Origin of the sequence: Proteiniclasticum sp. C24MP (genome assembly GCF_043951855.1) — a bacterium.
Lineage (GTDB): Bacteria > Bacillota > Clostridia > Clostridiales > Clostridiaceae > Proteiniclasticum.
Genome location: NZ_JBINJW010000003.1, coordinates 57,672 through 115,342 on the forward strand (window position 1 = coordinate 57,672; position 57,671 = coordinate 115,342).

The following is a 57,671-nucleotide window of genomic DNA, read 5'->3' on the forward strand; positions in this document are numbered from 1 at the left end:
CGCAACATCCGAATATATAGTATGGAAAATACTATAAGAATCGACAGTGAAGGAGAATGACATGAAGGGTACAGTAGTGAATATCTGGCTGAATACAATAGAAAAATTATATGGAACTAAAATGAAGGAGGAGGTGCTTGCGGCCAATGGATGGGATCCTCATCGAATCATCACGCCACTGGAAGAAATAGAGGACACGAGAATCAAGGCGATCATCGGATCCTTTGCCAGGAAGAAAGACATGACAGAAGATGAATTGTGGCAGACGTTAGGGAAGCATAATGTTCAATCCTTTCACGACTGGTTTCCATCCTATTTCGAAACCAATACGGCCATGGGATTTCTCATGCTTATGGATAAGGTGCATGCGCAACTGACGAAGATGATTCCTGGCGCAAAACCACCAAGACTCATTCCGGAACCTGTTGATGAGAAGAATTTCATCATGGTCTACAAATCCACCAGAGGCTTACAGCAGTATCTCATGGGTCTGATTGAGGGTGTTGGAGAGTTCTTTCATGAAAAGATCGAGACGAAAATACTGGAAGAATATATGGAACAGGATACGCATGTGGTTAAGATTCATCTTAAATTCGAAAAAACGCCTAGAAAAATCAGGAAATACTGGCTTTCAAGTGTTCTTTCCTTTGGATTCATCAGGTCCATCAGTTTGAAAACAGCACTCATACCTGCAGTCTTAAGTCTTATTGTGCAGCTGCGATTATCCGGTCTGGATGGCCTTCTGATGGCACTGGCTGTATCTGCAGTGGTTTTCCTCTCTGTCTATCTTGTAAGCAGACTGCTTCTGAAGCCTTTACATACGATTGAAAGCGATTTAAGAGAGATTCGACTGCTTCATCTTTCAGAAGAAGTGAGCGTCATGACAGGCGACCAGCTTGAATCGCTTTCACACGAAAGTGCACAGATGAAAGCTGTTTTACGTGAAGAGTTCACCTATTACAAAGGAAGTATGGACGACTTATACTCCTTCACCGGTAAATTTTCAGAAGTCGCAAAGAAATTAAGTGAAGTGTCAGGACTGATTGCCTCCTCTGTGGAAGAGGTGGCAGAAGGCGCAAGTCATCAGGCTTCTGAAACAGAAGAATCTGTCCATATCCTATCGAGGAACATAGAAATCCTGAATCAGATCAGTGCAAAGGAGCTGGAGGGAAAAGAGCGTCTGGAGAAAGCAGCCAAGCAGATTGAAGTCTCCTCTGAAAATCTGGAAAATGTCTTTGTTACGATGAATCATATGAAAAATAAATTTTCCGCAGTCAATGCGCAGGGGAAGGAACTGGGAACAAAGGTACAGGACATAAAAACCATCGTAAGCACAGTGGAAAGCATTGCGGAGCAGACCAATCTTCTAGCGCTGAACGCATCCATAGAAGCGGCAAGAGCCGGGGAGATGGGGAGAGGATTCAGCGTAGTAGCAGAGGAAATCAGAAAGCTCGCTGAAGATTCCAGAGGTGCGGTCAGCACCATCAATGAGAACCTCAATGAATTTGTGGTAGGGGTCAATGAAATGGTTCATCAGGTGAACAGCCAGTATATGGAACTCGACAGTGGAACCCTTACTATGGAGACTGTTACTGCCGAAAGCAAGGAAGCGGTCAGAAGCATCAGTGATGTTACAGCGTCCATTTCAGATATATCCGCCAGGCTTTCAGAAGAAACGGAAAGAATCAACGATGTATTTGTGAATGTGCATAAACTGGCTGCCATCGCTGAAGAAAATTCAGCTTCATCTCAGGAAATGAGTGCAAATGTCACAGACTTCACTGCAGAGATCAGTTCACTGACAGAAAATATTGATGAACTGGAAAAAGTGATACTGTTTATAAAGAATGACCTCAAAAATATCCGGTTATAGACAGGAAACTGTCTTGAAACAGAACCTTCTCGGGATATACAACTGCCTTAGGGCTCCTGTATATCCCGAGTTTCAGTTGTTCGTATAGTAGAAGCGCTCGAAGGACAAACAGCATATAGAAAAACATGTTTCAGTTAGTTAACATAATATTTATTATGGCTTAGCGGTTTATAGTAAACTTACTCCATGCTTTCTGATACAGATTTAACCATCGTCTGCATAAAAAATTACACATAATGTGTTCAAGAGGATATAATGAACTTAACAATACTTTTTGGAGGATATTTAGGATGGAAAGTAATAGAGATGATCTGATGAGAATCATTCAGAGCAGATATGCCAAACTCAGCAAGGGACAAAAACTGATAGCAGAATTTATTCTGAAGCATTATGATAAAGCAGCATTTATGACTGCATCAAAGTTAGGAGAAAGTGTGGGGGTCAGTGAATCCACAGTAGTCAGGTTTGCCAATGAGCTGGGATATGAGGGATATCCTGAACTTCAGAAGTCCCTGCAGGATATAGTCAAAGTGAAGCTTACCACCGTTCAGAGACTGGAGCTTACAAACAGCCTTGTGAATCCGGAAAATGCGCTTAAAGGTGTGCTGAAGGCAGACATGGAGAACATTCGTGCAACGTTGGAAAAAATCAACGACAGGACATTTGAAGAACTGATCAATGCTATATTTGAAGCCAAGAACATCTACATCATTGGATTGAGAAGTTCCAATACACTGGCGGATTTTCTGGCATTCTATCTGAATCTTTTTCTGGACAATGTGCGCTCTGTTCATCAGGGATACAGCGATATTTTTGAACAGATGATCAAATTAGGGGATCAGGATCTGGTCATCGGTATCGGTTTTCCCAGATATTCACAGAAAACCATAGAGGCACTCGATTTTGCCAAGAGCAGGGGAGCAAAGGTGGGTGTCATCACGGACAGTCTCTTGTCTCCATTGGCTTCCAGAGCTGACTACAGCCTGATAGCACAAAGCAATATGGCGTCATTTGTGGATTCTCTGGTAGCACCATTGAGTGTAATCAATGCTGTTATCGTATCTGTCGGGATGAAAAGAAAAGAGCATGTGGGAGAAATATTCGGGACACTGGAAGAGATATGGAAAAAGCACGACATTTTCAATTAGGATTTACGCTCTTTTATTCAGATTTCGCGCTATAGATATCACTGATATTAATTACATATATATGCGTTATAATTATAACAAAATATTGATTTTGCCTGAAAACTTTAGCAGAAAAGGTTTTTCTTAAATAAATTCAGGAAAAACTAGGACTATCTATAAGGATGTAAAGGTTTTTATAATAAGTTAGTAAAGTTCTTCAAAGGGATGAAAAAGGCGATATTTCATTGTAAAATAGACATGTAACGTATAAAAAGCAAATACTTATTACGGTAAAAGAAATTTGGGGGTAAAAAATGCTAAAGACAATGTTAAGTTCCACTGAGTACATTGAAAAGGTAATGAATGACGTCAAAGAGAAAAATGCTCATGAATCAGAGTTCATACAGACTGTTGAAGAAGTTCTTCCAACTCTTAAGCCTGTTCTTGAAAAATATCCTGAGTATATGGAAAAGAATATTTTAGGTAGAATCGTTGAGCCTGAAAGACAGATCATGTTTAAAGTATCCTGGGAAGATGACAACGGAGATGTACATGTGAACAGAGGATATAGAGTTCAGTTCAACGGAGCCATCGGGCCATACAAGGGTGGACTTAGATTCCATCCATCAGTAAATCTTTCCATCATGAAATTCCTGGGATTTGAACAGACATTCAAGAATTCATTGACGGGACTTCCTATTGGTGGAGGTAAGGGTGGATCAGACTTCGACCCAAGAGGAAAAACAGACAGCGAAATTTTAAGATTCTGTCAGAGCTTCATGACTGAGCTTTACAGACATATAGGACCGAACGTGGACGTTCCTGCTGGCGACATCGGAGTTGGTGCTAGAGAAATCGGATACCTATTCGGACAGTACAGAAGAATCAGAGGCGCATTTGAGAACGGTGTATTCACGGGTAAGGGAATTCCTTACGGTGGTTCACTGATCAGACCGGAAGCAACCGGATTCGGTATTGTGTATTTCTGTAATGAAATCCTTGAGCACAACAACGATACCATGGTGGGCAAGACCATTGCAGCATCAGGTTTCGGAAACGTGACATGGGGTGTCTGCAAAAAGGCGACCGAATTAGGTGCAAAGGTTGTGACACTTTCAGGTCCAGACGGATACATTTATGATCCAGAAGGTGTAGCGACAGATGAAAAGATCAACTATCTGGTGGAAATGAGAAACTCAGGAAGAGATAAGGTGAAGGATTATGCCGACAAGTTCGGAGTGGAATTCTTTGCGAATGAGAAGCCATGGGGCAGAAAAGTTGATATCATCATGCCTTGTGCAACACAGAATGACATCCATATTGAACATGCCAAGATGATTGTTGAGAATGACATCAAGTATGTATGTGAAGGTGCGAACATGCCTTGCACAAACGAAGCGGTATCCTACTTCCTTGAGAAAGGACTTATTGTTGGACCATCCAAAGCCGCAAATGCTGGTGGAGTTTCCGTATCAGCACTTGAAATGTCTCAGAACAGCATGAGATTATCATGGACTGAAGAAGAAGTGGATGCCAAGCTGCATCAGATCATGAAGAATATTCACAAGAATGCTATGGATGCTGCCGAGTTCTACGGATTCGGATATAACCTGGTAGCAGGTGCAAACATCGCAGGATTTGACAAAGTAGCAAAAGCTATGGTAGCTCAGGGACGTTACTAAAATCAAACTAAATCATGAAAGGCTTGCATAAGTGCAGGCCTTTATTCTATTATTGAAGAAGATTAGAGAGAATCAGAGAAACCTGATTCGATAAGGACGTGAATATATGAATGTAGTAGTTATTGGTGGTGGTCCTGCAGGAATGATGGCTGCCATTAAAGCGGCGCAGAACAAGAAGCATCATGTAACGCTTCTGGAGCGAAATGAAAAACTGGGAAAAAAACTGTTTATAACTGGTAAGGGAAGATGCAATGTAACAAACAGCAGGGATATCAGTGATTTCTTCGAATTCATTCCCAGGAACCGAGAGTTTTTATATAGTGCACTCTATACTTTTACCAATGAACATCTCATGACTTTTCTTCAGGATAAGGGATTACCGCTAAAAGTGGAAAGAGGAAACAGAGTGTTTCCGGTTTCAGATAAGTCTTATGATGTAATACAGGTTCTGAGAAATGAACTGAATGATCTGCATGTTGATATACGACTTCATACAAAAGTGGAAGATCTCATTGTGGAAGACAGCACAATCAGATCACTGATCACCAATAAGGGTGTTATATCCGCTGACTGGTATATTTTTGCCGGAGGTGGAAGTTCCTATTATGGAACGGGATCTGATGGGAGTCTTCATAAGCTCATCGAGAAGACAGGACATACCATCACTCCGTTGAAGCCGTCTCTGATTCCACTGGTCTTAAGAGAAGGATTTCCCAAAGAACTTCAGGGGCTCAGTCTCAGGAACGTCAGATTCACATTGAAAGAAGGCAGGAAAGAACTCTTTACAGAAATAGGGGAGATGCTGTTCACACACTTCGGAATCAGCGGACCACTGGTGCTTTCGGCATCCGCATATTATAAAGGTGGGGATGCTTCAGGAAGTATTGACTTCAAACCTGGTCTTGATCTGAAGGAACTGGACAACAGACTTCAGCGTGATTTCATGAAATACCAGAACAAGGATTATAAGAATTCCTTGTCGGATCTTCTTCCTTCCAAACTGATCCCGATCATTATTGCAATGTCAGGGATAGATCCGGATAAGAAATGCAACAGCATTATAAAAGAGGAAAGAATGAACCTTGCAAGGTTACTGAAAAACTTTGAAGTGCATATCAATGGAACCAAATCCATCAATGAGGCAATCATCACAAGAGGTGGTGTTGAGGTGAAGGAAATCGATCCAAGTACAATGAAATCCAAGTTAATCAGAAACTTATCCTTCGCAGGAGAAATAATCGATGTTGATGCGGTGACAGGCGGATATAATCTGCAGATCGCATTTTCAACAGGATATCTGGCAGGTGAAAGCATATGATCGCCATTAGAGGAGCCATAACCATTGAACAGGATACACCTGAACAGATCAAGGATGCCACATTAGAACTTCTGATTGAAATAATGAATAGAAATCATCTGGATTCAGATAAAATGGTGTCGGTGCTTTTTACAGCCACCACAGATATAAAAAGTGCCTATCCCGGGAAATTTATGCGGGAAGGATTGAATATTTACGATACAGCGATACTTCATTTCCAGGAAATGAACGTGGAAGGTTCTCTGCCTCTATGCATACGTGTTCTCATACATTATAATGATGATATTGAAGCATATCCTATCTATTTAAGAGGAGCAAAAGTCCTGAGACCCGACTTACATGAACTGCTATAATTATGAAAGTGGTTATTGTCGACTATATAGGTAGAAAATGTAGCTAAAAAAACTAAAATAGAGTATAATATTTAAGGTAACGTTTATGTATAATTGTTTTTTGTATTTGTACTTTTTATGAATAACGGGAACAACTAGTGAAGAGCCTTTTTATCACTTCACTATTTGTGTTATAATTTGGTATGTGAAGACAATTATAGGATTAGGAGAGAAATGAGAGAAGTAATTCGTGCAAAGAACTCCGGCTTCTGTTTTGGAGTGGAACGTGCAGTAAATGAATCATTCGGCTTCATAAGGTCTGAAGGAAGAATTGTAACATTAGGGCCACTGATCCATAATACTGACGTGACAAATAAACTTGCTGAAAAAGGAATCAATGAAATCTCCATAGATGAAGTTCCTTTGCTCAGTGAACAGGACACAGTCATAATTAGAACTCATGGAGTTTCCATGGAGGTCTATGATGAACTAAAGGCAAGAAAAGTGGAAATCATAGATTTAACTTGTCCTTTTGTTATAAATATTCAGAAGAAAGTCAGAAAATATCATGAAGAAGGGTATAAGATCGTGATTCTAGGTGATGAGAACCATCCAGAAGTCATCGGGATAAACGGATACTGTGAAAACAGTGCTTATATCACTAAAACTGGGGATTTAGACATTCATCTGAAAGGCAAGTTTTGCGTGGTCGCACAGACTACTGAAAAACAGGCCAACTGGATTAAGCTCATAAACAATATTGCTGGTGCTGCCAAGGAATTTATCGCTTTCAATACAATATGCAAAGCGACAGAGGACAGACAAAAGTCTGCTGAAGAACTTTCCCGGGAAGTTGATGCAATGATTGTTATAGGAGGAAAATCCAGTTCCAACACAACAAAACTCTACGAAATTTGCAAAAGAAATTGCGACCTGACTTTTCACATTGAAAATGCGAAAGAACTGGGACCGATTAAGGAAAAAATTAAATATGCAGTGAAAGTAGGGATAACTGCAGGTGCATCCACACCAGAATGGATAATTAAGGAGGCAATGGAAAACTTATGATGGATAACAACAACATCGAAAACAACGAAAATGAAATGTCAATGCAGGATCTAATGGATCTTTATGACAAGCCAGTAAGAATCGGCCAGATCATAAAGGGTAAAATCATTCAGCTTGACGATAAAGAAGCTATAGTTGCATTAGTGGGCGCAAGCCATGACGGAAAACTGGTCATCGAAGAAGCAAATACAGGTTCTGATGAAAGTCTTACAGATGTTCTTGAATTAGGACAGGAGATTGAAGCGAAAGTGATCAGAAGACCACAGGAAAATGATTCTTTCTTTATCCTATCTATGGTAGAAATGCATAGAGAAGAAGCGCTTAAGGATTTAAGAGCAGCATTTGAGAACAACGAAACCATTAAGGTTAAAGTAAAGAATGATGTTAAGGGTGGTGTTGTTGCAACATACTTAGGCCAGAGAGTCTTCATCCCAGCATCACATCTTGAACTTCATTCTGTAAGAGATCTTTCAGTATACAGAGAACAGGAATTAGACGTAAATATAATTGAAATTGAAGAGAAGAGAGGCTCAACAAGAATTGTAGCTTCAAGACGAAAGAAACTTCAGGAAGACAGACAGTCACAGGAAGCTGCGGCTTGGGAGAACTTTGAAGTGGATCAGGTTCTTGAAGGTACAGTGGAGAGACTGACAGACTTCGGAGCATTTGTTAATGTTAACGGAGTGGACGGACTGCTTCATGTTTCAGAGATTTCATACGGCAAGGTTGGAAAGCCTAGCGATGTTCTCAAGGTTGGAGAGGAATTAAAGGTTAAGATTATTGCTCTTGACAACGAAAGAAAGAGATTATCACTAAGTCTGAAGGCATTAGCTGAAAATCCATGGAATAGAATCGAAGAGAAGTACCCTGAAGGAAGCGTAGTATTAGGTAAGGTTGTCAGATTCACAGATTTCGGTGCATTCATTGAACTTGAACCTGGCGTGGATGGACTTGCTCATATTTCACAGCTTTCACATCAGAGAGTCGAATCACCTTCAGAGGTTCTGACCATTGGTGAAACAATCAAAGTAAAGATTCTTGATTCTTCAGAAGAGAACAAGAAAGTTTCATTAAGCATTAAAGCAATCGAATAGTACGAAAAAGGTCTCAGGATTTTCCTGAGACCTTTTTTTGATGGTGAATCAGAATTCGTTGGTTCTTTTCTGTAAAAAATGATAAAGTATTATCATGATTAATATTTCTGGAGGGAGCCGAATATGAATACTTCAAAAGAGACAAACAATATGATTATCAGTGCACTGTTGCTGACGCTGGTAGTAATCATACAGATTTTAGGCAAAAACATACCACAGATCAACCAGTTTTTCGTTGGACCCATGGTCAATGCGATGCTGCTTCTGACTGTATATTTTTCAGGGGTGAAGTGGGCAATACTGGTAGGACTTCTCACTCCAGTACTGGCATTTTTCACGAATGTGCTGGCGCCCCCTATGGCGCCGTTTATTCCTTTCATCGCAGCAGGAAATTTGCTATATGTAATGGTGTTTTCACTATTCAGGAACAGAAAGAACCTTGATATCATAGGGGTTCTCAGTGCAGGCATTACTAAGTTTCTCTTTCTTTATATCAGTGCGACAGAGCTTATAAGGCTCTTTGCGCTGGGCATTCCAGAGCCGGTTAGAGAGAAACTGGCAATCACCATGGGGCTGCCGCAGCTCATTACCGCTTTAGCTGGCGGTGGTATAGCAATTACGCTTTTCAATATGCTGAAGCGAAGGATTCCATCCCTGAGATAAATCAGTTTCTTGAATCGATGGTGAATATGATATAATATGCATACGTATAAAAATCGTGAACTAGGAGTGGAGTATGGTTTTATCAGAACAATTCAAAGCCAAAGATTTGCAGACATTCAAAAACCAGCTGCTTGATTATAAAAAGTTCAATGAACTCAACGAGAACCTGTATGGTATGTATGGTAAAAGCTCTTTGTTCAATAAAATACAGTACCGTTCAGGTACGAGAATCATCACCCATCAGGATGAACCGATACTGATCATCTGGTCAGAGACAAGAAGTTATAATGTTAAAATCAGAAGCATCATACCACTGATCGATTCGGAGAAGCTCGAAAAGATTCCGCTGGATGATGTGATGGAGGTATTCAGGGACAGTCTGCCTCAGCATCTGGAGATACATCAGTTCGAGTATGTTGTGATTCGAAATGAGATCAATGATCGGATTCTTGAACTTCTGAACTTTAAAATGAGGAGAGGCATCAAAAGGATGCACATGAATCTAAGTGAGCTGATGGAACCTGCTCATCCGGTTTCAATGAAAAAGTTTCAGATTGAAGACATCAAAGCAAGAGTGGATATTCAGAATCGGATCTTTGACAATAAATACAGACTACCCATCAATTCAGCAGATATCCTCATCGAGATCTCCAAGAAATCATATATTCCTGAATTGAGCTATTTTTATCAGCATCAGAATCACTACATCGGATATGGTCAGATCAATAAAAGCGAGAATCTCTATTTTCTTGTGAATTTCGGGATTATACCCGAATATCGCCGAAGAAAACTGTCTAAGGATTTTCTGCTCCATCTTCTTCAGAAGGCCAGAGAATACGGCATTAAGGAGATTTATCTTGATGTCAATGAGCAGAATGAGAAAGCTGTCGGTTTATATGAAAAGGCCGGTTTTAAGGATAAGCAAAGCAACTGCTCCTGGCTATACTACTTCAAATAGAAAATAAGCATTATAAAACAGACAGTATTCCTACTGTCTGTTTTATAATGCTTGTTTTCTGTTATTCCTGTGTTCTTTTATATTCCTTCAATCCCAGTTCCAGAATTTCTACACCAAGTTTCAGATCCTCGATATTGATGCAGTAGGACAGGCGGACTTCATCCACGCCCAGACCTTCTGTGAAGTAGAAACCTTCAGCAGGGGCCATCATAAGTGTCGTGTTTTTATGACTGAATTCTGTCAGCATCCACTTGCAGAAGTTCTCCGCACTCTGGATCGGGAGTTTGATCATCATATAAAAAGCGCCTGCAGGTTTTTTCACCTGAACATCTTCAATGGCAGAGATTCCTTCGAAAAGAATATCTCTTCTTGCCTTGTATTCTTTCTTCACTTCATCGAAATAAGACTGTGGTGTCTCATATAATGATGCAGCGGCAATCTGTTCCAGTGTGGGAACGCATAACCTCGCCTGCGCCATTTTCATCACGGAATTGATGATCTCAGTATTCTTTGATGCGATCAGTCCTATTCTGGCCCCACACGCGCTGTATCGTTTGCTGATGGAATCGATGAGGATTACATGCTGATCGATTTCATCGATCTCCAGAGGGGAATAGGGCTTCTGTCCGTCATAAACGAATTCGCGATAGACTTCGTCGGAAATCAGAAACAGGTTATGTTCGATACATAACTCAGCGAGCATCTCGATTTCTTCACGGGTATAAACCGCTCCTGTAGGATTTGACGGATTTGAAATCAGAATTGCTCGTGTGCGGTCAGTGATGATCTCTTCAAATTTCTCTTTTGATGGAAGATGAAAGCCATCTTCACCATAGGTAGTCAGCGGCTTCACTTTGCAGCCTGCTATATCTGTAAAGGAAGAATAGTTCGTGTAGAAAGGTTCGGGTACAATTACTTCATCTTCCGGATTGCATGTTGCATAGAGTGCAAAATGAAGTCCTTCGGACCCTCCATTGGTGATGATTATATTTTCATGCTTGAAGTCTACACCAAAGTCTTTATAGTACTTGATAAATGAATCAATAAGAACAGATTCTCCTCTGGATTCCGAGTACTTCAGTACTTTGCTGTCAAAGCTGCTGATGGCTTCAAAAAACTGGGGAGGTGTTTCAATATCCGGCTGACCGATGTTCAGTCCCAATACTCTAAGCCCTTTGTTTCGAGCATCCTCAGCATAAGGTGATAATTTTCTGATTGGAGAAAATTTCATATTATTAATTCGATTGGATAGTTTCATTCGTCTTACCTCATTTCAAGTTTATACTTAATTATACACTTATTCGTAGTATTTATTAAGAACTTTGGCCAATCGCTCTATACCTGTTCTGATTTTGTCTTCAGGCATACAGGAGTAATTCAGTCTCATGTAGTTGTCGTGACCGCTTGATGCGAAGAAGGATGCACCTGGTACAAAAGCGATATTCTCTTTCAGTGCTTCCTGCATCAGCTCCTTGGTATCGATGTCTTCCCGGACGGTTACCCAGGTGAACAGACCACCTGTTGATTCCGTGAATGTGATATCTTTATGAAAGGTCTCTCTCATTGTATCGAGCATGACATTTCTTCTCTTCGAGTAGACATCAATGATCATTTGGATGTGCTCGCTCAGGTCGTATCTAGACATATACTCTGCAGCGATTCTCTGGTCCAGAGAAGATGTCTGCAGATCTGCTCCTTGTTTCACCTGAATGAATTTGTTGATGATCGCAGGGTTCCCCACAACCCAACCGATTCTCAGACCAGGTGTGAAGGTCTTGGAGTAGGTTCCCATATAGATGACGCGGCCTTCGGTATCAAGAGATTTAATAGGATCCAGCTGCTCGCCGTCAAAGCAGAGTTCAGCATATGGAGAATCTTCTACAACAATCAGATCATATTTATTTGCGATATCAATGAGTCTCTTCCTTTTTTCCTTCGACATGGTGATTCCTGAAGGATTCTGATAATCGGGAATCGTGTAGATGAATTTCGGTCTTACACCACTTTCAAGAACCTCTTCCAGCTTATCCATATCCATTCCATCTTTCTCTAGAGGGATTTCAGTGTACTTGGGATCATAAGCAAGAAATGCGTTCAATGCACCAAGATAGGTAGGAGACTCAACAATAATGGTATCGCCTTCGTTGATGAACATTTTTCCTGTAAAATCCAGTGCCTGCTGAGATCCGGATGTGATTGCGATTTCATCCAGGTTCGCTTTTATGTTTATCGGATTCAGTCTCTGAGATATGATGATTTCTCTTAATTTCTTCAATCCTTCGGTAGGGCTGTACTGCAGAGCAGCTTTGCCTTCCTTTAAGACAACATCCTTAGATACTTCAGCAATCTTTTCCAGAGGGAAAAGCTCTGCAGCCGGTAGCCCGCCGGCGAATGAGATGATATCCGGCTGAACTGTAAGTTTCAGTAGTTCACGGATTTCTGAAGCTTTAATTCTATTTGCGCGTTCTGAAAATTCTATTTTCATATTCCACCCCCATCATAATTACATGATAAGTATAAACGTTTACAAAAAATACTTCAATAATGATAGAACATTAACAAAGTGACATCAATCAGCACAATTCAATGTAATTTATTGAATTATTAGCTGAAATAACTTACTTTTATTAATGAATGGAATTAGCAGAGCTACTTTTAATTATTTATTATATTCGCTATAATAGAAATGTTGCGTAAGTGTATGAAAATTGTCTACGTCAGACAATACGTTGATATAGAGTATAAGAAGGAGAAATTTATGTTGAAAAAGAAATATCTTATAGAGACATGGGGATGTCAGATGAACGAGGAAGATTCGGAAAAGCTGGCTGGAATGCTCAAGAGTCTGGGTTATGAAGAAACGTTGTTCCGTGACAAAGCCGATGTGATCATATTCAATACCTGTGCCGTAAGAGAGAATGCGGAACTGAAAGTATACGGCAATCTGGGCGCATTGAAAGCGATCAAAAAGAATAATCCGGATATGATTCTGGCGGTCTGCGGCTGCATGATGCAGCAGAAAGGAATGCCAGAGGAAATCCTGAAGAAATACAAGCATGTGGATATTGTATTCGGTACACACAATGCGCATAAATTTCCGGAGTATCTGGAAAGAGCGAAATCGGAAAATGCTCAGATCTGCGAGATTTATGAGAAAGAGACGGAGATCGTTGAAGGGATTCCGATCGTGAGAGACTCTGCTGTAAAGGCTTTTGTCACGATCATGTACGGCTGCAACAATTTCTGCACCTTCTGCGTGGTTCCATATGTAAGAGGAAGAGAAAGATCCAGAAAACCGGAAGACATTCTGAATGAAATAAGACAGCTTGTATCCAAAGGCTACAAGGAAGTGACTCTTCTGGGTCAGAACGTGAACTCCTATGGACTCAATCTGGAAGAGAAAGTAAGCTTCGCCTCGCTGCTTAGAATGGTCAATGAAGTCCCGGGTCTGGAACGCATACGATTCATGACACCACATCCGAAGGATCTCCATATGGACGTGATAATGGCCGTCAAGGAATGCGATAAGGTTGTAGAACAGATTCATCTGCCGGTTCAGAGCGGATCTACTTCACTGCTCAAGAGAATGAACAGAAGCTACACCCGAGAAGATTATATGCGTATCGTGGACGAGATCAAAAGAGAGATTCCTGGGGTTGCGATTTCAACTGACATCATTGTAGGGTTCCCTGGTGAAACTGATGAGGATTTTGAAGAAACGCTGAGGCTTGTTGAAGAAGTGAAATATGATTCCGCCTATACATTCATCTATTCCAGAAGAAAGTACACACCGGCAGATCGCATGAAGGAACAGATTCCAGAAGAAGTCAAACATGAAAGATTCAACCGGCTGGTGGAAGCGGTTAACCGGAATGCCATAGCCATAAACAAGACTTATCAGGATCAGATTGTGGAAGTGCTGGTGGAAGGACAGAGTAAAAACAATGAGGAATACATGCAGGGAAGAACAAGAACAGGAAAAGCTGTGAACTTCCCCGGTGATGAATCACTTACAGGAAAACTTGTTCAGGTGCTGGTGACGAAAGCAAGATCTTTCAGCTTAATGGGAGAGTTGCTGGAGAATCAGAACGAGTAAAAAAGGCCAGAAAACATCCTCTTTATCTGGAAGAGGATGTTTTTGCTATACTGGAAGATATCTGAAGAAAATTTAAGATGCTTTTGGTATACTGATAAGTAGATGATTTAACGGAGGAATGAATATTATGGGATTAACACCAATGATGCAGCAGTACTTTTCCATAAAAGAGAATCATAAAGATTGCATCTTGTTTTACAGGCTGGGTGATTTTTATGAAATGTTCTTTGATGATGCGGAACTTGCATCAAAAGAACTGGAACTGGTTCTAACAGGAAGAGACTGTGGGCTGGAAGAAAGAGCCCCCATGTGCGGAATACCTTATCATGCGGCCAATGGATACATCGGCAAACTGATAAAAAAGGGCTATAAAGTAGGAATCTGCGAACAGGTGGAGGACCCCAAGGAAGCGAAAGGAATCGTAAAGCGTGACGTGGTAAGAATCATCACGCCGGGAACAATGCTTGATGAAAACTTCATGGATAACAGACGGAACAACTATATCATGGCTGTGACGGATACAGGGGAGCGTTACGGACTGGCTTTCTGTGATATTTCCACTGGAGAGTTTCAGGGAACCTTCATAGAGAAGCGTCTGGTGCTTCTTGACAATGAGATCAGTAAGTTCTCTCCTACTGAAGTAGTGGTCTCCGATCCTGTGATCAGCGAACACTTAAAGGATAAGTGGAACATACTGATCAACATACGCGAGATGCAAGACGCTGTGGATAAAAGCGCAGTTCAGAGCTATTTCAAAAGTCTGTCCGGAGGATACAATTCCGTGGTGGCTTCAGCATCCAGCATGCTTCTTGCGTATCTTGAAGAAACGCAGAAAACCGCGCTGACCAATCTGACCCATCTGGAGATCTACAACACCGAAGACAGCATGACCCTTGATGTGAATACCAAGCGCAACCTGGAACTTACGGAGAATATCGTGGACAAGGGGAAGCGCGGCAGCCTGCTTTGGGTTCTTGACGACACTTCTACAGCCATGGGCTCCAGGAATCTGAGAAGATGGGTGGAGGCTCCTCTGGTGAACAGAGATATGATTGCAAGAAGACTGGATGCCGTGGAAGCGGTTTTTAGCAACATCAACCTTCTGGAAGACCTGAGAGAGGCATTGAAAGGAGTATTCGATATTGAAAGAATCGTATCGAAGATTGCTCTGAAATCCGTGAATCCCAAAGAGATGCTAACGCTGAAGAAATCTCTGGGCAATCTTCCGGCCATCAAAAACCTGCTTGCTCTGATCGATTATGGAGAGCTTTCAAGACTGGTCAGTAAATTTGATACCCTAACCGATATTCACGATCTCCTGGAGCAAAGCATGGAGGAGGATGCACCGATGTCCATGAAGGATGGGGGTATCATCAAGAGCTCCTTCAATGTGGAGATTGCGGAACTTCGGGACATCAGAATCAACGGTAAGAAGTGGATTGCCGAGATGGAGCAGAAGGAAAGAGAGTTTACAGGAATCAAATCACTTAAAGTCGGATACAACAAAGTATTCGGATACTACATAGAAATCTCCAAATCCAATTACAGCAATATTCCGGAAGGAAGATACATCAGAAAACAGACTTTGGCCAATGCGGAAAGATTCATTACGGAAGATCTTAAAATCATCGAGGATAAGATCCTTGGCGCCGAAGAGAAACTGGCTGCACTTGAATACAGAGTCTTCGGGGAAATCAGAACTTCCATCGAACTGGAGATTGAAAGACTGAAACAGACTGCAAGAATCATTGCAGATGTGGATTGCTATCAGTGTCTGGCGAAAGTTGCCAGGGACAACAGTTATGTGAAACCACATCTCAATGAGGAGGGCAGCCTCACCATTACGGAGGGTAGACATCCGGTGGTTGAAAAAATGATGCAGAAAGGAGAGTTCGTCTCCAACGATCTGACTATGAATCAGAAGGATGAAAGATTTCTGATCATCACTGGGCCTAATATGGCAGGTAAATCCACCTACATGAGACAGGCGGCGCTGATCAGCCTCATGGCGCAAATCGGATCCTTTATTCCTGCAAAATCCGCCAGCCTGCCCATCTCTGACCGGATCTTCACAAGAATCGGGGCATCTGACGACCTGGCGGGCGGAAAATCCACTTTCATGGTGGAGATGAGCGAGGTTTCAGACATTCTCATGCATGCCACAAGTGATTCTCTGATTATTCTGGATGAAGTAGGCAGAGGCACCAGCACCTATGATGGATTATCCATCGCATGGGCTGTCATTGAACATATTCTGAAGGCGATTCCAGGTGCCAAGACCTTGTTTGCAACCCACTATCATGAACTGACGGTTCTTGAAGGAGAGCTGGAAGGCGTGAAGAACTATTCTGTTCTGGTGAAGGAAGTGGGCAAAAGTATTGCGTTCTTGAGGAAGATTGTCCCTGGCGGGGCAGACGAGTCCTACGGTATTGAAGTGGCAAGGCTTGCGGGACTTCCTAAAAATCTTCTCGGACGAGCGAAAGAGATTCTAGGAAAACTGGAGAAGAAGGATGCCAAGGTGATTAAAGGAATCAGTGGGGTCAGAGAAGAGAAAGAGACCCTTCAGATCGGACTCTTCGACTTTGAGAAGGATCTGATGCTGGAAAAACTGAAAACACTTGATGTTCTGAACATCACACCTATGGAAGCGCTGAAGATTCTGCATGAACTCAATACGGAAGCGAAGGAGATGAACTGATGGGCAAAATCAATATTCTGTCGAAAGACACCTTCAATAAAATCGCTGCAGGAGAAGTGGTGGAAAGACCGGCTTCTGTGGTCAAGGAACTCATCGAAAATTCCATAGATGCAAAAGCGACGGAAATCTATGTTGAAATTCTTGAGGGTGGAGAAAAGCTTATAAAAATTGTAGACAACGGAGAAGGCATTCTGGAAGACGATATGAGAAATGCCTTTCTTCCTCATGCCACCAGTAAAATAAGGACTGCGGAGGACCTGTTTTCCATTATTACCATGGGGTTTCGCGGGGAAGCCTTATCCAGTATTTCATCTGTTTCAAAGGTCCTTATGCGATCCCGGACCAAGGAACAGGACGGACGTGAGATTCTTGTGGAAGGGGGAGAAATCCGTTATGAAAAGTTTTCTCCCATGGACCAGGGTACCCTGATGGAAATCAGGGACCTCTTTTACAATGTGCCAGCCAGAAAGAAGTTTCTGAAATCCACATCCAGAGAAGGTTCCATCATTTCGGAGATCGTATCAAAGATATCCATGGCACATCCTCAGATCTCCTTCAGACTTATGGTGGAAGGAAAAGAGATCCTCAGAACTTATGGAACAGGAAATCAGAAGGATGTCATAAGACAGGTCTATAACAAGAAGGTCTATGAAAATCTCTTTTATTTCGAGAATCATTATGATTCCTTCAGCATATTCGGCTACATAGGAAATGAGGAGATATCAAGAGGTTCCAGGGCTCATGAGACCATCTTCGTGAACAAGAGACTGGTTCAGTCCAAAGTGATCACCACGGCTGCTGAAAAAGCTTTCAAGTCCTTTGCGACGGTAAGCCGATTTCCGTTCTTTGTCATCAATATAGAGGTGTTTCCGGAAATCATCGATGTGAACATTCATCCGCAGAAGGCGGAAATCAAATTCGAGGATGAAAGCCACATTTTCAAAAGTGTTTTCGGCACCATTCATAGTGCCATGGGAGAAGGTCTGAGAGACACTTTTGCTTTGGAAGAGGAGGAAGAAAAGGAGTCCTTTGTCCAGATGAGTCACCCATCGGCAGCGGTGCCAGTCTATATCGATATTCCAGTGGATACCATGAAGCAGGTGAGTGCAGAGCAGTTTGAGCAGAAAGCGCGAAGTGATGCTGAAGAGCCGCATGAGGATGAGAAAAACTATGCTTCCTATGTAAGGTCCGATTTCAGCATCAGGGAAGAAGACAGTCCGCTGAAGAGAGAAGTCTGGCCAGAAGATTCCAGTGAGAAAGAGGAGAAGACTGCCAAATTTCCAATGCCGAAGATTATAGGGCAGTTCAGAGATACCTACATACTGACGGAGATTCATGATGAACTGTATATCTTCGATCAGCATGCAGCCCATGAAAAGATCAATTTCGAAAAGTATATGATGGACATCAGAGAAGGCGAAGTGGCTTCTCAGGGGCTTCTCATTCCTGAAATTGTCGATCTGGATCTAGAAGACCATCAGCTGTATCTGGACAACAGAGAGGTGCTCAATGAGGCCGGATTCGTCATCGAGGACTTCGGTGACCGGAGCATTTCCATTCGAGAAGTACCATTGTTTCTTGGGAAAGTGCAGGCTTCCACTTATCTTCATGAAATTCTGGATAACATCAGGAATCTGGGAAAAGGCAACAAAGAGGATGTGAAGTATCTCCGGATTGCCACTGCAGCCTGTAAAGCCTCCATCAAGGCCTATGAGCCTTTAACCATGGAAGAAATGAGATACCTCATCGATGAACTGCGATTCATAGAGGAGCCATTCACATGTCCTCATGGAAGACCTACTCTGGTGAAACTCACAGAGAAAGACATGCAGAAAATGTTTAGGAGAATTGTATGAGTACTTTAATCATTATTGCAGGACCCACAGGGGTCGGGAAAACCGAGATTTCGCTGAAACTGGCGGAAAGGATTCATGGAGAAATCGTCTCTTGTGATTCCATGCAGATTTATAAAGGAATGGACATCGGATCTGCGAAAGCGGATGAAGAGGAAAAGGGGAGAGTCAGGCATCATATGCTGGACATTGTTACTCCTTTCGATCCTTTTACTGTTTCAAATTACAAGGTTCTGGCGGAGAAGGCCATTGATGATATTCTCTCCAGAGGGAAAGTACCCATCATGGTCGGTGGAACGGGGCTGTATATTGATGCGGTGATCAAGGACCTGTCCTTCACGGAAGGCGGAAATGATGAGGCTTACAGAAAAGAGCTTGCAGATTTGTCTGAAAAGAAAGGGAGAAGCTATATTCATGAGCTGCTTCAGGAAGTGGATCCCCTTTCAGCAGAGAGAATTCATCCCAATAACCTCAAAAGAGTCATACGTGCCCTGGAAGTGTATAAGGTCACTGGAAAACCTTTTTCAAGTTTCAAAGACAGCAGCAGATTGAATCCCAAGTACGACATTCATTATTTCTATCTCAACAAGAATCGGGAAAGCCTGTATAAGGGAATCGATGAGCGAGTTGAAAAGATGCTGGACAGGGGACTGCTGGAGGAAATCAGAACATTGAAGGCACTCGGGCTCACAAAGGATTTCGTTTCCATGAAAGGAATCGGGTACAAGGAGTTTCTCAGTAATCTGGACCAGGAGATTACCCTGAAGGAGGCCACAGATCTGGTTAAAATGAGATCGAGAAATTATGCGAAAAGGCAGCTTACGTGGTTCAGAAATCATGATATTGCCAAGGAATTAAGCAAAGATCAGCTTTCGGATGAGGAAATTCTGAAAATTATGGAAAAATGCATAAATAAATAGAATGAATCCCAATAATGTATTATAATGAGACAAAAGGATATATAAAAATACATTTAGCAGATCACAGGTTGGGGGAATGAATATGAATAAAGTAATCAATAATTTTCAGGATGTATTCCTGAATGGGGCTCGAAAAACAAAAATTCTGGTAACGATTCATCTGGTCAACGGCTTTCAGCTGAAGGGGATCGTGAAAGGATTTGATAATTATGTGATCGTACTGGAAACAGAGGATAAGCAGATGCTTGTCTATAAACATGCGATTACAACAATCACGCCAGGGAAACCTGTTCTCATACTGGGCGATGAAGAAGAAATAGAGTAGATTCAAAAAAGGCATATCATTTATGGTATGGCCTTTTTTGGCGTGAAGAATATTACGAAACGCAAAACGCATTTAAATCGAGGAGAAAATGTGGTATACTGTTCAATTGTATGTCAGTGATAAATAACAGAATAAACAGATGGACATAGACGGGAAAGGAAGAAAAGAATGTATACGAGATCTCAGGAATATCTGATGAATGAATATAAGATAAGCGCATCTGCTCTTGAACTCCACGATCGCGCCATGGAGGCAGTTGAACCGTTATTCAAAGAGTATGAGGACATAAGAGAATACAATCAGTTTAAAGTGCTGAAGGCTTTCCAGGAGGAAAGAATCAGCGATTATCATTTCACCAATACCACTGGTTACGGATATGGAGATGTGGGGAGAGATACGCTGGATCTTGTATACGCAAGAGTCTTCAAAGCGGAAAAAGCACTGGTGAGACCTCATTTCGTCAGCGGTACCCATGCGATCTCCAGCGTGCTCTATGGAATCTTGAGACCTGGGGATACACTGCTTGCCATCACCGGCAGACCCTATGATACGATTCTTGGGGTCATCGGAATTGATCAGACGGAAGAAGACGGGAATATCGGTTCCCTGAAGGATTTCGGAATCAGCTATGAGGAAATCCCTCTGAAGGACAATACGATCCAGACGGATGAAGTGCTGAAAACCTTAAGAGCAAACCTTTCTGTAAGAATGCTTCATGTTCAGAGAAGCAAAGGGTATACATCCCGTAACAGTTTCACCATTGCAGAAATCGAAAAGGCAATCAGCACGATCAGGAAGGAATTTCCTGAAGTGATTGTGTTTGTGGACAACTGCTATGGGGAATTCATTGAAGAGCGTGAACCCATCGAAGCAGGTGCGGATATTGTTGCAGGTTCACTCATCAAGAATGCCGGTGGGGGGATATCGCCCACAGGAGGATATATCGCAGGAAGAAGTGACCTGGTGGATCTGTCATCCTATAGACTGACAGTACCAGGTCTGGGTGGGGAGACAGGGTCGACCTTTGGCGTCATGAGAAGCTTCTACCAGGGACTCTTCATGGCCCCGCAGGTATCTGTCGAAGCGCTCAAGACTGCAATCTATGCTGCTAAGATCATGGAACTGGCTGGGTTTGAAGTGCATCCCAGAGCTGAAGTGAAAAGGACGGATATCGTCCAGGCCATCACTTTCAGAGATAAAGACAAACTCATAGATTTCGTCAAGGGCATTCAGTATGGTGCTCCAGTGGATTCCAATGCAACCTGTGAACCATGGGATATGCCGGGATACAAGGATCAGGTGATCATGGCAGCTGGTGCATTCATCCAGGGTGCTTCCATAGAACTGTCCTGTGATGCGCCGATCCGAGAACCCTATACAGCGTATCTTCAGGGTGGCCTGAGCTTCGACCATGGAAAAATCGGAATTCTTATTGCAATCTCAAGGATTCTCTGAAAAAAATACCCGCTGTGTGATATAATGAACACAATATAAAAAAAGAACATTCAAAAAATATGAAGAAAAAGGAGATTAAGATAGGTCAGATTTTGACCTAGATAAAATTTATGGATTCAAGTGATTTAGGTTCCCAGTTATTGTTTATTGTCGTACTCATCCTGATCAACGCTTTCTTTGCCATGGCTGAAATGGCAATGGTTTCTGCAAATAAAGTGCGAATCAGCATGATGGTTGAAAAAGGAAATAAGAAAGCCGAAAAGCTCTTGAAGATTCTGGAGAAACCAAGTAATTTTCTTTCTACAATACAGGTAGGTATTACTTTGGCAGGATTTCTTGCCAGTGCACAGGCTGCGACAGGGCTTGCAGTGCATTTGTCGGATTTCACCTCATCAATAGGATTGAAGTTGCCTGAGCAGGCTTCTATCATAATCATTACGATTATTCTTTCCTACTTCACGCTGGTTTTCGGAGAACTGGTTCCTAAGAGGATCGCGCTCCAGAATTCGGAAAAAATCGGCATGGCTACAGTAGGGATCATCGGCGTGATATCGACTATATTCAAGCCGTTTGTGCTGCTGCTTTCATTTTCCACCAATATATTTGCTCGTCTGGTCGGCGTGGACAGTGATACGCTGGAAGAAGAGGTTTCACTGGAAGAGATCCGATCCATCATTGAAGTTGGTAGGGAAAAGGGGGTCATCAATGAGACGGAACGGGATATGCTGGATGGTATATTCGAGTTCGACAATCGCCTTGCAAGAGAAATCATGACACCGAGAACAGAAGTCGAAATGATAGAGATCATTGAGCCGATCAATAATGTCATAACGAAAATAACCAACGGAAACTATTCCAGAATCCCTTTTTATCTGGATGAAGTAGATAATGTGGTAGGAATTCTCTACATCAAGGATCTCTTCAGGCAGCTGATCAATAAGGGAAAAGTGCATAATCTGGAAGATCTTCTCCGTAAACCTTATTTTGCACCGGAAAACAAATACATAGATGATCTTTTCAAGGAAATGCAGGTGGCCAATGCCCAGATGGCGATCCTTCTGGATGAATACGGCGGATTCTCAGGAATTGTGACCATAGAAGATATTCTGGAAGAGATTGTGGGGAACATTTATGATGAACATGATGTATTTGATGAATACATCAATAAAGTGACGGATAACATCTACCTCATCGATGCGCTGGTTTCAGTGGATGATTTCAATGATGCTCTTGGATTCGAGATTGAAACAGACAATGCGGATTCCATAGGCGGATATGTCATTGAACGTCTTGGAAGAGTACCGAAGAAGGGAGATTCCATCTTCTATCAGGGACATGAGTTCAAGGTACAGCAGATGTCAGGAAGAAGAATCAAAGTTCTGAAACTGATTCTGGACCAGAAGAAAATCGACAAGGAATATATTGATGCGAAAGACTCATCAAAGTAAATACACATGAAAAAAATCCTCTGGGAAACCAGAGGATTTTGTATTTGATCCAAATCAGTATTTTCTGTATAGGCCTACAAGCTTACCGATGATTTCACACTCGGTGACGATGATAGGTGACATGCTGGCGTTTTCCGGCTGAAGTCTGATATAGTTCTTTTCCTTGAAATATCTTTTGATGGTCGCATCGCTTCCGATGAGCGCTACAACAATGTCTCCGTTATTGGCGCTGCTCGCTTTTTCGATGAAGGCGAAATCACCATCATGAATTCCGGCTTCGATCATGCTTTCGCCTTCCACTTTAAGGATGAAAAGATCATTATCGTGTTTCACAAATTTCAAAGGAATCTGAAAGTAATCTTCGACATTTTCCACTGCAAGCACAGGTTCTCCTGCTGTGATTTTTCCGACCATAGGAATCGGAATCATTTCAATCTGCTTGTTCATCAGTTCAGGAATCATAAGCGCTCTTGGTTTTGATGGATCCCTTTCAAGTTTTCCGTCCTCCTCCAGCTGAAGAAGATAGGAATGCACTGACGATGTGGATTTGATATTTAAAGCCGTACAGATTTCTCGTACTGATGGTGGATATCCTTTGGCTTCTGTATAGGAAAGAACATAGTTGTAAACCAGCTCCTTCTTTAATTGACCTTTTTTCATAGCACTCACCTCAAGATTATTTTATAGTGATTATATCATGTATAGAGGCAATAATCAAACGAGCGTTCGAATATATAAGAATCATTGTCACAGTTTCATGCTCAAGTGAAATGAATTTGCGATATTGCCTGAAGCATGAGAAAGGATATCGCTTCATCAATGATTATGGAAGATATTTATCCCGTCTCATGGTAAAATAAGAGAGAAAAGGCAGGCTGAAGAAACGAAAACAGGCTTTTCTGCACTTCAGCATGTTAAAAGAAAATTGGAGGTATGTTATGTCAACACATATTGGTGCAAACAAAGGCGATATCGCAAAAACAATACTACTGCCGGGAGATCCGCTAAGAGCAAAGTTCATTGCTGAGACATTCCTGGAAAATCCGAAGCAGTACAACAACGTCAGAGGGATGCTGGGATATACAGGAACCTACAAGGGTGTGGAGGTCTCTGTTCAGGGAACAGGAATGGGTATTCCATCCATTTCCATCTACGTTCATGAACTGATTCACGAGTACGGCGTAAAAAATCTGATGAGAGTAGGAAGCTGCGGTTCCATGCAGGAACATGTCAAAATCAGAGATGTCATTCTGGCAAGCTCCGCATCCACTACTTCTTCCATAAACAAGAACAGATTCAGAAACATGGACTTCGCTCCAACTGCAAGCTTTGAGCTCCTGCACACCGCTTATACCAAGGCGAAGGAATTAGGGGTCAATGTACATGTAGGCAACGTGCTTAGCTCAGATATCTTCTACGATACAACTGGTGCAGCAAAGCTGTTTATGGATGCAGGAACACTTGGAGTGGAAATGGAGGCTGCAGCGCTTTATACAGAAGCTGCGCTTGCTGGTGTCAATGCTCTTACACTGCTTACGGTTTCAGACAGCCTGATCACCGGAGAGGAGACCACTGCACTGGAGAGACAGGAAACATTCAAGGAAATGATGAAGATTGCCCTGGAAACTGCTGTGGCAATGGCTGAAGTGGAATAGATCCCATCCAGTTTCATAAAAAATACAGGTGAAGAGCTGGCAGAGATAAAAGTCTCTGTCAGCTCTGTTTGCTTTAAACAATAAAATATTATTGATTATCGATAAAATTAATGATATAGTATTTATGAAATAAAGTATATTCACTATGTAAGAAAGAAGGTTTATTTATGAAGAGAATGAGCATTTCCTTATTTCAGATCGGAGTATTGTTTATCACCCTATGTATAGTACTGCTTGCAGCATTCTGGCTGCCGCAGACAGCAGCCGTTTTTGCTGAAGATGCACCAGAATATGCATATCTGCAGTATCCGCTTCTTGTAGCCATTTATGTGACGCTGATCCCTTTTCTCTGTGCCATTGTGGAAGGACTTCGGTTAAGCAGAAGAGTAGCATTGAATGATGCCTTCTCGGATCTGTCGGTTCTTCATCTCAAGAGAATCAAGATGAGTGCATTCATCATTTCTCTGCTTTATCTTACCGGAGGCATCATCCTCAATACTCTGGTGGACATGGCTCCGGGAATAGCACTGCTTGGCATCATCATCATGCTTGCATCCCTCATGATCGGACTCATAAGTGGGATACTGGAAGAATTATTACGAAAGGCGCTTGAGATCAAAGAAGAAAATGATCTCACCGTATAAGAGGTGAAGATATGGGAATCATTGTGAACCTGGATGTCATGCTTGCCAGAAGAAAGATGAGTGTCACAGAACTGTCTGAGCGGGTTGGAATCACCATGGCCAATATTTCGAATCTGAAGACAGGAAAAGCGAAAGCGGTGCGTTTTTCAACGCTGGATGCCATCTGCAGAGCACTGGACTGTCAGCCAGGTGATATACTGGAATTCCGGGACGAGATGGAAGACTAGAAAAAAACAGTACAATTGGGGAATCATGTGAATGGATTTTGAAAAACTGAAGAAAATGGATAATGAATTTGAGCGTATTGCTGCAACTTATGAAATCTTCCAGGAAAATACCAGGCTAAGCTGGTCACAGGCTGCCCGGGTGGAGTTTCTGACCACTGTGAGATACATTGAGAAGTATCTTGAGCCTGGGATGAAAATCCTGGACATCGGTGCTGGAGCAGGTGAGTACAGCATTCATTTTGCGAAGAGCAATTACGAAGTGCATGCACTGGAGCTATCCGAAGTGAATATCCGGGCATTCAGAAAGAAACTGAATAGTGAGATGAACCTTTCTCTGGTTCAGGGGAATGCCATCGACTTATCCATGTATGGGGACGCATCTTTTGACATCGTTCTACTGTTTGGTCCGTTGTATCATCTAAGCAGGGAAGAGGACAGGCAGAAGTGCATCAGTGAAGCGAAAAGAGTGCTGAAAGATGACGGGACACTGTTCTTCTCCTTTATCAGCAATGACATGGTCATTCTGACGGAGTTCAAATACAGGAAGAACTTCTTTCTGGAGGACACCTATGATCATGACACTTTCAAGGTGAATGATTTCCCATTTGTCTTTTTCACCCTGGACCAGTGCAGAACCATGCTGAAATCAGCAGACATCAAGGTGATGGGGGAAGTGGCATCTGATGGGGTCTCGGAACTGATGCAGGATGAGGTGAATGCTCTTGATGAAGTCTCTTATGCGAAGTATCTTGACTATCATTACTACACTTGTGAGAAACCGGAAATGCTTGGAAGAAGCAATCATCTGCTTTTCATCGGAAAAAAATAGAGGATGAAATCTCTTGAGGCTGATCCGGAAATGTCCTGTGAATACAGCAGAAATCGGGATAGGATTCATGAAGATGACAACAGGATTCCGTCCTGATTATAAGAACTGGAAGGAGATACAGTATGGCTAAAAGATGGATCCATATAGCTTTGATGCTTACTTCTTTTCTGATTCTCACTGGTTGTCATCCGCTGTCAATCCAAAAAAGAATCAGTGATTCAACAGGGATCTCTATACCTCATTCTATGAGAATCGACTATGAGGATACCCATGGTGGATTTCATGGAGATGGCGAGACAACTGCCATTGTAGCGTTTCACGAAGACGCTTCGAAAGACGTTCGAGCTGAAATATCAGAGAACATGAACTGGCTGAGACTGCCGCTTGAGGAAAGCCTTGACATTATGATGTACGGCGGGGTTAAGGACGGTATTCTTTATACCTATGAGTATGCTGAACTTCTTTCTATGCCTCGTATAGAAAACGGATACTGGTATTTCGAAGACAGGCTGCCTGAAGGCAGTCTGAAGGAGCTGCTGGCCTTACCATCCTACAACTTCACCGTGGCAGTCTATGACTTTGATACGGATATCCTCTATTATCTTGAGGTGGATACGTGATTCATTCTGCAGACCGGAACATGCTGGGAGACAGCGTTTCAGATTATCCGGTGCAATGAAATGGAAGACAGAGAATCAGGCCATTGATATTTTTTTATCCGGATCAGTCAAAATAATCCTTTGACATTATAATACTACCTGCACTATACTGTGGATATAACACAAAACGAAATAATACATTAGGTATCTTTACTTCAGGTAAAGATTTAATAGGGAAAGAGGTTAGAATCCTCTACAGCCCCCGCTACTGTGAACAGGGATGAAATCTTCAATAACCACTGAGTTAAGCTCGGGAAGGTGAAGAGAGTAAGGTGATCTGTAAGTCAGGAGACCTGCCTAATTGTAGTTCATCATTTTCATAACTTCGGAGGGAGGTTTGTGAGTTTTTTCTTTTGCAGAAAAACACATGGATTTCGCCATGTGTTTTTTATTTTTTTTCTGGGGGGTTATTAATTGAAACAGATCATGATTTCAGGAACAGGAAGTGGCACAGGGAAGACAACGATCAGCACAGGGATCATGGGGGCATTGAAAAGAAGAGGACACAAAGTGATTCCTTTCAAAGCAGGTCCTGACTATATCGATACCGGATTTCATAAAGCGGCGACAGGATTGTCCTCTGTGAACCTGGATATATGGATGGCGGGTGAATCCCATACGAGGTTTCTTTATGGACATCATATGGAAAAGGGGGACTTTGCCGTGGTGGAAGGGGTCATGGGCCTCTATGACGGAACAGGGGATGAAAAGTGTACTGGGAGTACGGCGCATACGGCAAAAATCCTGCACCTTCCCGTGATTCTCATCATTGACGGGGAAAAGACAGGCAGCTCAGCTGCTGCCGTAGTCCTTGGATTCAGGGAATACGACAAAGAGTTGAATCTGGCGGGTGTGATTGTGAATCGTGTCTCCTCGGAATCTCACTACAGACTCATAAGAGACGCAGTAGAGAAAAGGACTGGAATACCCTGTCTGGGCTATGTTCCGAATGATCCGGATGTTCATCTTCCCTCGAGACACCTGGGCCTTGTTCCGGAAAATGAGTCCCGGGGTGCAGATACCGTGATGGAAAAGACAGTCTCTCTCATGGAGAAGTACGTGGATCTGGATGGTCTGGAAAGAATCGCAGCGTCAGGCACCAGAGGAGAGAATCTGAAAGACCCTCGAGAAGATCTGAAAAACATGGGGGCAGGACTTCGGATCGGCCTGGCGAAGGATGATGCCTTTTCCTTCTACTACAGGGACAATCTGGAGCTTCTGGAGTATTTGGGGATGGACATCATACCCTTCAGTCCACTGAAGGATGAAGCACTTCCTTCAGACCTGGATGCGGTCTATCTGGGCGGAGGATTTCCGGAAGTGTATGCAGTGCAGCTTTCTTCCAACCTCTCTTTCCGGAAGTCCCTATATGAGGCCATGGAAGATGGAATGCCTGTCTATGCGGAATGCGGAGGCTATATGTATCTGACCCAGGGGATTCTTGATGGGGAAGGAGCGTTTCATGACATGGTGGGATTTCTTGGAGGACACTGTGAAATGACGAAGAAACTCCAGCGTTTCGGCTATGCGGAAGTGACAGCTGAAAACGGAGCAGTATTTCGGGGCCATGAGTTTCATCATTCCAGGTGGATCGGCCGGGCCTGCGTGAAGCATTCTCTGTCTCTTAAAAAGCCGGATCACATGAAAAGCATGACGCACTGGACATGCGGTCAGAGAAGAAAAAACGTGCAGGGAGCCTATGCTCATATACATTTCTACAGCAATCTCCATGCAGTGGGTGACATCGCTCAGCTGCTGGTGAAAAGAAAGGAGTCGAAATAATGGAAAAATCTCAATCAGTGATAAAAACGAAGAATCAGGTCCTTGTTCTCATGAGCCTTCTGGTGGCATTTTCCTATATGGGTTCTCTTGTGAAAATCCAAGGCACCATCGCACTGGATGCACTGCCTGCATATCTTGGTGCACTGCTTCTGGGACCGCTTCCCGGCGCAGTTATCGGATTTGCCGGACATCTGCTCACGGCGGTGACCAGCGGGTTTCCCATGTCGCTGCCGATGCATCTTTTCATCGCTGCCCTGATGGCTATGACCATTGGGCTCTTCGGTTGCATTGCAGAAAAGGTGAATCTTTTTCTGGCGACTCTGACGGGGGTTTTCATGAATGGTCCCGTGAGCACCTTGGGGGCATCGTATCTTGCAGCTGTGCTTGGACTGGGTTTTTCTGGAAAGATCATGTTCTTTGCACTGATCCTTCCCCTGACCCTCACTTCCCTTGTGAATGCAGCAGGGGCGGTGGTGCTGTATAAAGTCCTGAAGGCAAGACATGTTCTGGGAGGTCATCATGAAGTATCGTGATCTTACGCTGATACCGTGGGATGAGGAAAGCTATCTGGTGGTTTCCTGCGACAGCTCAGGAGGCATTGGAAATAGGAAGCGGGACGCTGTACCTGTATCGCCGAGAGTTCTTGGCTTTCATACAGCGCAGGTGGCTCTTCTGGAAATGCTGAGCGTTGGTGTTTTCCCTCTGGTTCTCTGCAACACCCTGTCTGTGGAGATGCATCCTTCGGGAGAAGAAATCCTGAAAGGAATTCATGATGCACTCAGCCTTCTGGAAGATGGGGACCAGGTGGAGATCACTGGCAGTACGGAGGAAAACATCATGGTTTCTCAGACCGCCATAGGCATCACGGTTATGGGGAAAGCGGCGAAGAAAGACTTCTTTTTTCCCGAAACCTTTGAGGGGGACCAGGCGGTGGTCATAGGAAAGCCCCTGATGGGGGAAAGCGTCCTGGAAGCGAAGCGCTCAGAGCTGTTCGGTCTGAAGACGCTTACGAAGCTCCTGGGAAAAGACTATATCCATGAGGTGATTCCGGCAGGGTCCCAGGGCATCATCCAGGAGATCCGCCTTCTGGAGAAACGGACAGGGCTGGTATTTCTGGAAGCAGAATCCAATCCGGTGGATCTTCATGCATCTTCAGGGCCGGCCACGTCAGCGCTCATCACGCTTGATAGAAGTGAGGTAGAAACACTGAGAAAGGATGCGGAAATGCCGGTCCATGTAGTGGGTGAATTTGTGAGAAAGGAAAGGGGTTGAGCTTATGGGAAAAGTCATACTGGTAACCGGAGGCGCGAGAAGCGGGAAAAGCGGATTCTCGGAGAAATTGCTCTCTGGAAGAGACGCGGTGCTCTATATCGCCACAGCTACTCCCCTGGATGAGGAGATGGAGAGACGGATTGCGCATCATAAAGCCCAGAGACCTTCTTCATGGGAAACGCTGGAAGCCTTTTCTGATCTGGAAAGAAAGCTCTCCGAAAAGAATCGGGAATATCAGGGGATTCTTCTGGACTGCATCACGGTGATGCTGACCAATCTTCTGTTTCAGCATCTGGATTTTGAGGAAGACCAGTCCTCGGAACAGTTCTGGGCGGATTTTGAGAAAGAGGCTGCGATGGGGCTTCAGAAGCTCCTTGATGGAGCGCGGAGCATGTCTCACACATTCATCCTGGTCACCAATGAAATCGGCATGGGACTGGTTCCGGAGACGGCTTTGTCAAGACAGTTCCGTGACCTGGCCGGCCGCATTAATCAGATGCTTGCCAGAGAGGCGGATGAAGTCTACCTCCTGGTATCAGGCGTTCCGCTGAAGATCAAGGAGGGGAATCTCTCATGAGTGTTTTTCTGCAGCTGATTTCTCTCTTCACGAAAATCCCGATTCCGGAAAGAATCGGATTTGATGCGGAAAGGTTGAGAAAAGGCGTCCGTCTCTTTCCGCTAGCAGGCCTTCTAGTGGGGCTGCTTCAGGCGGCGGTGGCAGTGCTGGCATTGCGGTTTTTCAGCAGAGAAGTCGCTGTGGCTGTCTCCATGGCCTTCGTCATTCATCTCACCGGCGGGCTGCACCTGGATGGCCTTGCAGATACCATGGATGGGATCCTGTCAGCGCGAAGAAGAGAACAGATGCTCCTCATCATGAAAGACAGTCGCATCGGGACCCATGGAGTTCTTGCACTGATTCTGTTTCTTCTGCTGAAGTTTCTCTTTCTTCTGGAAGTGGAGAAGTCGCTTCTGATCCAGATTCTTGTGGTCCTGCCTGTGGTCGGAAGGACATCCATGGCGATGATGCTCTGGGGCAGCCGGTATGCAAGAGAAGATGGACTGGGAAACCTGTTCATCGGAAAGACTCTGCGGAGAGAATCCATCTATGCAGGGGCAGGTGGGGCGATGCTTCTATATGCTCTTAATGGTCTTTCCGGCGTGCTTGCGCTTATTCTGGTCTTTCTCATGATGCTGCTTTTCAGAAGACATCTGGAAAAACTTCTGGGCGGACTCACCGGAGATACACTAGGTGCCATGAATGAGATGGCAGAGCTCCTCTTTCTGCCTCTGATTCTACTGCTTCAGGGAGGTGGACTGCTATGACCCGATACTATTTTGTAAGACACGGCACCACGGACTGGAACAAGACAGGCATCTACTTCGGACTCACGGACTGTCCGCTGAATGTGGAAGGCATACTGGAGAGCAAGAAGCTGGGCGGACTGCTATCGGGAATTGATTTTGACGAGATTTATGCAAGTCCCATGAAAAGGTGCACGGATACAGCAAGGCTCATCACAGGAAGAAAAGACCTGAAGACATCGGAAGCGCTTCTGGAGATGGATTTTGGTCTCTGGGAAGGGATGCATTATACGGAGTGTATGGAGAAATTCCCGGAAGAATTCAGCAACTGGTCTTCGGACTACAGAAACTATGCACCGCCAGGCGGTGAAAAGTACTGGGACTTCTATGCCAGAGTCCGTGGTTTTTATGAAGCGGTGCTGACGGAAGAGAAGAAAAATGTCCTTATCGTCACGCACAAAGGGGTGCTGCAGCTTCTGACATCCCTGCTTCTCACTGGAGAGGACGCTCTCTTCTGGAACTTCAGCTTTCAGCATGGAGCGTACAGCGTTCTTCTGAAAGACTCCGGCCACACAACCATAGAACGAATGAACATCAGGGAGGGATAATTTATGAGCAGAAACATCATGGTCCAGGGGACGTCTTCCTCAGTAGGAAAAAGTATTCTGGCGGCAGCCTTCTGCCGCATCTTCACACAGGACGGATACATCGTTTCTCCGTTCAAATCCCAGAACATGTCACTGAATTCCCATGTGACCACAGAGGGACATGAAATGGGCAGAGCACAGGTTCTGCAGGCGCAGGCGTCCAGAAAAGCACCCCACGTGTCCATGAATCCGATTCTTCTGAAGCCTACGACAGACCAGAAGTCTCAGGTCATTGTCATGGGGAAGGCGGTGAAGGATATGAATGCATCAGATTACTTTCGCTGCAAGCATGAACTGAAGGAAGTGATTCTCTCCGCTTATGAAGAGCTTTCGGAAAAAAGCGACATCATGGTCATTGAAGGGGCGGGAAGCCCCGCTGAAATCAACCTCAGAACCGACGACATCGTCAATATGGGATTTGCGGAAATGGTGGATGCGCCGGTGATCCTTGTGGCGGACATCGACCGGGGAGGTGTCTTCGCCTCCATCTACGGCACAGTGATGCTGCTGGAGGAAAGGGAAAGGAAAAGAATCAAAGGGGTCATCATCAATAAATTTAGAGGAGACCCCACTCTTCTCACCTCAGGCATAGAAGAGCTGGAAGGGCTCATCGGCATCCGCGTTCTGGGCATCATTCCCTATTTCTCACTGGATCTTGATGAGGAAGACAGTGCCATGGATCTGATGAAATTTTCGGAATCAGCAAAACCCAAGCTTGAGATTGCGGTGATAAGGGCTCCTCATCTCTCGAACTTCACAGATTTCCAGCCTCTTTCCGTTCTGGGGGAGGTCAAGCTGCGATTTGTGGGGCTTCAGGAGGAAATCGGTCATCCGGATCTGATCATACTGCCTGGAACCAAGTCCACGGTGGAGGATCTTCGGAAAATGAAAGAAAGCGGAATGGATGAAAGGATTCTGAGATCTCATAAGGTTGGGACGCCCATCATGGGCATCTGCGGGGGTTATCAGATGCTGGGCGAAAGCATCTGTGATCCCTATGGTGTGGAAACGAAAAGGCTGGTGACTGAGGGGCTTGGTCTACTTAAGATGGAGACCCGGTTTGCGGAGGAGAAGAAGACGTTTCTCGTGGAAGGCACCAGTGGTTATGGTGACGCGAAGATTTCGGGCTATGAGATCCATATGGGTGAAAGCCTGCACAAAGAGAAGTATTCCCCGCTTCTGACCATCACAAAAAGAAGCAATAAGGAAGTGGATCCTGTAGAGGAAGGGGTCATGGACAGGGAGAGGGGTTTATTCGGCACTTATGTTCATGGAATCTTTGAAAGCGCAAGTTTCACCAGATCCCTTCTGGATGATCTCTGCGCGAGGAAAGGCATTCCTCCCATAGAGGAAACAATCACCGATTACTGGGACCATCGGGAGGAAGAACTGGATAAACTGGCACAGATCGTACGCGAGAATACGGACATGGAGGAAATCTATGCGATACTTGCTGAAACCTGAAGCGGTCTATGTTCTCCTTGCGCTGATGATGGATTTTTTCCTGGGAGACCCTGAAAGGATCTATCATCCGGTCAGAGGCATCGGTCTTTTCATCTCAAAAGCGGAAAAACGAATCAGAGAGAAGACGTCATCTCCAGGACATTTGAGGGTATGGGGGCTTCTCCTATGGATCGTCACGGTATTTGGAACCTTTCTTGTGGTCTATGGTCTGCTTCTCATCGCTGCGGGAATCCATTCGTTTCTTCTCATCGCGCTTCAGACCCTCCTGATCTGGCTTGGCCTTGCGGCCAGGTCCCTGGAAAGAGAAAGCGGAAAAGTGATTGTGCCCCTTCAAAGTGGAAGTCTTCGGGAAGCCAGAAAACATCTGTCCTACATTGTAGGAAGAGATACAGAATCTCTTGATAAGGAGGGCATCATCAGAGCCGCAGTGGAAACCGTCGCAGAAAACACGTCAGATGGCGTCATCGCGCCGCTGTTCTATGCTTTTCTTGGAGGAGCCCCGCTTCTCTGGGCCTACAAAGCTGTGAACACGCTGGATTCCATGGTGGGGTACAAAGATGAGCGGTACGGAGATTTAGGCTATGTTTCAGCAAAAATGGATGATCTTCTGAACTACATTCCCGCACGCCTCACAGCACTTTCACTTATATTGTCTTCGCTTCAGCCCGGGTATTCCTTCAAAGGAAGTTTTCATATATGGAGACGGGACAGAAGAAATCATAAAAGTCCCAACTCCGCTCATCCTGAGGCAGCTGCAGCAGGAGCGCTGGGCATTCAGCTTGGAGGAGATGCAATCTATGCCGGAAAGACCGTTCAGAAACCATTCATTGGGGATGAAAGAAGACTTCCGGAAGTGGAAGACATCAGAAGGGTCCATCAGCTGATGTATACTGCCACGCTTCTCTTTGCGCTTACCTGTAGCCTCATCCATGTACTGATTTTGAAAGGAGGTGATTTGTTTTGAATTATCATGGTGGTGATATCTACCAGTATAAAGAAGAAATGACGGACTTCAGCGCCAACATCAATCCCCTGGGTATTCCGGAGCATTTCAGTAGAATTCTCACGAAGGACCTGTCCAGCCTCACCAGATACCCGGACAGACACTACAGAAAACTGAAGGCATCCATAAGGAAGTATCTTCAGCTGGACCAGGAAGCCCATCTAGTTCTGGGGAATGGTGCCATCGAAGTGATCTACAAAACCATACAGGCGCTCCCAGTGAGAAGCGTGCTCATAGCATGCCCTACTTTCTCGGAATACGAAAGAGCCGCCAGGATGGCTGGGATTCCCGTACGGGAAGAAGTGCTCTATGACGGGAAGGGAAAGCTTGACGTTAAAGCGCTTGCGAATCTTCTGGAGGAGAAGGACCTGGTCATAGTATGCAATCCGAACAACCCCACCGGTACGCTGACCTCTAAAGAAGAGCTCCTTGTGCTGGGAAAATTGATTCAGGAGAAACAGGGATACCTCCTGGTTGATGAAACCTTCATTGAATTTACGAAGGACTATCCGGAAACAAGCGTCATGGATGCAAAAGAGGGAAATTTCATCATCATCAGAGCGCTTACGAAATACTTCGGCATGCCTGGAATCCGTCTGGGGTATGGTGTGTTTCATCAGAAGAAACTGGCCAGTGAAGTGGAGGAGCTCATGGAACCCTGGCACATCAATTCCATAGCCGACCTTGCAGGGCAGACCGTGCTTCATGACAGAAATTATCAGGAAGCGACAAGGCGGTGGATTCTGGAGGAGAGCGCTTTTATCATGATGGAACTGGAGAAGCTCACAGACTTCACTTTTCTTCCCACGGAATCAAATTTCATACTGCTGACTTCGAAGAGTCATAAAGCGGAGAAGATTCAGGAGATGCTTCTTGAGGCAGGACTTCTGATCCGACTTCCCATCGGATTCAAAGGGCTCAGCGACAACGCCTTCAGAATCGCCATCAAGGACCACGCTTCAAACAGGAAGCTTCTAGCTGAACTGGAGAAGATCGAGCGGAGCGTTAGCTTGAATCAGGAAAAAAGAAAAAATCAGATAGATAAAAATAATAAACTGGAGTGATTGAAATGAAAAGAAAGATAGTAGCCTTACTGACTGGACTAATCCTTACTGCGGGAGTTTTCACCGGATGCGGCGTGAAAGAAGAAGCGGAAGCACCTATAGAGAGTGAAACCATCGAAACACCAGCAGGCGGGGAGGAAGTGAATGAAGAGCATACGATGTATCCGTTAACCATAGAAGATTCCTTCGGCACTGCGGTGGTCCTTGAGAAGAAACCGGAAAGAATCGTTTCCGTTGCTCCGAGCATTACAGAGACGATCTTTGCCTTGAATGCGGAAGAGTATCTGGTAGGCAGAACGGATTACTGTGATTATCCCCTGGAAACAGCTGATGTGGAATCCATTGGCAGTCTGAAGGAGCCGAATATCGAGAAGATTGTGGAACTTGAGGCGGATCTTGTCATTGCTTCCACACACTTCAGTGAGGAAGTCTATGAAAAACTGAGTGACCTGGATATACAGGTGATTGTACTGAATCCCAATGACAGCTTTGAAGGAGTCTTCGGTGTCATAGAGGCGCTTGGTGAAATCACAGATGAAAGCACCACTGCAGAGCAGCTGATAGAAGGGATGAAGGCTTCTATTCTTGAGGTCACGGAGAAGGTCAAGGGACTGGAGGCCCCCAGTGTGTACTACGTTGTCGGGTATGGCGAGTTTGGAGATTATACAGCAGGCGGAGATACGTTCATCAGTGAGATGATCGGTATGGCCAATGGCAGAAACATCGCGGATGATGTGGAAGGCTGGAGCTACAGCATAGAAAAAATCGTCGAACATGATCCGGATCTGCTCATCGTGTCAGAACACTATGATGCGAAAAGCGGTGTGATGGAAGCAAACGGATATAAGGATCTGCGTGCCGTGAAGGAAGGAAATGTCTTTGAAATAGACAACAATCTCATAGACAGGCAAGGTCCAAGACTTGCGGAAGGATTCAGCGCACTGGCCAGACTCATTCATCCGGATGCGTTCAAATAGGTGGGAAGATGAGTTTTGTTGAAAGAAAAGGGTTTTACCGATCTCTTTTCTTCCTGCTTCTTCTCGGACTTCTGATGCTGATGATCTTTGTGAGCACACTTGGTGCAGCGGAAATATCTTTTCTGGATGCACTGGCTGTTCTATTGAAGAAAGTGCCTGTTGCTGGAGATCTGATTCAAGAGGATGGACTAAAGACCCATGAAATCATTATGCTGAATATAAGGCTGCCCCGAGTGATTCTATCGGCTATCATCGGAATGGGCCTTTCAGTGGTCGGTGCGGCCTTTCAGGGCATGTTCAAAAATCCCATGGCGGATCCCTATGTAATAGGAGTTTCTTCAGGTGCCGCATTGGGTGCAAGCATTGCCATAACCCTTGGGTCCGGCTTTCTGCCTGGTTTGTTTCTATCCGTTCAGTTCATGGCTTTTCTGGGTGCAGTCATGACAGTGGTCTGTGTATACGAGATTGCAAAAGTCGGGACAAGGATTCCGGCAGTGACCCTGCTTCTGGCTGGGGTGGCTGTCAGCGCCATGGCTTCGGCCATGATTTCCGTACTGATGATTTTCAACAGAGATCAGGCCGACACCATCATCTTCTGGACCATGGGCTCTGTGGCGGCAGCCAGATGGGAGCAGATTCTGTATCTCCTTCCTGTGGTCAGTATCGGAACGCTTGTCATTCTGTTCTATGCGAAAGATCTCAATCTGATGATGGCGGGGGATGATGCAGCACACAACCTGGGCGTGGAAATCGAAAAGACGAAGAAAATGCTGCTGGTTGTCTCTTCCCTGATGATCGCATTCATTGTATCTTCCAGCGGAATCATCGGATTTGTGGGCCTCATCGTTCCCCATGCGGTAAGACTGCTGCTGGGTCCGGACCATCGTGTGCTCATTCCCTTCTCTGCCCTGGGTGGAGCAGTGTTTATGATTCTGTCCGATACTATTGCCAGAACCTTGCTGGCGCCAATGGAAATACCTGTAGGTGCCATTACCGCGCTTTTTGGTGCACCCTATTTCATATTCCTTCTGCGTAGAACCAAAATAAGGGGGATTTCTTTATGATAGCCATCTCTGTAGATCAACTGGACTTTGCCTATGAAGAAAGTCCTGTATTAAGAGGGATTGAATTTTCTCTGGAGAAAGGAAAATTCTATAGTATATTAGGACCCAATGGCTCAGGAAAGACCACGCTGCTTAAAAATATACAAAAAATATATAAAAATAATAAAGAATGCGTATATATAAATGGTGAAGACATCACATCCATCTCTGTGAAGGAGCTTTCAAAACGTCTTTCTGTGGTTCCACAGGAAACACACATGGATTTTGACTTTTCAGTGCTTGATATGGTCCTCATGGGGCGGTCCCCATATCTGAAGCGTTTCGAAACGGAAAGCGGCAGTGATCTTAAGCTGGCGGAGAGTGCCATGAAAATCACAGATACATGGAGACTGAAAGACAAATCAGTACGGAGCATCAGTGGCGGAGAACTGCAGAGAGCCATAGTTTCTCGAGCTATGGTTCAGGATACGGGTATCATGCTCTTGGATGAACCGGTATCCCATCTGGACATCCATCATCAGATTGGCATATTGAAGACCGTGTCAGGCTTCTCAAAATCCAAGGAGATCACAGTGGTAGCTGTGCTTCACGATATCAATCTTGCCATCGAGTTCAGTGATTCATTGATGCTGCTGAACAAGGGTGAAATAAAGGCCATGGGTCCACCTGAAGAGGTGATTACAGAAGAGATGATCCGAGAACTCTACAATACGGAGTGCATGATCATCAGAAATCCATCTTCGGGGAAACCCCATGTCATACCAACCGAACTGAGTATAAAAGGAGATTGAAATGGAAAAAGGATTTGTGCAGATTTATACAGGAGAAGGCAAGGGAAAGACGACCGCCGCTTTGGGGCTGTCCTTCCGTGCGGCAGGAAGAGGGAAAAAAGTCCTTTTCGTTCAGTTTCTGAAAGGAATCAGAACTGGGGAGGAGATCAGTATGAGTGAGAATGAGAATATAATACACCTGAAACTGGCGGAAACCGTTCGCTTTTTCCTTACCCTTTCTGAAGATGAACAGATTGAGCTGAAGTCAAAAACGCTGAGGGAATGGGGCGATCTGAAGAAAAGAATCGAAACGGACCCCATGGACATACTGGTTCTAGATGAAATCATGGCTGCCATTCATAACGGTCTGGTGGATGAAATGGCTGTGGTATCTTTCTTAAGGGACAGACCAAAATATCTGGAAGTGATTCTCACGGGGAGATCTGCCTCTGAAAAACTTATGAATGAAGCGGATCTGGTGACCGAGATGAGAAATAGAAAGCATTACTACAATGAGGGAATCTTATCAAGAATCGGCATAGAATACTGATTTATGGCTTCGGACGAAGGTCCGAAGCTTCTTTTTACCATGAATACTATGAAAATATCAATATTGAGGCTGTAAACCATTATAATCTCATATTTCGTTGAAAAATAGACCTAATTACGTTAAAGTACATATATAATGTTAGGTATAGGTTCATTATTTTAAAATTAGTTATGTGGGGTGCACAATGAGTAAGACAGCTTTAAATTCAAGAAAAAACATCCTGATCATGTTTTTTCTTCTTCTTTTTTTCTGGGCGATCATCGACGGAAAACTTACGGTGGAATCTGTTCTCCTTGGAACAGTATCCTCCATCATGATCCTATATTTCAATAAAGACATCCTGTTTACCAGAGAGGATGGAGGTCCTGTGACATTAGGATTTCTGTGGCATTTCATGACGCTGATCGCAGTTCTCATTGTGGAGATCGTGAAGTCGAACATCAATGTGGCGAAAATCGTTCTGAACCCCAAAATGCCCATAGACCCCTCATTTGTAAGGGTCCCTGTTCGGTTCAGGAAGGATTTCAATAAGGTGCTCTATGGGAATGTGGTGACGCTTACCCCTGGAACACTGACGGTGGATATTGTAGGGGATGAATACATCATTCATGCACTGACCAGAGAGGCGGCGGAAGGTTTAAATGGAAGTGCACTGGAAGAACATGTTCTTCGTCTGGAGGAAAGAGACTGATGAGTATACAGGTATTTACAGGCATGACGATTTTTCTGGCTCTTCTGGCTTTCGTCTGTCTTTACAGAGCTTATGTGGGTCCCACCGCAGCAGATCGAGTCGTTTCCATCAATGTGATCACCACCAAGGTAACGGTGCTGATCGCCCTCATATCCGTCATCACAGAGCAGAACGCATTCATAGATGTGGCGCTGATCTATTCCATGATGGGGTTCATCGCCACCATCGCCGTATCCAAATTCATAGAAAAAGGTAAATTGTATTAGGAGGTGCTTATCATGTTCAAAGACATAGTAATCCTGCTGCTTGCTCTTTCAAGCTGTTTTTTCTTTCTGGTAGGCACAACAGGACTCATAAGGCTTCCGGATGTTTTCAGCAGAATGCATGCAACCACCAAGAGTGATACCTTGGGTGCGGGACTTGCGCTTCTGGCACTGATCGTGTACAAAGGATTTGATCCGGTGAGTCTGAAGCTTCTCATCGTTCTTATTTTCATCATGATCACCAATCCCGTGGCGGCACATATCATATCAAAAGCCGCATATGACAAAGAGCTGAAGAAGACAAAGGAGGATCCTCATGGAGATATTTAATGTGATTCTCATCGTGTTTCTGATTGTCGCGGCCATTGCAGTGGAAAGAACAAAGGATCTTCTAGGTGCAGTGATCATTTTTACAGCCTATAGCCTGGTGATGGCTCTTTTATGGCTGCTTCTTCGAGCACCGGATGTAGCCATGACGGAAGCGGCCATCGGTGCGGGCATCACCACCATACTTTTTGTGGTGGTCATCAGCAGGACCAGGAGGATGGAATAATGAAAAAACTTTTTACGCTCATCATACTGGGTGGTCTTCTCATCGTGCTTCTTTCAAGCATTGCTGAACTTCCTCCCATAGGGGAAAAGACGAATCCATCCTACAACGAAATTGCGGAATATTACATCAGTGAAGGCGCAGAGGATACGGGGAGCACCAATCTTATTGCGGCGATCATCACGGATTACCGTGCATTCGATACGCTGGGTGAGACCACAGTGCTTTTTACAGGCATTGCAGCTGTGGTGTCTTTAATCGGAGTCTTTCATCACAGGAAATCGGACAAGGAGGAGGAACATCATGGATGATCTATTTGTACGAGTCATAACAAAAATGATTCTTCCCTTTATTCAGCTCTATGGCGTCTACGTGATCATACATGGGCATCTGTCTCCTGGTGGGGGGTTTTCCGGTGGAGCTATTTTTGCGGCGAGTATTGTTCTGTACACTTTAGCCTTCGGATTAAAACCCGGACAGAAAAGGATGCCTCATAAAGTCTCCTCGAAAATTGAAACAGGCGGTATCATATTCTTCATTCTTATGGGATTCACAGGTATTATCGCGGGCTATAATTTCCTCACAAATCAGGAAGCCGGATTTCCCATGGGCGAATTAGGAAGTGTATTCAGTGCAGGTCTCATCCCCATTGTGACCATCGCCATCGGGCTGAAAGTCATGAGCACCATTGTGACATTATTTCATACCATGCTGGAGGAAGACTGATGAAGTTTGATTTAAGTACAATCGTGAATAACATCAATTACATCGGTGCCATGATTCTCTTTATCATCGGTCTTTATACCGTGCTCACGCATTCGAACCTGATCAAGAAAATCATTGGGATCAATATCATGGAAACTTCGATTTTTCTTTTCTTTGTTTCCATAGGATATGTGAAGGGGGCTGTGGCTCCCATTATAGACCCCTCAACCGGAGAGAAAGTGTTTGTGAATCCGCTGCCCGCTGCAATGATTCTCACAGGGATTGTCGTTGCTGTAAGCATCACGGCTTTCGCCCTAAGTATTATCATTAAGATACATGAAGCCTATGGCACCATTGACCTGGATGAAATCATGAAGTTAAGGAGTGTGGAAGAAGATGAGTAATATACATTTTCCCGTCTACATCCTGATGCTTCTGCTGATCTTTGCGGTGACCATTCCACTTCAGAGAAAACCTTACGGTAGACGATTCCAGATACTCATGGTATCGGTACTGGGCATTACATGGATCATGGCGCTTCTGGAACTGCTGAAGGTTCTTTGGGATGCTCCATACAGCTATACCTTCGGGTCTTATCCCGCCGGAATCGGAATCGAGTTTCTCGTTGACGAGTTCTCCGCACTGATGACACTGGTGATACTGACTTTATCCATACTGATCATTATATATTCCCTGAAAGATCTGGAACATGAAATCGAATCTTCAAGAATGTACAGCTATTATACTCTGGTTTTTTTACTGATTTTTTCGATGATTGGAATGATCTTTACTAACGATATGTTCAACTTATATGTCTTTATGGAGATACTCTCCATCACTTCCGTTGCGATTATCGCAATCAAGAAGAAAAAAGACACGCTCATGGCCAGCATGAAGTACCTTATGATGGGCGCCATTGGATCCGTCACAGTGCTTATGGGCATCGCACTGATCTACATGGTCACAGGACAGCTGAACATGAGTGCCATCAACCTGGAAATCAGTGAGGTCTGGAGACTTTATCCCCGGAATATACTGCTGGCCATGGGATTCATGATCACGGGATTCAGCATCAAAGCGGCTATTTTTCCACTTCATAACTGGCTTCCGGATGCGCACTCCACGGCACCAACACCATCTAGTGCGCTGCTGTCAGGACTGGTTGTAAAAGCGTACATCTTCTCCATTGCCAAAATCATGTATAGGGTAGTGGGAGTGAATATTTCCGTAGACATCGGGATTGCGGACTATCTGATCATTTTTGCAGTCTTAAGCATGATGATGGGGTCTGTTTTTGCGCTGACCCAAAGAGATATCAAGCGAAGACTGGCATATTCCAGTGTATCTCAGATCGGCTATATATTTCTGGGACTTGCACTTGCAAGTGAACTCGGATTTTCCGCAGCGCTTTTCCATGTGGTGTCCCACGCATTTATGAAATCCGCGCTGTTTCTCAGTGCCGGATCCATCATTTATCTCACTGGAAAGAGAGATGTGAAGGATCTGGATGGCATCGGATATGAAATGCCCATCACCATGACTGTGTTCAGCATCGGTGTACTTGGCATGATCGGTATTCCTGGTACCAGCGGATTTATGAGTAAATGGTATCTCGGTCTTGCGGTGCTGGATGCAGGGCATCCGGAACTTCTCATCGTCCTACTGCTCAGCAGTTTTCTTAATGCGCTGTATTATCTGCCCATCATCGTTTCCGCATTTTTACGGGAACGTCCGGGAAAACCTCTCGAAATGCATCGAGACGGAATTCCTAGAACAATGAAAGTATCCATGGTTCTAGTGGCTTTCACCAGTCTGATCATAGGACTCTTTCCGCATCTGGTGATGGATATTATCCAGCAGGCTGTTCCAACCTTCATCGGTTCGGGAATAGGCTTATAAGTGGAGGATTATTTTGAAGCAAATTAACAAACAAAGCAAATATACGGAATTCAAGAAAAGAAAAAAGCTGGATTCTTTCTGCATCAACTGTATTGTCCTCTATATTATTTTAGGACTGCTGTTCGCTGCGTTTCTGTTTTTCTCAGCGAATGTGGACAAGTCCAGATTAAGCGGAATCTCCCTTTATGCGGTGAATATTGCTGATCGCATATCTGCCTCTTTGAACAATTTCAAGAGTCTTCCGCTGATCATCGTCCTGGTACCGTTGGTGGGAGGGCCCATTGAAATGTATTTCTTCAGAAGGAAAGAAAACTCAAGGGATATGGCTGTGGTGTATACCACAGTACTCACATTCTTTCTGATCCTTGCACTATTCCCTCAGGTCATGGAAGGAACCATGAGATTTGAGATTCCTAAAATGCTTGGACTGGGACTGAATTTCAAAGTGGATCTTATGGGATTCATCATGGTCATGGTATCATCGATCATCTGGGTCCTTGTAAGCATGTATGCGCATGATTACATGAGCATCGAAAAACATCGAAACAGGTTCTTTCTTCAGATGTCCATCACCTATGGCGGAGTGCTTGGAACCATCATGGCTGGGGACCTCATCACCATGTTTCTGTTTTTTGAGATCATGACATTTGCGTCCTATTTTCTGGTTGCCCATAATCAGTCCAAGGAGTCTCTCATTGCAGGTGACAGCTATATCTATATGGGTGTAGCCGGGGGACTTGCGCTTCTTCTTGGCATTATACTTCTTTATGTCAATGCAGGTACAGTGGCTTTCGTTCCCATGGCGGCGAAAGTGAGTTCACTAGGAAACGTCAAGTACCTCATTGCCACATTGTTTCTCATCGGATTCGGCATCAAAGCGGGGATGCTTCCGCTTCATATATGGCTGCCTAGAGCACATCCGGTGGCGCCGACGCCAGCAAGTGCGCTCTTATCCGGTCTGATGATCAAAATCGGTGCGTTTGGCATGTTAAGGGTACTGACCAGTTTCTTTATGCCTGCCAAGGGGGCCTTCCTGCCATACGATGATCCCATCTGGGATCTGAGTAATGCGTTAGGGGCAGCGATCATCTGGATCGGCATCATCACCATGGCTGCAGGTGTATTCATGGCACTGCAGCAGAGCAACATGAAAAAAATGCTTGCCTATCATAGTATCAGTCAGATGGGTTATATCATCATGGGCATCGGTGTTGCTGCATATCTCGGACCCAAAGGGGCCATGGGCTTCTCCGGGGCAATCTATCATATGGTCAACCATGCCTTATTCAAATCACTTCTCTTTATGGTTGCAGGGGTCATTTATCTGAAAACCCATGAGATGGACATGTATAAACTTGGCGGTATGTGGAGAAAATTTCCCTTCACAGCACTGGTATGTCTGATCGCTGCACTTGGAATTACCGGAATGCCTCTGTTTAACGGGTTTGCAAGCAAGTCCATTCTTCACCATGCCATTGTGGAAGCCTATGAGTATGGGCATCCTTCCTTCAGATATGCGGAAATGATTTTCACGCTGATCAGCGCCGGAACCGTGACCTCATTCATCAAGCTCTTCGGGTTTGTATTCTTAGGAAAACTTCCTGAAAAGTACAAGGATATTCAAGGGGAGAAGATCATGATGAACCTGGGTATGGGGGGACTGGCTCTTCTTGTGACGCTTATTGGCGTTTTCCCGAATTTCATCATGAACCAGTTCATCATTCCTGCCACAAGAGGGTTTGCCTATAGTGAAGATTTCATTGATCATTATCTGGTTGGAATGAATTTCTTCAATAGTCATGATCTCATGACCATGGTGTATATTTTCGCCATCGGCATTGCAATCTTCTATCTGGGCATCCGCTATCATCTGTTCCATCTTCATCTCCCAAGGTGGATGGACGGGGATTTCACAATGCACAAAGGAATCAGAAAAAAGAGTCTGGCCATGTCCAATACATTCATCCATGGCATGGAAACGACCATCATCAAGAGTGATGTGGTGATATATGCCATCGTATTACTTGGCATCATCATTTACCTCGTAACATAAAGGAGGGTGTAGCGATGAATACGGCACGAGCGATTATCCAGTTATGGCTTCCTGTCATCATAATTGTGCTGACACTGATCGAAATCCTGATTATCCCTCTCTTAAGTGGAAAGAACAGAGGGGTAAGGAGACTTTCTGTGAGAACAGTGATTCTCCTGACAACAATACTGATGATTTCCATCTACCCGGAAGTGCTATCTGAACCTACGGAATATGAGATTGCCAGTCTGTTCGGAAATGGAATCATATTCAGAATCGACTTGCTTAGTCTTCTCTTCATGATTCTGGCAGGGATCATCTTCCTTACCGTGAGCTTCTATACTTCTGTTGACATCAAGGGCTGCGGCCGAGAAAGAAGCTTCTATCTGTTCTTTATGATCACTTATCTTGCCACCATAGGAACACTTATGGCAGGAGATCTGCTGAGTTTCTTCATGTTTTTTGAAGTTGTGACTTTTGCCTCCTTTGCGCTCATGGTTCATGAGAGGGGACAGAAGGTCATAGAAGCGGGCAGCATCTATATCTATTTCGGAATTTTCGGGGGCTTATCCATTCTTGCCGGGATTCTTGTGCTATCTGCTTACACGCAGAATTATGAATGGATTACCATTGCGGAAAAGTTCGGTGAAATGGGTAATGTCAAATATGTTTCTGCAGCTTTCTTCATCACCGGATTTGGTGTGAAAGCTGGAATGGTACCGCTGCATCACTGGGTACCGGTTATTTATCCGAAATCTCATATATCAGTGAATGCCTTGTCTTCAGGGATTCTCATGAAATTAGGGGGATATGGCATTGTAAGGCTGATTGTATCGGTCATAAGTTCTACAAAGACACTGGAGCAGCTGAATGTGAACAGGGTACTGATCACGCTCAAAGACATTGGTGCTGTAGTTATATGGCTTGGCATCATCACCATGGTGGTCGGTGTCATTGCCGCTCTGGAGCAGGAGAAAATGATTCGTATGCTCGCATATCATAGTGTGAGTCAGATGGGGTATGTCATCATGGGCATAGGCGTAGCAGCGTATCTGGGGTACGAAGGTGCCATGGGCTTTTCAGGAAGCGTTTATCACATGATCAACCATGGATTGTTTAAAGCATTGCTGTTTATGGTAGCAGGCATTGTATTCTTCAGAACACGAGAAAAGAACATGTATAATCTGGGCGGTCTTTGGAGAAAGATGCCCATAGCGGCAGCGGCAGGACTGATTGCAGCTTTAGGAATCACAGGAATGCCTCTCCTGAATGGTTTTGCCAGTAAATCTATCCTTCATCATGCAATTATTGAAGCCTATGAATATGGTCACCCGGCATTTAAGTGGGCAGAATATCTGTTCACATTCGTGAGTGCATGCACTGCAGCTTCATTCATTAAATTGTATTCTCATGTTTTTCTTGGCCATATACCTAAAAAATACAAATATGTGAAAGAGAGGTATGATACCGGTACCATTGCACTGATCGTACTTTCCATCCTGATTATTGTAATTGGAATCTTCCCGAATCTGCTGATGGATCATTTCATCATACCGTCAGCAAGGGCACTGAATTTTGATGCTTACTTCATAGATAAATATCTTGTTGGCATGAACTTCTTCAACAGTAAAGATCTGATGTCGATGGTAACTGTATACAGTGCAGGATTTATCATCTATATCGCAGGGATTAAATTCAATCTGTTTCATTTTCACTTGCCTCAGCAGCTGGATTTTGAAAGTGAGTATTATGCTCCATTTTATGAAAGATCTGGTAAATTTCTAAGGCGCATTATAGGATCAACTGAAAGGTACATCAACAAATCTGATGTCTTTATATACGGATTTATGCTTCTTCTCCTGATTTTGCTGCTGCTGAATTTTCTGTAATGAATAAAAAAACATCACTATCTAATTTCCAAATGATTAGATAGTGATGTTTTTTTGCATTAAAACGAGTAAGGGGAGGGAAGCTTATGATTGCAATATGTCCGCAATGGATGGACATATTGATCGTTGATTAAGCGTAAAATATTTAGAAAAGGAACAGGTAAATAAAGTGAATCAAGAATAGTCAAATCAAAATCATGGGGAAAATAATGAGTCCTTTCGTAGATTGCGGTGCATCTGGCTGATTTAAGGAAAATCCAAGAACACATGATGTAAAGCTTTCATTCGAATCAATAGGGAAGGAGGGGAGATGGAAAAAATAGATTTACCCAATAAATATTATGTAAATCTAATAATCATTAGAACTTAAAAAGCACTACATATTGACATGATAAGATTTAATTTAATCAATATGTAGTGCTAATTTTATTCTTCAGCCAGTGGATTTGCATTCACAGCTTCACGAAGTGATTCATTATCCACATGTGTATAGATCTGTGTAGTCGAAACATTCTCATGTCCGAGAATCATCTGAAGACTTCTTATATCAACTTTTCCATGTTTGTACATGAGCGTAGCGGCGGTGTGCCTAAGTTTGTGAGGGCTGTATTTTTCATCGGTCAAACCAGCATGCTGCACATGTTTCTTTACGAGAATTTCTACAGTTCTTTTGTTGATTGGTCTTCGATGGGTGGACAGAAACAAATAGTCTTTATACTGATCATCCGTTTCGACTTTGGATCGGATAGTCATATATTCATTCAGGCTAGATATACATGCGTGATTCAGATACACGACGCGTTCCTTATTTCCTTTACCGATTACAGTCAACGTATCTTCTTTAATCTTACTGATTCTGATGCTGACAAGTTCAGAAAGACGAAGTCCGCAATTCAGAAATAATGTCAGGATGCAGTAATCGCGTTTATAATTTATATTTTCTTTATCCATAGATCTTAATAAGGAGAGGCTTTCATCAAGCGTCAGATACACCGGGTTTCTTTTCTTGATTTTAGGTCTTTCCAATTCTACAGTTGGATCTTTATCGATGATACGGGCTTTGACGGATAAGTATTTAAAAAAAGTTTTGATACAGGCCGTTTTTCTAGCACGTGCATAAGTTGAATTTTTACGTTTCTTATCTGTATAAGATAGAAATGCATAAATCTCTGATAAAGTGATTTTCCTTAGAAACTCATCATCAATATCATGAATCAGGATGTCATCAAATGGAATATCAGAAGGAACGAGCCTGCGGTGCATTTTTATGAATCTGAAGAACAAACCCAGGTCATAACCGTATGCTTCAATGGTGCTGTCTGATTTTCCGCGTATGGTGCTGGAGTAGTTCAGAAAGTCCAGCACACGCGCTGGGTAAACTTCATAATAAACAGTGTTATTTTCACTCATAATTACCATCCTTAATTGTGTATTACAGAAGGGCGATTTTGCAATAAAAGCATGAATTTCTCGTTTCTATTTAAATTATATCGCATTAAATTCGCGAAATCAACATTTCGCGAAATAAAATATTTATAGAGAAATGGACTCCGAAAGCCCTCTTCTATCCTATTCAGAAATATTTATTGTGAAAATTGAGTTCTTAACTGTCGATCTGACACTTTCCATATTACGGATCCGGTCTCTCTATAATCTGGCTTGGTTTAAGTTGCAGCTGCTCAGAATAATCTGCATCTGTTTACCAGCACATTGCTATATCCTGGCCATAATGATTCATACTGTGAGTTTCTATGTGACCAGAGAAATTAATTATTGTTTCTTTCCAGAATTTTAAATATATAATTGAATTCATGTGATATTAAAATATATACATTAATCCTGAAAAACCACAAAAATGATCAAAAAAGTGCCAAAATCCCGAAGAAGTTCGGGGTTTTTTCTTTTGAAAGTATGTTAGCATTAGTATCAAGATAAGTTATTAAAGACTTATCAGGTTTTACTTCAATCCATCACGCATATATTTAGACAACAGCTGGAATGGGATTCCCCCCTTCCAGCTGTTGTCTTTTTGAAAGCTCAATTCATTATTCTCCGAATATGGTCAGATTTTCTGTACCGATGATTTTGTATGGGATTGCAAAAGATACAGGAGTTCTTTCATCCTGATTGATTTCTATGGATTCACTTGCAAAGTAGATTTCGGTTCTGTTCAGTCTGAATGTCAGGCTTTTCATAAGCTGATCAACAAACTCGTCAGATCTTTCGACACCTCTGGGAATTGCCCCGATGAGCACTTTTCTGATAAGTTCTTCATAATCATAACCGGGTTGAAACAGTGATTCCAACGGCACGATGGTTCCATCCTCTCTGAAAGTAGTGTATTCCTGAGTGAAGTTGAATTGCCCATCATGATAATTTTTCATCTTGCTGAAGATGATATAGTCGCCAATGGAATATGCGGTAGATTCCTGGTAATAAAACTGCTGGTGCTCTCCTTCTGCGATGTCTTTGATTTCTCCTATGTTCAGTTCGGAGAAATCGATGAATTTTTTCTTCAGGCTGCTGATCAGATTGACTGGATACCTCATTTCTTTTTGAGCATCAATACTGTCAAATGCTGTTATGGAGTTCTCTCCTTCTATTTGATCCTGAAAATTACTGATGAGGATGTGTTCCCGTGGAGTTTCGTTTTCAAAAATGGACGAATCTTCATTGTAAAAACGTTCTTTGATGGCTAAAATATCCTCTAGATCCTTATAAGGTATGTTGATTGTCACAGGATAGTATCTTGTGTCAAATTCAGGTGTAGCATAGTCGAAAATCAGCATCAATGCATTTTCAGTCAGATTGAATTTCTGGTCTTCCTTAAGCCCTGTAAACGGCCCTGTAAGCGTAATAAATCCAAACTCCCTGCCGTATTCCTCTGTAGCCTGCTGATGGCTCAGGTAATCCGATACAAGGGTATTCAGGGTATTCATATAATCCGTATCACTTATAAATAGGTCCGACAGGTGTATCTCCTCTCCGGTATGAAGATCCAGAGTCAGACTGCCACGATAATCAATGTATTCTGTTTTCAGACCAGATGCATCTGTGCTGTATATTCTTGATACAGATGACATCACTGAAATGATGTCATTGTAGCTGAAGGTCAGCTGGGTGGATACATCCTGGTTCTGGATCGCAGATCCTTCAGGAATCAGTCTGCGAATTCCCCTGTAGGGAGGCATATCCATGTCTTTGAGGCTCATGTGATGATCCATGATTTTCTGGTTGATCGCCTCTTCCGTGGATTTATCTTTCAATCCTTTGATGGAAAGTGCATAGTCTCGAAACTCAGGGCTTTCTGACTTTTCAGTAGAGACGTCTATTGGTGGATTGGCAATGAGGTAAGTCGTATGAACAGGACCTGTTACTTCACCAAATGGAGAAACATAGGCGTCTGTCCCCTCCTCATTCACCGCAGAAGGATCCGGAGAAGCCTCAACAGGGTCTTCTCCTGTAGAATCGCATCCTACTGTAAGAAGTAGGAGTGCGATCATCCATAAACTGATGGATAAATGTTTGATATTGCAGATTCTATGGTTTTTCTTTGACTCTGACATAACCTGCCTCCTCTACCATCGCCTGACCATCTTCTGAGAGCAGATAGGAGATCATCTTGCGTACAGGACTGTCCGCTGATTCATCATTTCGTATAACAGCATAATAGGCTGTCTGCAGAGGGTATTCCCCTGATGTGATGGTTTGGGGGTTCGGCTCAATACCGCTAACTTCCAGAAGTTTTACTCGATCGTTTCCCCACATTTCGCTGGTATAGTAATAATACGAATATCCAAGTCCGTCTGGACTGTCTGTATAGGCTGCAACTGAATCTATGAGTTCACCCATACCCGCTATGGTTTGCTCTATAGGTGCTTCCATAGGCGTCAGATCCTTCATGACCAGATCAAGGAATCCAGTCTGGCTGCCTGAATTCACCGGCCTCTGATAAGCGGTGATACTCATATCCAGGCCACCTACATCTTTCCAGTTCGTGATTTCACCTGAATAGATTCTTCTTATTTCTTCAAGACTTAATTCTGATACGGGATTGTCTTTGCCGGTGAGAAAAACGAAGGCTTCACTGACGATTGGAATCACTTCCAGTTCCATATCATTCTTTTTTGCCAGTTCCAGTTCCTCCGCAGATGGACTGGTGACGAAAATGATGTCCGCATTCTTTTCGATGAGATTGACATACCCTTCATGAGTTTTATTATGTATGATGTATTGCCTAGCTTCTTCCAGTGGCAGATCCATCAGTCTGGAGGCAAGCATTTCTGAAAGAGGGATTGTTACCGTAGATCCATCGACGATGGGATAAGTCTCGGGTGTAAAGAAGAGTTTTTCGGGTTCCTCCTTTGTTTCTGTACAACCGGATAAAATAGACAATGAGAGCACAGCTGAGGTTACGAAAGAAATGAGATGTGATATTTTCATAATAATTCCCCTTTACCTTAAAAATATTCAAGGTTTCAATTTGGCCAGTCTATTGAACAGTGGCCATATTGAAACCTTTTTAAACTACTTCACTTTGGAAATGGTTCCATCATCTTGTACTGTTACTATGTATTCGATATGTTCTTCTGCAGTTTCTACGCCTTCCCAGGACTTGTAGTAATCAAAAACGAGGGTCACTTCTCCAGCCTTTAGACCTTCGAATGTATACTGATGCATCCCTCCACCTCCCACAACATTTGGATCGTTGGACTCTGCCGTATATCCATCCTCAACAAGGTGGATCACATTTTCATCCGATATCGTATAACTCCAGCAGAATCCGGTTGTCGGATTTTCCTCAAGTGCTATGGTCAGTGTGTCACCTTCAATACTCACAGCCCCGGAGGTACCATCCGGAAACAGCAGCGCGCAGGCGGTGAGAGATAACAGAAGCACAAAAGCAATAAATAAAGCACTCAGCGTTTTTGTTTTTGATGTACTCATTTTTATCACCCTTCTTTCTTTATGTCTAAAATATATCAAAATCATCAATCATAAAAGATACAAATCCATTAAATTTTGAAAAATCTGATTTATATTTATTGCAATAAAAAAGATATCTCTGCAATTGCAGAGATATCTTCTCATATTATCTTTTATTGTGATTCAATGCTTTTGGTTTATCCAGGATTTCATGCCATATGAAACCTTTCTGAGCTTCAGCAAGTGTGAATACAAGTGGTATGGAAGCAGCGCTTCCAGATTCATCTGGTACACCATCATCCAGCATTTCTAGCTTCAGTGCATCATTTTCTTCCAGATAAGCCTTTTCTCTGGCTTCTGATTCCAGTCTTCTTGTTTTCTCAAAAGCTTCTACAGCTTCCTGTTCGCTTCTCTTTTTTGCTTCTTCCAGTTCCAGTTTCTTTAATCGCTCCACGTCAATGGACTTCCGATCTTTAAGTACTTCTTCGCCGGCCAGCATATTGAAAAGTGAAGTAAGACCGTCTTGCAGATTCTCGGGCTTTTTCATTTCAGCAGCTCTTGATTGAACTGTGCCTGCACGAGGATCGCTGGATAGACTCTTGCTGGGATAGTTGGTTGTTGCTGGTCTTTTATTCTGCGGCTTTTTGCTCTTTCTGGTTAGAGAAGAGATCAGACCGAAGATCACCAGCATTACAATAAAATCCATAGGAATCCTCCTATCTTAATCTTCCTTCTGCTGTGGTGTAGGTTGTTTGCCACTCTGAGAAATAGAATCTCTCATGTTGGTGTCTGCCATTACATTTTTCATGTTGTAATAGTCAAATGCACCGATGTTTCCTTTTCTGAATGCTTCCGAAAGAGCCTTTGGTACTTCAGCTTCTGCTTCAACAACCTTAGCACGCATGGCTTGTACTTCTGCACGCATTTCCTGTTCCTGAGCAACAGCCATGGCACGTCTTTCTTCAGCTTTAGCCTGAGCAATCTTCTTGTCTGCCTGAGCCTGATCTTCCTGTAGTTTAGCACCGATATTTCTACCGATGTCCACATCAGCGATATCTATAGATAGGATTTCAAATGCAGTACCGGAATCAAGACCCTTCTTCAGTACTGTAGAAGAAATTGTATCCGGATTTTCAAGAACGGATTTGTGATCTTCGGCAGAACCTACGGTTGTTACAATACCTTCACCGACTCTTGCGATGATTGTTTCCTGTCCAGCACCACCGACAAGTCTGTCAAGATTTGCACGAACTGTAACTCTTGCTTTAACTTTTACTTCGATACCATTCTTTGCCACTGCAGCAATGAATGGAGTTTCAATTACGATAGGGTTAACGGACATTTTAACAGCTTCTAGAACGTCTCTACCAGCCAGGTCGATTGCCGCTGCTCTTTCAAACTGCAGAGGAATCTGAGCTCTTTCTGCTGCGATAAGGGCATTGACGACTCTGTCGACATTACCACCTGCAAGATAGTGCGCTTCAAGCTTGTTTCCGTTCAGTTCAAGTCCAGCCTTATCTCCCTTGATCCAAGGATTGACGATTCTACTTGGCACAACTCTTCTAAGTCTCATACCGATCAGGTTGAAGAATCCGACTTTGACACCTGCTGCTAGAGCACTGATCCATAATCCTACTGGGATAATGGTGAAAAGTAGAATAAGTAGAACAATGATTATCACGAATAGAATAAGTGATCCATAAATTTCTGGCATTTACTACAACTCCTTTAGTTTTTCTTTTACGATGACTCTCATACCTTCGACACTGGTGACAAGTATTTCTGTACCAGCTTCGATGAATTCCCCTAAAGTGACCACGTCCACTAATTCGCCATCGAAAATAGCGGTACCTGATGGTCTTAAGGTTGTTTTAGCAATTCCTGTTTTGCCGATGTACTCTTTTAAACCCGGTTTCGCAGCTGTGTAGCCACGCTCAGGCGTCTCGCCCATGCTTAGCACCAATTTCCTGAAAAAGTTTTTAATCGGCACCTACGTCAACTCCTTTAGCTTGTTTTACGATGACTCTCATACCTTCAACATTTGTGACAATGATCGGTGTACCCTCTTCGATGTATTCACCGGAGGTGACGACATCAACAAAAGCATCATCAAATTCAGCGGTTCCGGAAGGTCTGAGTGTGGTTTTGGCAATTCCCTGTTTCCCCATAAGGGTAACAAGACCCTGCTTTGCTGCCACATATCCTTTATCAGGAGTTTCCTCCATCTCCAGTACGAGTCGTTTAAACACTTTTCGACCTGGAGTGAACCTGAATACCACGATGATCAGCAGTGCTGCACCAATGATTGCAATGACTAAGGATTGTACAGCCGTTGAAGGATCTGGTGTTGATAGGAATATACTTCCGAATAATGCTGCAAGTCCAAGAACACCTGCAATACCGAATCCGGGAATTATAAATACCTCTACCAGAAGCAGCGCGAGTCCGATGATAAACAGCAGTGCTGCTTCCCATCCTGAGATTCCTGCAAGGATCCCTCCTCCAAAATAAAGACCTAATGCGGCTATTCCTATGCCGCCGGGTATTCCGAATCCTGGAGTGAATAACTCAATAAGTATGCCTGCAATACCAATCATCAATAGAATAGTACTGACTGCTGCGGTTGTCAGAAAATCCGTCACATAATTGATGGTTGTTTTTCCTGATGAACCAATGATAGTCAGATTTTTGTCTGCTCTCAGATCAAGGTCGCTACGATAGACACCATCAGTCATATCATATTTCAGTGCTTCTTCGGCCGTCAGTGTCAGAAGTTTACCTTCTTCTACAAGGCCCTCGATAGAGATTGTGTCATCAGCCATTGCGCGTGCGATGAGTGGATCTCGTCCATTCTTCTCCGCTTGAGAAGCAAGTTCTGCTGACCAGACGGAAACTGTTTTTTCATCTGCTCTCTCGCCGCCGATCTGAGGTTCAGCTCCACCGATGGTTGAGCCGGATGTCATGTACATTTCACTTCCGCTAAGGGCCATGAGCGCTCCTGCTGAAATTGCACCACCATCCACCAGAACAATCGTGTCCATGGAAGATATGGTTTTGGACATTTCCAGTGCCGAGTCAACTCTTCCACCAAGTGTGTCCAGAATGAGATATACTGCATCAGCCTGATTATCCTCTGCTTCCTGGTATGCATTCGCAAGCCATTGGGACTGACTTGGAGATACTTCACCATTGAAGCGAACTTCCCATACATCCATAGCCATAACTGTGGTCAGTAACATGGAGAACATCAGAACAGTCATAATCATGGTTTTCAAGACTCGTTTCATACGACTCCCTCCTTTCAGAGATTAGACACTGAAGGTCACTGCTAACTGGCACTATTCTATACTGTTAGATTTGACCACATGTCTTAAATATATCATATCACTAATGCACTGGTGTTTCTATCTTTTTCGATGAATATGACAGTTAGTTGTACCTTTATCTCAGGTAATTAAAACCATTTCATCTTCAGGAATGATAAATTTATATCAGGGGTCATTGGAACCTCACCGGCAAATAGGATGTGAAAAAAACCGGATACGCATATCCGGTCGATTTACCCTTACCGATTGTACCAGGCAGAAGCATCTTGAACCTCTTCCTGTGTAAGTGAATGTCCCCTCCTATAGGTATGAAGAGATACATCTGCACCCATTTCCTTTAATCTCTTTTCGAGCGTAAGTGTATTGTCAAAAGGTACGATGGGATCATTTTCTCCAGCACCGATGAAGATTTTCGTTCCCACTAGACTGATATCGGGTGTTTCCTTCAGTGGAACCATGGGATGGAACAGAATCGATTTACTGAAGATGCCTCCATAAAGATAATGGGCAGCTGCGATGATGTTCGCACCGTTGGAGTATCCGATTCCAGTCAGATTATCAGGACTGAATCCGTACTCTTTCGAAGCGCTTTCAATGAAGCTTCTGATTTCTTCTGCTCTGTAGAGGATATCTTCTTCGTCGAAGACCCCTTCCTGTATGCGACGGAAGAAGCGGTTCATGCCGTTTTCGTTCACGTTTCCGCGTAAGGAAAGGATGTTTGCTTCAGAATCGATCATACGCCCCAGGGAAATCAGATCATTTTCATTTCCTCCAGTTCCATGAAAAAGCACTAGTGTTTTGTTGTTATCGTTTCCTTTTATAAATATATGCTTCATGTTTCCTCCTGTTTCCTGGATTGCATCAAGTGAATCAGCAGGCTCTCGAGACTGGATATGGCACCGCAGTATCCCTGAAGTGAATCGGTTCCCGTTTTCTGATGCAATCTGTTATTACCATACAGTTTAGCTGATAAAATAAGATTGGTCAAATTAAATAGCATGAAACTTAATGTGCGGTCTTTTCATCTGCACGAAAAAAGAGATAATCTTTTCAGATTATCTCATAGTTCCTTTCTATAAAGAATGATCCCGGACTCTGTGCTCACTGCATAAACGAAGTTAAAGTTTTTTCCTTCTTCGATCTCCAGTGTGAAATAGAGATTATAGACTTTCTTGTTGTTGTATACATCCACTTCGTGTTTGATGATTTCCTTGGTAAGCCTGGATGAGAATTCCTCGGTGCTTGCATTCGCGCTGAAATAATTGATGATGATTTCTTTTGCTTCATCTACAGTGATCTTGTCAACAGTACTGAGTACATCCGGGTTTTCATACTTAAAGGAAATACTGATCAGTGTACCGTCACTGGTATACTGAATGTAGATGTTGTTTCCGGTGAAAAGTTCACCCTGTTTTTCGCGGGACACGCTTTCATACTGCTTCAGGCTTTCATTGTAAGCTACAACCGTCTTGAATTTCTCCACTTCGTAATCCAGCCTTTTCAGGTTATCCTCCGCTTTCAGAAGGATTTCTTCCTCTGTGGCCAGATCGGGTGAGGTGTTTCCTGGGGTATTTCTCAGGAATACGGTCATGAGACGCCCTTCCGGAGTCACTTCGTAATAGTACCTGGAATCTGTGAATTCCTTGATGGTCATGCCATCATAGGACTTTGTTCTGACGAACTTTATGTTCTCTTCTTTATCATTGGTGTAAGTTAAGATTGGAGCCATCTGTGTCTTTATTTCTTCTTCGTTGGTACCACATGCATTAAGGAAGAACATCCCTAAAATGAGCAGTATACCAAGGATGATTTTTTTATGCATAGGAATCCTCCTTTTGAATACTTTTAAATTATATCTGATAATTATAAATAGAATATAAAGCTCGCGCTTTAAAGTTCTTAAATTCTTTTTAAGAACTTTATAGTGGAAATATCCTCTGCTCATTTATTTTACCATACGAAAAGACATTCCCGGATTAATTTCATCAGAGAATGTCTTCAGATTGCATTTCGTTTTAGAAAATCGTCTTTGCGGTGAAGAAACCGGGGATCAGCAGACAGATGATTGTGATCACGGTTGCGGATAGAACAGCTCCGATGAAATTACACAAAAGCGATTTCTTGAAGTCCAGCCCCAGAAACGCTGCTACAGCACTCCCGGTCCAGATTCCTGTAGTGGGAAGCGGTATGGCCACGAAAAGAATCAGGCCGATTTCCTTTCTTTTCTCGAGTTTATCCGAATTCTTCGCGATCTTATGGTCGATGAGATCCACAAATCTCTTGAAGAAAGGCTTCGATGCCATAAATTTGTAGATCTGCTTGAAGAGAAGCAGGATAAAGGGAGATGGCACGAGGCTTCCGAACAATGCCAATAGAAAGATGGTCACTGGTTCCATTTCATAAACAAAGCCCAGAGGAATGGCTCCTCTCTGCTCGATGATGGGAATCATGCTTAATATAAATACTTGCAGTTGTTGACTCATGTAGTACTCCTTGAAGGCCTGAAAAGAACTCTGTCTTCTGAATTGCGCTCAGGCTGATTTTCTAGACGGTTATGTCTGATTTCTGATA

Annotated in this window: 57 protein-coding genes, 1 pseudogene and 1 riboswitch (1 of these 59 only partly in view); of the genes and pseudogenes, 43 read left to right on the plus strand and 15 right to left on the minus strand. The window is 43.6% G+C overall.

The window, feature by feature from the left end; genetic code table 11:
* The first annotated feature begins 61 nt into the window (after positions 1–61).
* The 8 genes and pseudogenes from ACHAL6_RS04440 to ACHAL6_RS04475 all read left to right on the plus strand — a co-directional run bounded on the left by ACHAL6_RS04440 (position 62) and on the right by ACHAL6_RS04475 (position 10,115).
* Complete coding sequence (locus ACHAL6_RS04440) at positions 62–1,873, plus strand: heme NO-binding domain-containing protein (RefSeq protein WP_395269037.1); 1,812 nt, start codon at positions 62–64, stop codon at positions 1,871–1,873.
* A 290-nt stretch (positions 1,874–2,163) separates the two neighbouring features.
* Positions 2,164–3,021 carry a MurR/RpiR family transcriptional regulator gene (locus ACHAL6_RS04445; protein WP_395269038.1) on the plus strand — a complete coding sequence of 286 codons (858 nt, stop codon included), beginning with the start codon at positions 2,164–2,166 and terminating at the stop codon, positions 3,019–3,021.
* Between the two features lie 293 nt (positions 3,022–3,314).
* Positions 3,315–4,682 carry an NADP-specific glutamate dehydrogenase gene (gdhA, locus tag ACHAL6_RS04450; protein ID WP_395269039.1) on the plus strand — a complete coding sequence of 456 codons (1,368 nt, stop codon included), beginning with the start codon at positions 3,315–3,317 and terminating at the stop codon, positions 4,680–4,682.
* Positions 4,683–4,788: 106 nt separating this feature from the next.
* Positions 4,789–6,000, plus strand: coding sequence for an NAD(P)/FAD-dependent oxidoreductase (locus tag ACHAL6_RS04455; protein ID WP_395269040.1), 1,212 nt, complete (start codon positions 4,789–4,791; stop codon positions 5,998–6,000).
* On the plus strand, positions 5,997–6,353 hold the full coding sequence (gene aroH, locus ACHAL6_RS04460; protein WP_395269041.1) for a chorismate mutase: 357 nt from the start codon (positions 5,997–5,999) through the stop codon (positions 6,351–6,353). The genes ACHAL6_RS04455 and aroH overlap by 4 nt, the downstream gene beginning before the upstream one ends.
* Positions 6,354–6,566: 213 nt before the next feature.
* A pseudogene (locus ACHAL6_RS04465) lies at positions 6,567–8,494 on the plus strand (bifunctional 4-hydroxy-3-methylbut-2-enyl diphosphate reductase/30S ribosomal protein S1).
* Between the two features lie 123 nt (positions 8,495–8,617).
* The gene (locus ACHAL6_RS04470; protein WP_395269042.1) at positions 8,618–9,157 is read left to right on the plus strand and encodes an ECF transporter S component; all 540 of its coding nucleotides are present in this window, start codon (positions 8,618–8,620) and stop codon (positions 9,155–9,157) included.
* Positions 9,158–9,230: 73 nt separating this feature from the next.
* Positions 9,231–10,115, plus strand: a complete 885-nt coding sequence (locus ACHAL6_RS04475; RefSeq protein WP_395269043.1) for a GNAT family N-acetyltransferase — start codon at positions 9,231–9,233, stop codon at positions 10,113–10,115.
* Between the two features lie 61 nt (positions 10,116–10,176).
* On the opposite strand, the gene ACHAL6_RS04480 is transcribed toward ACHAL6_RS04475, so the two are convergent.
* Positions 10,177–11,373 carry a pyridoxal phosphate-dependent aminotransferase gene (locus ACHAL6_RS04480; protein WP_395269044.1) on the minus strand — a complete coding sequence of 399 codons (1,197 nt, stop codon included), beginning with the start codon at positions 11,371–11,373 and terminating at the stop codon, positions 10,177–10,179.
* A 39-nt stretch (positions 11,374–11,412) separates the two neighbouring features.
* Positions 11,413–12,600: a PLP-dependent aminotransferase family protein gene (locus tag ACHAL6_RS04485; protein WP_395269045.1), complete on the minus strand. Its 1,188-nt coding sequence runs from the start codon at positions 12,598–12,600 to the stop codon at positions 11,413–11,415.
* A 273-nt stretch (positions 12,601–12,873) separates the two neighbouring features.
* On the opposite strand from ACHAL6_RS04485, the gene miaB reads away from it, so the two are divergent.
* The 7 genes from miaB (at position 12,874) to ACHAL6_RS04520 (ending at position 22,910) form a co-directional block, all read left to right on the plus strand.
* Entirely contained in the window at positions 12,874–14,211 is a 1,338-nt protein-coding gene (miaB, locus tag ACHAL6_RS04490; RefSeq protein ID WP_395269046.1) for a tRNA (N6-isopentenyl adenosine(37)-C2)-methylthiotransferase MiaB, read from the plus strand.
* A gap of 127 nt (positions 14,212–14,338) precedes the next feature.
* Positions 14,339–16,909, plus strand: coding sequence for a DNA mismatch repair protein MutS (gene mutS / locus ACHAL6_RS04495; protein WP_395269047.1), 2,571 nt, complete (start codon positions 14,339–14,341; stop codon positions 16,907–16,909).
* Complete coding sequence (mutL, locus tag ACHAL6_RS04500; protein ID WP_395269048.1) at positions 16,909–18,765, plus strand: DNA mismatch repair endonuclease MutL; 1,857 nt, start codon at positions 16,909–16,911, stop codon at positions 18,763–18,765. Before mutS ends, mutL begins: the two co-directional genes overlap by 1 nt.
* Positions 18,762–19,682, plus strand: coding sequence for a tRNA (adenosine(37)-N6)-dimethylallyltransferase MiaA (gene miaA / locus ACHAL6_RS04505; RefSeq protein ID WP_395269049.1), 921 nt, complete (start codon positions 18,762–18,764; stop codon positions 19,680–19,682). Before mutL ends, miaA begins: the two co-directional genes overlap by 4 nt.
* A gap of 82 nt (positions 19,683–19,764) precedes the next feature.
* Positions 19,765–20,007 (plus strand): RNA chaperone Hfq, encoded by a 243-nt coding sequence (gene hfq, locus ACHAL6_RS04510; protein WP_395269050.1) that lies wholly within the window; start codon positions 19,765–19,767, stop codon positions 20,005–20,007.
* A gap of 168 nt (positions 20,008–20,175) precedes the next feature.
* The gene (locus ACHAL6_RS04515) at positions 20,176–21,462 is read left to right on the plus strand and encodes an aminotransferase class I/II-fold pyridoxal phosphate-dependent enzyme (RefSeq protein ID WP_395269051.1); all 1,287 of its coding nucleotides are present in this window, start codon (positions 20,176–20,178) and stop codon (positions 21,460–21,462) included.
* A 140-nt stretch (positions 21,463–21,602) separates the two neighbouring features.
* Positions 21,603–22,910 carry a hemolysin family protein gene (locus ACHAL6_RS04520; protein WP_395269052.1) on the plus strand — a complete coding sequence of 436 codons (1,308 nt, stop codon included), beginning with the start codon at positions 21,603–21,605 and terminating at the stop codon, positions 22,908–22,910.
* Positions 22,911–22,964: 54 nt separating this feature from the next.
* Here ACHAL6_RS04520 and lexA read toward each other — a convergent pair whose 3' ends face one another.
* Entirely contained in the window at positions 22,965–23,570 is a 606-nt protein-coding gene (gene lexA / locus ACHAL6_RS04525; protein ID WP_395269053.1) for a transcriptional repressor LexA, read from the minus strand.
* 278 nt (positions 23,571–23,848) lie between these two features.
* Here lexA and deoD point away from each other — a divergent pair, with 278 nt between their 5' ends.
* The 28 genes from deoD to ACHAL6_RS04665 all read left to right on the plus strand — a co-directional run bounded on the left by deoD (position 23,849) and on the right by ACHAL6_RS04665 (position 46,848).
* Positions 23,849–24,565: a purine-nucleoside phosphorylase gene (gene deoD / locus ACHAL6_RS04530; protein WP_395269054.1), complete on the plus strand. Its 717-nt coding sequence runs from the start codon at positions 23,849–23,851 to the stop codon at positions 24,563–24,565.
* A 167-nt stretch (positions 24,566–24,732) separates the two neighbouring features.
* A complete protein-coding gene (locus ACHAL6_RS04535) occupies positions 24,733–25,209 on the plus strand; it encodes a DUF2975 domain-containing protein (protein ID WP_395269055.1) in 477 nt (158 codons plus the stop codon).
* An 11-nt stretch (positions 25,210–25,220) separates the two neighbouring features.
* Positions 25,221–25,436, plus strand: coding sequence for a helix-turn-helix domain-containing protein (locus ACHAL6_RS04540; protein WP_395269056.1), 216 nt, complete (start codon positions 25,221–25,223; stop codon positions 25,434–25,436).
* A 31-nt stretch (positions 25,437–25,467) separates the two neighbouring features.
* On the plus strand, positions 25,468–26,265 hold the full coding sequence (locus tag ACHAL6_RS04545) for a class I SAM-dependent methyltransferase (RefSeq protein ID WP_395269057.1): 798 nt from the start codon (positions 25,468–25,470) through the stop codon (positions 26,263–26,265).
* Between the two features lie 122 nt (positions 26,266–26,387).
* Positions 26,388–26,885, plus strand: coding sequence for a hypothetical protein (locus tag ACHAL6_RS04550; protein ID WP_395269058.1), 498 nt, complete (start codon positions 26,388–26,390; stop codon positions 26,883–26,885).
* 164 nt (positions 26,886–27,049) lie between these two features.
* Positions 27,050–27,240, plus strand: a riboswitch (cobalamin riboswitch).
* A 98-nt stretch (positions 27,241–27,338) separates the two neighbouring features.
* Positions 27,339–28,706 carry a cobyrinate a,c-diamide synthase gene (locus ACHAL6_RS04555; RefSeq protein WP_395269059.1) on the plus strand — a complete coding sequence of 456 codons (1,368 nt, stop codon included), beginning with the start codon at positions 27,339–27,341 and terminating at the stop codon, positions 28,704–28,706.
* Positions 28,706–29,239 carry an ECF transporter S component gene (locus tag ACHAL6_RS04560; protein ID WP_395269060.1) on the plus strand — a complete coding sequence of 178 codons (534 nt, stop codon included), beginning with the start codon at positions 28,706–28,708 and terminating at the stop codon, positions 29,237–29,239. The genes ACHAL6_RS04555 and ACHAL6_RS04560 overlap by 1 nt, the downstream gene beginning before the upstream one ends.
* Positions 29,226–29,978, plus strand: a complete 753-nt coding sequence (locus ACHAL6_RS04565) for a hypothetical protein (RefSeq protein WP_395269061.1) — start codon at positions 29,226–29,228, stop codon at positions 29,976–29,978. Before ACHAL6_RS04560 ends, ACHAL6_RS04565 begins: the two co-directional genes overlap by 14 nt.
* 4 nt (positions 29,979–29,982) lie before the next feature.
* Positions 29,983–30,555 (plus strand): bifunctional adenosylcobinamide kinase/adenosylcobinamide-phosphate guanylyltransferase, encoded by a 573-nt coding sequence (cobU, locus tag ACHAL6_RS04570; protein WP_395269062.1) that lies wholly within the window; start codon positions 29,983–29,985, stop codon positions 30,553–30,555.
* On the plus strand, positions 30,552–31,301 hold the full coding sequence (cobS, locus tag ACHAL6_RS04575) for an adenosylcobinamide-GDP ribazoletransferase (RefSeq protein WP_395269063.1): 750 nt from the start codon (positions 30,552–30,554) through the stop codon (positions 31,299–31,301). The genes cobU and cobS overlap by 4 nt, the downstream gene beginning before the upstream one ends.
* A complete protein-coding gene (gene cobC / locus ACHAL6_RS04580; protein WP_395269064.1) occupies positions 31,298–31,888 on the plus strand; it encodes an alpha-ribazole phosphatase in 591 nt (196 codons plus the stop codon). Before cobS ends, cobC begins: the two co-directional genes overlap by 4 nt.
* Before the next feature lie 3 nt (positions 31,889–31,891).
* The gene (locus ACHAL6_RS04585; RefSeq protein ID WP_395269065.1) at positions 31,892–33,391 is read left to right on the plus strand and encodes a cobyric acid synthase; all 1,500 of its coding nucleotides are present in this window, start codon (positions 31,892–31,894) and stop codon (positions 33,389–33,391) included.
* A complete protein-coding gene (gene cbiB, locus ACHAL6_RS04590) occupies positions 33,369–34,355 on the plus strand; it encodes an adenosylcobinamide-phosphate synthase CbiB (protein ID WP_395269066.1) in 987 nt (328 codons plus the stop codon). Before ACHAL6_RS04585 ends, cbiB begins: the two co-directional genes overlap by 23 nt.
* Positions 34,352–35,458, plus strand: coding sequence for a threonine-phosphate decarboxylase CobD (gene cobD / locus ACHAL6_RS04595; RefSeq protein WP_395269067.1), 1,107 nt, complete (start codon positions 34,352–34,354; stop codon positions 35,456–35,458). The genes cbiB and cobD overlap by 4 nt, the downstream gene beginning before the upstream one ends.
* A 5-nt stretch (positions 35,459–35,463) precedes the next feature.
* Positions 35,464–36,435: an ABC transporter substrate-binding protein gene (locus ACHAL6_RS04600; RefSeq protein ID WP_395269068.1), complete on the plus strand. Its 972-nt coding sequence runs from the start codon at positions 35,464–35,466 to the stop codon at positions 36,433–36,435.
* Between the two features lie 8 nt (positions 36,436–36,443).
* Positions 36,444–37,499: a FecCD family ABC transporter permease gene (locus ACHAL6_RS04605; RefSeq protein WP_395269069.1), complete on the plus strand. Its 1,056-nt coding sequence runs from the start codon at positions 36,444–36,446 to the stop codon at positions 37,497–37,499.
* Positions 37,496–38,290, plus strand: coding sequence for an ABC transporter ATP-binding protein (locus ACHAL6_RS04610; protein WP_395269070.1), 795 nt, complete (start codon positions 37,496–37,498; stop codon positions 38,288–38,290). Before ACHAL6_RS04605 ends, ACHAL6_RS04610 begins: the two co-directional genes overlap by 4 nt.
* A 1-nt stretch (position 38,291) precedes the next feature.
* Positions 38,292–38,819 (plus strand): cob(I)yrinic acid a,c-diamide adenosyltransferase, encoded by a 528-nt coding sequence (locus ACHAL6_RS04615; protein ID WP_395269071.1) that lies wholly within the window; start codon positions 38,292–38,294, stop codon positions 38,817–38,819.
* Positions 38,820–39,003: 184 nt separating this feature from the next.
* Entirely contained in the window at positions 39,004–39,510 is a 507-nt protein-coding gene (locus tag ACHAL6_RS04620; protein WP_395269072.1) for a Na+/H+ antiporter subunit E, read from the plus strand.
* Entirely contained in the window at positions 39,510–39,776 is a 267-nt protein-coding gene (locus ACHAL6_RS04625; RefSeq protein WP_395269073.1) for a monovalent cation/H+ antiporter complex subunit F, read from the plus strand. The genes ACHAL6_RS04620 and ACHAL6_RS04625 overlap by 1 nt, the downstream gene beginning before the upstream one ends.
* 12 nt (positions 39,777–39,788) lie before the next feature.
* Positions 39,789–40,103, plus strand: a complete 315-nt coding sequence (gene mnhG / locus ACHAL6_RS04630) for a monovalent cation/H(+) antiporter subunit G (RefSeq protein ID WP_395269074.1) — start codon at positions 39,789–39,791, stop codon at positions 40,101–40,103.
* The gene (locus tag ACHAL6_RS04635) at positions 40,090–40,326 is read left to right on the plus strand and encodes a hydrogenase subunit MbhD domain-containing protein (protein WP_395269075.1); all 237 of its coding nucleotides are present in this window, start codon (positions 40,090–40,092) and stop codon (positions 40,324–40,326) included. Before mnhG ends, ACHAL6_RS04635 begins: the two co-directional genes overlap by 14 nt.
* Positions 40,326–40,634 carry a hydrogen gas-evolving membrane-bound hydrogenase subunit E gene (gene mbhE / locus ACHAL6_RS04640; RefSeq protein ID WP_395269076.1) on the plus strand — a complete coding sequence of 103 codons (309 nt, stop codon included), beginning with the start codon at positions 40,326–40,328 and terminating at the stop codon, positions 40,632–40,634. Before ACHAL6_RS04635 ends, mbhE begins: the two co-directional genes overlap by 1 nt.
* A complete protein-coding gene (locus ACHAL6_RS04645) occupies positions 40,627–41,049 on the plus strand; it encodes an MnhB domain-containing protein (RefSeq protein ID WP_395269077.1) in 423 nt (140 codons plus the stop codon). The genes mbhE and ACHAL6_RS04645 overlap by 8 nt, the downstream gene beginning before the upstream one ends.
* A complete protein-coding gene (locus tag ACHAL6_RS04650) occupies positions 41,049–41,432 on the plus strand; it encodes a cation:proton antiporter subunit C (protein ID WP_395269078.1) in 384 nt (127 codons plus the stop codon). Before ACHAL6_RS04645 ends, ACHAL6_RS04650 begins: the two co-directional genes overlap by 1 nt.
* Positions 41,425–42,927: a complex I subunit 5 family protein gene (locus ACHAL6_RS04655; RefSeq protein WP_395269079.1), complete on the plus strand. Its 1,503-nt coding sequence runs from the start codon at positions 41,425–41,427 to the stop codon at positions 42,925–42,927. Before ACHAL6_RS04650 ends, ACHAL6_RS04655 begins: the two co-directional genes overlap by 8 nt.
* A 13-nt stretch (positions 42,928–42,940) precedes the next feature.
* A complete protein-coding gene (locus ACHAL6_RS04660; protein ID WP_395269080.1) occupies positions 42,941–44,980 on the plus strand; it encodes a complex I subunit 5 family protein in 2,040 nt (679 codons plus the stop codon).
* A gap of 14 nt (positions 44,981–44,994) precedes the next feature.
* Positions 44,995–46,848 (plus strand): complex I subunit 5 family protein, encoded by a 1,854-nt coding sequence (locus ACHAL6_RS04665; RefSeq protein ID WP_395269081.1) that lies wholly within the window; start codon positions 44,995–44,997, stop codon positions 46,846–46,848.
* A gap of 426 nt (positions 46,849–47,274) precedes the next feature.
* Here the strand turns inward: ACHAL6_RS04665 and ACHAL6_RS04670 are convergent, their stop codons facing one another.
* From ACHAL6_RS04670 to purB, 12 genes are all read right to left on the minus strand, one after another.
* Positions 47,275–48,258 (minus strand): tyrosine recombinase XerC, encoded by a 984-nt coding sequence (locus ACHAL6_RS04670; RefSeq protein WP_395269082.1) that lies wholly within the window; start codon positions 48,256–48,258, stop codon positions 47,275–47,277.
* Between the two features lie 635 nt (positions 48,259–48,893).
* Positions 48,894–50,414, minus strand: coding sequence for a hypothetical protein (locus ACHAL6_RS04675; RefSeq protein ID WP_395269083.1), 1,521 nt, complete (start codon positions 50,412–50,414; stop codon positions 48,894–48,896).
* Positions 50,389–51,291, minus strand: a complete 903-nt coding sequence (locus ACHAL6_RS04680) for a PstS family phosphate ABC transporter substrate-binding protein (protein WP_395269084.1) — start codon at positions 51,289–51,291, stop codon at positions 50,389–50,391. The genes ACHAL6_RS04675 and ACHAL6_RS04680 overlap by 26 nt, the downstream gene beginning before the upstream one ends.
* Before the next feature lie 84 nt (positions 51,292–51,375).
* Positions 51,376–51,795: a protease inhibitor I42 family protein gene (locus tag ACHAL6_RS04685; protein ID WP_395269085.1), complete on the minus strand. Its 420-nt coding sequence runs from the start codon at positions 51,793–51,795 to the stop codon at positions 51,376–51,378.
* 145 nt (positions 51,796–51,940) lie between these two features.
* Positions 51,941–52,480, minus strand: a complete 540-nt coding sequence (locus tag ACHAL6_RS04690; protein WP_395269086.1) for a hypothetical protein — start codon at positions 52,478–52,480, stop codon at positions 51,941–51,943.
* 15 nt (positions 52,481–52,495) lie between these two features.
* Complete coding sequence (gene floA, locus ACHAL6_RS04695; RefSeq protein ID WP_207597988.1) at positions 52,496–53,488, minus strand: flotillin-like protein FloA; 993 nt, start codon at positions 53,486–53,488, stop codon at positions 52,496–52,498.
* 3 nt (positions 53,489–53,491) lie between these two features.
* A complete protein-coding gene (locus tag ACHAL6_RS04700) occupies positions 53,492–53,764 on the minus strand; it encodes an NfeD family protein (RefSeq protein ID WP_395269087.1) in 273 nt (90 codons plus the stop codon).
* Complete coding sequence (locus ACHAL6_RS04705; protein ID WP_395269088.1) at positions 53,754–55,061, minus strand: nodulation protein NfeD; 1,308 nt, start codon at positions 55,059–55,061, stop codon at positions 53,754–53,756. The genes ACHAL6_RS04700 and ACHAL6_RS04705 overlap by 11 nt, the downstream gene beginning before the upstream one ends.
* A 278-nt stretch (positions 55,062–55,339) precedes the next feature.
* Entirely contained in the window at positions 55,340–55,936 is a 597-nt protein-coding gene (locus ACHAL6_RS04710; protein ID WP_395269089.1) for an alpha/beta hydrolase, read from the minus strand.
* A gap of 224 nt (positions 55,937–56,160) precedes the next feature.
* Entirely contained in the window at positions 56,161–56,922 is a 762-nt protein-coding gene (locus ACHAL6_RS04715; RefSeq protein ID WP_395269090.1) for a hypothetical protein, read from the minus strand.
* A gap of 193 nt (positions 56,923–57,115) precedes the next feature.
* Complete coding sequence (locus ACHAL6_RS04720; RefSeq protein ID WP_395269091.1) at positions 57,116–57,583, minus strand: COG2426 family protein; 468 nt, start codon at positions 57,581–57,583, stop codon at positions 57,116–57,118.
* A 61-nt stretch (positions 57,584–57,644) separates the two neighbouring features.
* Positions 57,645–57,671, minus strand: partial view of an adenylosuccinate lyase gene (gene purB, locus ACHAL6_RS04725; RefSeq protein ID WP_395269092.1) — the final stretch only. It continues 1,404 nt past the right edge of the window; only the last 27 of its 1,431 coding nucleotides appear in the window; its start codon lies off the right edge, out of view — the gene reads right to left on this strand; its stop codon occupies positions 57,645–57,647.

Bases quoted from the DNA above. Each gene is read 5' to 3' on its own strand.
- ACHAL6_RS04440 (WP_395269037.1), top strand. From the start codon at position 62: ATGAAGGGTACAGTAGTGAATATCTGGCTGAATACAATAGAAAAATTA.
- ACHAL6_RS04445 (WP_395269038.1), top strand. From the start codon at position 2,164: ATGGAAAGTAATAGAGATGATCTGATGAGAATCATTCAGAGCAGATAT.
- gdhA (WP_395269039.1), top strand. From the start codon at position 3,315: ATGCTAAAGACAATGTTAAGTTCCACTGAGTACATTGAAAAGGTAATG.
- ACHAL6_RS04455 (WP_395269040.1), top strand. From the start codon at position 4,789: ATGAATGTAGTAGTTATTGGTGGTGGTCCTGCAGGAATGATGGCTGCC.
- aroH (WP_395269041.1), top strand. From the start codon at position 5,997: ATGATCGCCATTAGAGGAGCCATAACCATTGAACAGGATACACCTGAA.
- ACHAL6_RS04470 (WP_395269042.1), top strand. From the start codon at position 8,618: ATGAATACTTCAAAAGAGACAAACAATATGATTATCAGTGCACTGTTG.
- ACHAL6_RS04475 (WP_395269043.1), top strand. From the start codon at position 9,231: ATGGTTTTATCAGAACAATTCAAAGCCAAAGATTTGCAGACATTCAAA.
- ACHAL6_RS04480 (WP_395269044.1), bottom strand. From the start codon at position 11,373: ATGAAACTATCCAATCGAATTAATAATATGAAATTTTCTCCAATCAGA.
- ACHAL6_RS04485 (WP_395269045.1), bottom strand. From the start codon at position 12,600: ATGAAAATAGAATTTTCAGAACGCGCAAATAGAATTAAAGCTTCAGAA.
- miaB (WP_395269046.1), top strand. From the start codon at position 12,874: ATGTTGAAAAAGAAATATCTTATAGAGACATGGGGATGTCAGATGAAC.
- mutS (WP_395269047.1), top strand. From the start codon at position 14,339: ATGGGATTAACACCAATGATGCAGCAGTACTTTTCCATAAAAGAGAAT.
- mutL (WP_395269048.1), top strand. From the start codon at position 16,909: ATGGGCAAAATCAATATTCTGTCGAAAGACACCTTCAATAAAATCGCT.
- miaA (WP_395269049.1), top strand. From the start codon at position 18,762: ATGAGTACTTTAATCATTATTGCAGGACCCACAGGGGTCGGGAAAACC.
- hfq (WP_395269050.1), top strand. From the start codon at position 19,765: ATGAATAAAGTAATCAATAATTTTCAGGATGTATTCCTGAATGGGGCT.
- ACHAL6_RS04515 (WP_395269051.1), top strand. From the start codon at position 20,176: ATGTATACGAGATCTCAGGAATATCTGATGAATGAATATAAGATAAGC.
- lexA (WP_395269053.1), bottom strand. From the start codon at position 23,570: ATGAAAAAAGGTCAATTAAAGAAGGAGCTGGTTTACAACTATGTTCTT.
- deoD (WP_395269054.1), top strand. From the start codon at position 23,849: ATGTCAACACATATTGGTGCAAACAAAGGCGATATCGCAAAAACAATA.
- ACHAL6_RS04535 (WP_395269055.1), top strand. From the start codon at position 24,733: ATGAAGAGAATGAGCATTTCCTTATTTCAGATCGGAGTATTGTTTATC.
- ACHAL6_RS04540 (WP_395269056.1), top strand. From the start codon at position 25,221: ATGGGAATCATTGTGAACCTGGATGTCATGCTTGCCAGAAGAAAGATG.
- ACHAL6_RS04545 (WP_395269057.1), top strand. From the start codon at position 25,468: ATGGATTTTGAAAAACTGAAGAAAATGGATAATGAATTTGAGCGTATT.
- ACHAL6_RS04550 (WP_395269058.1), top strand. From the start codon at position 26,388: ATGGCTAAAAGATGGATCCATATAGCTTTGATGCTTACTTCTTTTCTG.
- ACHAL6_RS04560 (WP_395269060.1), top strand. From the start codon at position 28,706: ATGGAAAAATCTCAATCAGTGATAAAAACGAAGAATCAGGTCCTTGTT.
- ACHAL6_RS04565 (WP_395269061.1), top strand. From the start codon at position 29,226: ATGAAGTATCGTGATCTTACGCTGATACCGTGGGATGAGGAAAGCTAT.
- cobU (WP_395269062.1), top strand. From the start codon at position 29,983: ATGGGAAAAGTCATACTGGTAACCGGAGGCGCGAGAAGCGGGAAAAGC.
- cobS (WP_395269063.1), top strand. From the start codon at position 30,552: ATGAGTGTTTTTCTGCAGCTGATTTCTCTCTTCACGAAAATCCCGATT.
- cobC (WP_395269064.1), top strand. From the start codon at position 31,298: ATGACCCGATACTATTTTGTAAGACACGGCACCACGGACTGGAACAAG.
- ACHAL6_RS04585 (WP_395269065.1), top strand. From the start codon at position 31,892: ATGAGCAGAAACATCATGGTCCAGGGGACGTCTTCCTCAGTAGGAAAA.
- cbiB (WP_395269066.1), top strand. From the start codon at position 33,369: ATGCGATACTTGCTGAAACCTGAAGCGGTCTATGTTCTCCTTGCGCTG.
- ACHAL6_RS04600 (WP_395269068.1), top strand. From the start codon at position 35,464: ATGAAAAGAAAGATAGTAGCCTTACTGACTGGACTAATCCTTACTGCG.
- ACHAL6_RS04605 (WP_395269069.1), top strand. From the start codon at position 36,444: ATGAGTTTTGTTGAAAGAAAAGGGTTTTACCGATCTCTTTTCTTCCTG.
- ACHAL6_RS04610 (WP_395269070.1), top strand. From the start codon at position 37,496: ATGATAGCCATCTCTGTAGATCAACTGGACTTTGCCTATGAAGAAAGT.
- ACHAL6_RS04615 (WP_395269071.1), top strand. From the start codon at position 38,292: ATGGAAAAAGGATTTGTGCAGATTTATACAGGAGAAGGCAAGGGAAAG.
- ACHAL6_RS04620 (WP_395269072.1), top strand. From the start codon at position 39,004: ATGAGTAAGACAGCTTTAAATTCAAGAAAAAACATCCTGATCATGTTT.
- ACHAL6_RS04625 (WP_395269073.1), top strand. From the start codon at position 39,510: ATGAGTATACAGGTATTTACAGGCATGACGATTTTTCTGGCTCTTCTG.
- mnhG (WP_395269074.1), top strand. From the start codon at position 39,789: ATGTTCAAAGACATAGTAATCCTGCTGCTTGCTCTTTCAAGCTGTTTT.
- ACHAL6_RS04635 (WP_395269075.1), top strand. From the start codon at position 40,090: ATGGAGATATTTAATGTGATTCTCATCGTGTTTCTGATTGTCGCGGCC.
- mbhE (WP_395269076.1), top strand. From the start codon at position 40,326: ATGAAAAAACTTTTTACGCTCATCATACTGGGTGGTCTTCTCATCGTG.
- ACHAL6_RS04645 (WP_395269077.1), top strand. From the start codon at position 40,627: ATGGATGATCTATTTGTACGAGTCATAACAAAAATGATTCTTCCCTTT.
- ACHAL6_RS04650 (WP_395269078.1), top strand. From the start codon at position 41,049: ATGAAGTTTGATTTAAGTACAATCGTGAATAACATCAATTACATCGGT.
- ACHAL6_RS04655 (WP_395269079.1), top strand. From the start codon at position 41,425: ATGAGTAATATACATTTTCCCGTCTACATCCTGATGCTTCTGCTGATC.
- ACHAL6_RS04665 (WP_395269081.1), top strand. From the start codon at position 44,995: ATGAATACGGCACGAGCGATTATCCAGTTATGGCTTCCTGTCATCATA.
- ACHAL6_RS04670 (WP_395269082.1), bottom strand. From the start codon at position 48,258: ATGAGTGAAAATAACACTGTTTATTATGAAGTTTACCCAGCGCGTGTG.
- ACHAL6_RS04675 (WP_395269083.1), bottom strand. From the start codon at position 50,414: ATGTCAGAGTCAAAGAAAAACCATAGAATCTGCAATATCAAACATTTA.
- ACHAL6_RS04680 (WP_395269084.1), bottom strand. From the start codon at position 51,291: ATGAAAATATCACATCTCATTTCTTTCGTAACCTCAGCTGTGCTCTCA.
- ACHAL6_RS04685 (WP_395269085.1), bottom strand. From the start codon at position 51,795: ATGAGTACATCAAAAACAAAAACGCTGAGTGCTTTATTTATTGCTTTT.
- ACHAL6_RS04690 (WP_395269086.1), bottom strand. From the start codon at position 52,480: ATGGATTTTATTGTAATGCTGGTGATCTTCGGTCTGATCTCTTCTCTA.
- floA (WP_207597988.1), bottom strand. From the start codon at position 53,488: ATGCCAGAAATTTATGGATCACTTATTCTATTCGTGATAATCATTGTT.
- ACHAL6_RS04705 (WP_395269088.1), bottom strand. From the start codon at position 55,061: ATGAAACGAGTCTTGAAAACCATGATTATGACTGTTCTGATGTTCTCC.
- ACHAL6_RS04710 (WP_395269089.1), bottom strand. From the start codon at position 55,936: ATGAAGCATATATTTATAAAAGGAAACGATAACAACAAAACACTAGTG.
- ACHAL6_RS04715 (WP_395269090.1), bottom strand. From the start codon at position 56,922: ATGCATAAAAAAATCATCCTTGGTATACTGCTCATTTTAGGGATGTTC.
- ACHAL6_RS04720 (WP_395269091.1), bottom strand. From the start codon at position 57,583: ATGAGTCAACAACTGCAAGTATTTATATTAAGCATGATTCCCATCATC.